Origin of the sequence: Pseudomonas sp. JUb42, from assembly GCF_024807945.1 — a bacterium.
Classification (GTDB): Bacteria; Pseudomonadota; Gammaproteobacteria; order Pseudomonadales; family Pseudomonadaceae; genus Aquipseudomonas.
Window position 1 is genome coordinate 165,699 of sequence record NZ_JANUFD010000014.1, and the last position, 57,671, is coordinate 223,369.

The following is a 57,671-nucleotide window of genomic DNA, read 5'->3' on the forward strand; positions in this document are numbered from 1 at the left end:
ATTTCATACCCTAGCTCGCCGACGAAACCGACCCGCAGCAGCCGTGCCTTGATTCCGGCGACTGTGCCGGTGCGTACGCCAAGGTACGGGAAACCTTCGGGGCTCAGGTCAAGGTCGGTGCAGACCTTTTCCAGCACCTTGCGCGCATCCGGCCCGGCGACGTTGACTGCCGAAATGGCGGCGGTGACGTTGGCGATATCCACGTCCAGGCGCCACTGGGCGTTCCACTTGAGCATCTGCTGATAGATACGATCGACGCCGCTGGTAGTGGCGGTGACGTAGAAGTGATTCTCGGCAAAGCGTGCACACACGCCGTCATCGATCACCACGCCGTGCTCGTTGGTCATCAACGCATAGCGCGAACGGCCCACCGGCTGCTTGAGGAAGGCGAAGGTGTACATGCGGTTGAGCAGTTCGGCGGCGTCCGGGCCGCGCACGTCGAGGCCGCCGAGGGTCGAGACGTCGATAATCCCAACTTTGTTGCGCACATGCAGGGCTTCGGCCTGCATGCATCGCTCGCGATCCTCGGCTTTGCCGTAATAAGCCGGGCGATGCCAGACGCCTGCGGGCATCATCTTCGCCCCGGCGTCGAGGTGACGACGGTGCATGGGCGTCTGCCGATACGGGTCGAACGCGCGCCCGGCGACGTGGGCCAGTTTCTCCGGGGAGAAGGGCGGGCGGGCCGTGGTGACGCCGGTTTCGCTGATGCTGCGTTGGGTCGAAGCCGCGACCAGACGCGCCGTCGGCAATGCCGAATGGCGGCCCTGGGACGGGCCCATGCCGACGGTGGAGAAGCGTTTGACCAACTGGATATCGCGGTAGCCGCATTTGGTTGCGTTGATGATGTCCTGCACTTGCAGGTCCTCATCAAAGTCGACGAAGTCCTTGCCCTTGGGATGGGGGAAGATCGGCCAGGGGAAGTTCACTCGGGCTTCGTCGATCAGCGCCTGCTTGCTGCCCGAGGCCGGCAGACCCAGGGCCTGGATGATGTCCATGGCGATATTGCCCGCGTCGGCCAAGACGTTGTCGAGGTGGTGCTGGCCGTTGACGGAACCGGCGACATGCAGGATGCCCGGCAAACCGCTGATAGCGAATTCGGCGCTGCTCTCGTCGTAGGCCAGCTTGCCGCCCGCCTGGCACAGCAACTGATAGACCGGCATGTAACCGGCGGACATGCACAGCAGGTCGCAGGGGATGATCTCGCCACGGGCTTGCACCTGGCCCTGGCCAGTGATGCGTCGCACATCGACAGCGGTCACATGGCGCATGCCTTTTTCGTGCAGTGCCTCGTAGACGGTGCTGTTGGCGTGACAGGTGATGCCGCGCTGTTCCAGCTCGCGGGGCAGGCTGCGGTTATCCGGCGTGGCGCGCATGTCCAGCAGGGCGGCGACGGTGACGCCCTGTTCGAGCAGATCGAGGGCGGCGTAGTAGCCGTCGTCATTGCCAGTCAGGACCACAGCGCGCTGCCCCGGCTTGACCGCATACAGCTTCATCAGGCGCTGGGCGGCGCTGGTCAGCATGATGCCGGGCAGGTCGTTATTACGGAAAATCACCGGCTGATCGAACGAGCCGCTGGCTACCAGACACTGCTGCGCCCGCACCTTGTACATGCGCTTGCCCTGAATCACCGGCAGGTAGTTGTCGGTGAACCAGGCGTTGCACACGGCATTTTTGAGGATGCGGATATTGGCGTGCTGCTCTACGGCGTTGATCAGTTCCGTGCGCAGGTGCTCGGCGCGCGTCCCGGCGACATCGAAGCGTGCATAGGTCAGGGAGCCGCCGAGGATCGGCTGTTCTTCGATCAGCAGCACCTTGGCCCCGGCATTGGCGGCGGTCAGGGCAGCCTGCAAACCGGCAGGCCCGGCGCCGACCACGGCCAGGTCGGTGAACAGGTAAGCCTTGTCGTAATACTCAGGCTTGAAGTTCAGGTCCAGCACCCCGAGGCCGGCCTTCTTGCGAATGATCGGCTCCCAGACTTTCCACATGCCCTTGGGCTTGAAAAACGCCTTGTAATAGAAACCCACCGGCATGAACTTGGAGAACTTGCCCATGTAGGCGTCTTTGTCGTCATCCAGGGAGCCGTTGAAGTTCTGACCGAAGACATTCAGGCCTGCGCGAATCGGGTAGGCGTCGGCCAGCACGTTGGGTTCTTCGGGCAATTGCACCAGGGTGTTGGCGTCCTGACCGGCCATGGTCAGGGGGCCGCGCGGGCGGTGGTACTTGAACGAGCGCGACATCAGGAAGCGGCCATTGGCAAGCAGAGCACTGGCGACGGTATCGCCCTGTACGCCCTGATAATCCTTGCCGTCAAAGCTGAAACGCAGCGGCTGGTCACGGTCGATCAACAGCCCCATGGGGGCGGGCAGGCGGCTCATCCGGCAATCTCCCTGGCGGCGAACTCGACACGGGCGTTGAACACTTCCCGGGCATCGAAGGTGCGGATCACTTCATCGGTGACGGTGTGGCGCTCGGCCAGAAACCAGTAGCTGGACGGTGTGTGCATCCACCATTCGGTGACGACACCGGCTTCGTTATCGCTGTTGAACACGTAGTCGGCCCATTCCAGGTCGGTGCAGGTGGCCGGGTCCGGCATACGCTTGAACTCGCCGCCGTAAGTGAATTCGCTGATATTGCGCAGCCCGTTGAGCGGGCAATGCAGAAGTTTCATTGTGCGTGCTCCGCGTTAGTGACTGGCCGCTGTGGCGCCCATTTCGTTGACTTGAATGAAGCGCGAGAAACGCTCCAGGGCGAACGGCGCGATCAGCTCCGGGGTCTTGCCGGTGGCGACCATCTCGGCCATGGTCTTGCCGACGATGGGCGTGGCCTTGAAGCCCCAGGTGCCCCAGCCTGCGTCCAGGTAATAATTTTTTACCGGTGAAAGGCCCATGATCGGGCTGTAGTCCGGGGTCATGTCGGTGATCCCGGCCCACTGGCGCATCAGCTTGGCATTGGCCAGGAACGGGAACATCTCGATGGCATGGGCCAGCAGGCTTTCCTTGAGGTCCAGGGTCGAGCGGGTGTTGTACAGCGGGTACGGATCGGAACCGCCGCCGAACACCACTTCGCCACGGCTGGTCTGCTGCACGTAGCAGTGCAGCGCCGACGAGCTCACCAGCGGGTCGAGGAACGGCTTGAACGGCTGGGTGACCATGGCCTGCAACGGGTAGGTATGGATCGGCGCACGGATACCGGCTTTCTTCAGCATCAGCGAACTGGCCCCGGCAATCGCCTGTACTGCGCAACCGCACTTGATGGTGCCGCGGTTGGTCTTCACCGCAGTAATGGCACCGTTCTCTATGACCAGGTCCTGCACTTCAGTGAGCTGATGAATCTCCACGCCGCGCTTGGCGGCCTCTTTGGCATAGCCCCAAGCCACGGCGTCGTGGCGGGCAGTGCCGCCGCTCATGTGCCAGAGCCCGGCCAGCACCGGAATATGCCCGGGGTCGAGGTTCAGGCTCGGCACCAGTTCGCGGATCTGCTGGCGGTCGATCATTTCCGTGCGGCCACCGAAATGCTTGTTCACTTCGGCACGCTGGCGAAACGCACGCACGGTGGCGTCGGTGTGGGCCAGGGTCAGTTGGCCGCGCTCGGAATACATGACGTTGAAGTTGAATTCGTTGGACAGGTTCTCGAACAGCTTCACCGACTCGATATAGAACTTCACGCCTTCGCTGGTCAGGTAGTTGGAGCGAATCACCGCTGTGTTACGTGCGGTATTGCCACCACCCAGGTAGGACTTTTCCAGCACCGCAACATTGGTGATGCCGTGGTACTTGGCCAGGTAATAAGCAATGGCCACACCATGGCCGCCGCCGCCGATGATCACCACGTCGTAGGAAGACTTCAGTTCCTTGGGCGGTGGCAGATCGACTTCGGCCGGGTATTCGGCGCCCAGCCCGTATTTCAAGAGATTGAAGGGCATGGGGCCTCCGATTTGGCGTGGGTTTTGGCCTGCTGTTGCGCGGCGATCAAGGTGTTTTTCATCAGGAAAGCGATGGTCATCGGGCCGACACCACCGGGCACCGGGGTGATGGCGCTGACCACGGGCAGGGCGCTGTCGAAATCGACATCGCCGACCAGGCGGCTGCGCTCGCCTTCGGTAATGCGGTTGATGCCGACGTCGATGACCACGGCGCCAGGCTTGAGCCAGCTGGCGTCGATCATCCGTGGGCGGCCCACGGCGGCGATGACGATATCGGCCTGGCGCGACAGCGCAGCGGCGTTCTGGCTGCGCGAGTGCAGCACGGTGACGCTGCAATGCGCCTGCAACAGCAGGGCGGCCATGGGCTTGCCGACGATATTCGAACGACCGATGACCACGGCGTGCTTGCCGCTCAGATCACCGACGGTATCGTGCAACAACTGCATGCAGCCCGACGGCGTGCAAGGTGTCAGCACCGTGCGGCCCTGGCTCAGGCCACCGACGTTCTCGCTGTGGAAGCCGTCGACGTCCTTGCCCGGATCAATGGCCTGCAGCGCCAGGGTTTCTTCGATATGGGCCGGCAGCGGCAGTTGCAGAAGGATGCCGTGGACTTCGCGGTCGGCATTGAGGCGCCGGATCAGTTCCAGCAGTTCGTCTTCGCCAATGTCATCGGCCAGCTTGTACTCCAGGGAGCGAATGCCGCATTCCTCGGCGCGCAGGATCTTGTTGCGCACATAGACCTGGCTGGCCGGGTCTTCCCCGACCAGAACCACCGCCAGGCACGGCTGAATGCCGTCCGCGACCATGCTCGCCACATCCACTTTCACCTGTTGCAGAACCCGCGCGGCGGCGGCCTTGCCATCGATCAGTTGGGCGCTGTTCATTTGAAAATCACCGTGCGGTCGTTGTTGAGGAAAACCCGGTGTTGCAGATGGAATTTCACCGCCTTGGAAAGGGCTACGGTCTCGGTATCGCGACCGATGGCGACCAGGTCGTCCGGACGATAGGCATGATCGACGCGCTGCACTTCCTGCTCGATGATCGGGCCCTCGTCCAGGTCGCTGGTGACGTAGTGGGCGGTGGCACCGATCAGTTTCACGCCGCGCTCGTAGGCCTGGTGGTAGGGCTTGGCGCCCTTGAAGCCGGGCAGGAACGAGTGGTGGATATTGATCGCCCGGCCTGAGAGCTGGCGGCACAGGTCATCGGAGAGAATCTGCATATAGCGGGCGAGGACCACCAGATCGGTTTCGGTTTCGTCGACGATCTTCATCAGCGCCGCTTCCTGCTGGGCCTTGGTGTCCTTGGTCACCGGCAGGTAGATAAAGCGAATGCCTTCACGCTCGGCCATGGGCCGCAGGTCCAGGTGATTGGAGACGATGGCGGTGATGGTCATGTCCATCTCGCCCTTGTGATGGCGGTACAGCAGGTCGGTCAGGCAATGGTCGAACTTGCTGACCATCAGCAGCACGCGCATCGGCTGATTGCTGTCGAACATCTGCCAGTCCATCTCGAACTGCTCGGCCACCTTCACGAAGCCCGCCTTGAGGCCGTCCAGCTCACCCTGCCGACCGTCGTTGAAACGAAACACCGCGCGCATGAAAAACTTGCCGCTGCCCTCGTCGTCGAACTGCGACATCTCGCCGATGTAGCAGCCGCTTTCGGCGAGGTACGAGGTGACGGCAGCGACGATGCCGGATGTGGCGGCACAGCTGACCTTGAGAATGAAGGTGTTCTGAAGCTTCGACATGACGAAAGATCCTCGGGAGGTGACGGGCAGGTCATCACCGAGTGTTCGGGGGTGAAAGAAGTTTTTACCGGTCAATAAAAAATCCCACGGGGAATAATTTATTCCTGCGGATGCTTTTATAGGTGAAGCGGAGGGAGGGTGTCTAGGGTTTTTGTGAAAATTAGTTTCTCTTCAGGAAACTTTTTCGGTGTGGCTTACATGATCACATGTGGGAACGAGGCTTGCCCGCGAAGGCGGTGTTTCAAACCACGCATTTGCGTCGTATGTACCGGCCTGTTCGCGGGCAAGCCTCGCTCCTACGAAGATCTGTGTCTTGCTTGCTATCTCGGGTTACTCACCATTACTGCCGTAATTCATGATCGACAACAGCCGGATCGGCACCTGCAATAGCTGCTCGGGCCCATGGGGCACGTCGCCGTCGAAGGTCAGGCTGTCGCCGGCTTCCATCTTGTACAGCTGATTGCCGTGGCGATAGACCAACTCACCTTCGAGCAAATGGAGGAATTCGGTGCCGGGGTGGGAGAAGGTCGGGAATTCTTCGCTGGCGTCGTCCATGGTCACCATATAGGCCTCGAAACTCTTCTTCGGCCCACGGGTGTGGTTGAGCAGGTGGTAGGTGTGGCCTTTCTCCGTGCCACGGCGCACGACCTCAAGCCCTTCATCCTTCTTCACCAATAGCGCGCTGCCGCCCTGTTGGTCGTACTGGCTGAACAGCTTGGACATGGGAATACCCAGCACGTCGCACAGACGGCTGAGGGTGTCGAGGCTGGTGGAGACCTGGGCATTTTCGATCTTGCTCAGCATGCCCTGGCTGATCCCGGCGATGCGCGCGACCTCCGCCAGCTTCAAATCCTGAGCCTGGCGCTGTCGCTTGATCTGCATGCCCAGGTACTGCTCAAGCTTGAGACGGGTCTGCGGTTCGGTCGCTGTATTCATGTGACGCCCATTTTTGTGGCAGGAATTTCAATTACGCGCTCTAACGGGGCGCTCATCAGGCTCGGCGGGAGTTCTGCGGAGGCAGATATTCGTACCGGGAAACGAATTTTCTCATAAATAAGATAAGCCTGTCGCTGATCCAGCGCGGTTTCGACAGGTGTGGCGAGAGATTGGCAAAGCAATTGCATTCCTGTTGTGAAAGTTAATTTCCTTGTGGGAATTTTAACCCTGAGGTAAAAGGTCGATGTCGGTACGGCATGACGACCTCGGGAAGACCTTCACATCATCGTCATGCTGTTGCCAATCAGGAGCCCAGCCATGTTGCCAAGCGAAACCCAACGTCTGATTCAGGAACACGGGATCAAATATGTCCTGGCGCAGTTCGTGGACATCCACGGCTCGGCCAAGACCAAGTCGGTGCCGATCTCCGGCCTGGAAATGGTCATTGAGGATGGCGCCGGGTTCGCCGGTTTCGCCATCTCCGGCATGGGCATGGAACCCCACGGCCCAGACTTCATGGCCAAGGGCGATCTGGCGTCGTTGACCCCGGTGCCATGGCAGCCAGGCTACGGCCGAGTGGTCTGCATCGGTCACGTCGAAGGCAAGCCATGGCCTTACGACAGCCGCTATGTGCTGCAACAGCAAGTACAGCGCCTGAGCGACCGCGGCTGGACCCTCAACACCGGCCTTGAGCCTGAATTCAGCCTGTTCCAGCGAGATGCGGGCGGCAAACTGCAACTGGTCGACGCCAGCGATAACCTCGACAAGCCCTGCTACGACTACAAGGGCCTGTCCCGTTCCCGGGCCTTTCTCGAACGCCTGACCGAAGCCTTGCAGCCGGTGGGTTTCGACATCTACCAAATCGACCACGAAGACGCCAACGGCCAGTTCGAGATCAACTACACCTACAGCGATGCCATGGAGTCGGCCGACCGCTTCACCTTCTTCCGCATGGCTGCGGGCGAGATCGCCAATGACATGGGCATGATCTGCTCGTTCATGCCCAAACCGGACCCCAAGCGCGCCGGTAACGGCATGCACTTCCACCTGTCCATCGCCAGCGCCAGCAACAAGAACCTGTTCCACGACGCCAGCGACCCGAGCGGCATGGGCCTGTCGAAAATGGCCTACCACTTCGCCGCCGGCCTGCTGGCTCACGGCCCGGCCTTGTGTGCCTTCGCCGCGCCGACGGTCAATTCCTACAAGCGTCTGGTCGTGGGCAACTCCCTGTCCGGCGCAACCTGGGCCCCGGCCTTTATCGCCTTCGGTTCCAACAACCGCTCGGCCATGGTTCGCGTGCCCTACGGCCGCCTGGAATTCCGCCTGCCGGATGCCGGTTGCAACCCATATCTGGTTAGCGCCGCGATCATCGCCGCCGGCCTTGACGGCATCGACCGCCAGCTGGAAATCGACAACGTCTGCAACGAGAACCTCTACAAACTGAGCCTCGAAGAAATCGCCGCACGGGGCATCAAGACCCTGCCGCAGTCGCTGAAAGAAGCCTGCGACGCACTGGAAGCCGATCCGCTGTTTGCCGAGGTGATGGGCAATGAAATCGTCGGTGAATTCATCAAGCTCAAGCGCATGGAGTGGGTGGAATACAGCCGCCATGTGAGTGATTGGGAAGTTAAGCGTTACACGGAATTCTTCTGAGGTCGCTGGGCGGCCGCTGCAAGTTTCAAGCTGCAAGCGGCAAGTAAAAGCAGTTTTGCGGCGAATACCAAATTTTCTATCAACCCGGCCAGCTTGCAGCTTAAAGCTTGCGGCTTGCCGCTCCCGAACAAGGTGAGGCTATGTGCGGAATTGTGGGCTTATATCTGAAAAATCCGGCGCTGGAATCCCAGCTCGGCAAGCTGTTCGAACCCATGCTGGCGGCCATGACCGACCGTGGTCCGGACAGTGCCGGCTTCGCCATCTACGGTGATGAAGTGGCCGATGGCTGGGTCAAGCTGACCTTGCAGGCAACCACTGAAGATTACGACTTCAAGATGCTGGTCTCGGTCATTGAAGCCAAATTGGCCGTGCCGCTGGAGTGGTTCCAGAACGCTACGGCCATCGTCCTGAAGATCAAGGCTGAAGAAGCCGTGGTCCGTGCCCTGCTGGCTGAATTGGCGCCAACGGTGCGCATCATGAGCGCCGGGCAGAGCATTGAGATCCTCAAGGGCATGGGTTTGCCTAAAGAGATTTCCGAGCGTTTCGGCCTGGGTTCCATGAAGGGCAGTCACATCATCGGTCACACCCGCATGGCCACCGAAAGCGCGGTGACCATGGAAGGCAGCCACCCGTTTTCCACCGGCGCCGACCTGTGCCTGGTGCATAACGGCTCGCTGTCCAACCACTTCCGTCTGCGTCAGGAACTGCGCCGCGAAGGCATCCATTTTGAAACCGAAAACGACACCGAAGTCGCCGCCGGTTACCTGGCCTGGCGCCTGCAGCAGGGCGATTCGCTCAAGCAGGCACTGGATAACTCCCTCGAAGCGCTGGACGGCTTTTTCACCTTCGCCATCGGCACGCGCAACGGTTTTGCGGTGATCCGCGATCCGATTGCCTGCAAGCCGGCGATCCTTGCCGAGACCGACGACTACGTCGCCATGGCCTCGGAATACCAGGCGCTGTCGAGCCTGCCGGGCATTGAAAAAGCCAAGGTCTGGGAACCTGTCCCGGCCACCATGTACATCTGGGAACGCGAGTCGGCTTAAGGAGCACGCACATGAAAACCATCGATCTTTCCACTGCCACCGTGCGTGATCTGAATCAGGCGCTGCACGACCAGGTCAACAACGTTCAAGACCGCGAATGGGTCGTGACCCACGCCAACGGCGCTCACAACCTGGCGGTCGGCGTCAACGAAGCGGTATCCATCGATATCCAGGGCCACGCCGGTTACTACTGCGCGGGCATGAATCAGAAAGCCAATATCACTGTGCACGGCAACGTCGGTGTGGGCTGCGCGGAAAACATGATGTCCGGTTATGTCCGGGTCAAGGGCAGCGCTTCGCAGGCAGCCGGGGCCACGGCTCACGGCGGGCTGTTGGTCATCGAAGGTGATGCCGGTGCCCGTTGCGGCATTTCCATGAAAGGCATCGACATCGTGGTCGGCGGCAGCATCGGTCATATGAGCTGCTTCATGGGCCAGGCCGGGCGTCTGGTGGTGTGTGGCGACGCCGGGGATGCCCTGGGCGATTCGCTGTACGAAACCCGTATCTACGTCAAAGGCAAGGTCGAGTCCCTGGGCTCGGACTGCATCGCCAAAGAGATGCGTGCCGAACACCTGGAAGAGCTGCAAGAGCTGCTTAACCGCGCCGGTTTCAACGAAAAGGCCGCGGACTTCAAGCGCTATGGCTCGGCCCGTCAGCTGTACAACTTCAAAGTCGATAACGCTTCCGCGTACTGATTCAGGAGCAAGAACATGAGTGATTCGCAAACCCCAAAGGCACCTCCAGTACTGCGTGAATCGGCCACCTTCGACCGTCTGACCATTCAGGAAATCCAGCGTGCCGCCGAAACCGGCATCTACGACATTCGCGGCGGCGGCACCAAGCGCAAGCTGCCGCACTTCGATGACCTGCTGCTGCTCGGCGCCAGCGTGTCGCGTTACCCGCTGGAAGGCTACCGCGAGAAATGCGGCACCGACGTCATCCTCGGTAACCGCTTCGCCAAGAAGCCGCTGCACCTGAAGATCCCGGTGACCATCGCCGGCATGAGCTTCGGTGCGCTGTCGGCCAACGCCAAGGAAGCCCTGGGCCGTGGCGCGACCATCGCCGGGACCAGTACCACCACCGGCGATGGCGGCATGACCCCGGAAGAGCGCGGCCAATCGCAGCATCTGGTGTATCAATACCTGCCGTCACGCTACGGCATGAACCCCGACGACCTGCGCAAGGCCGACGCCATTGAAATCGTCCTCGGCCAGGGCGCCAAGCCGGGCGGTGGCGGCATGCTGTTGGGCATGAAAGTCACCGAGCGTGTCGCCGGTATGCGCACCTTGCCGGTTGGCGTGGACCAGCGTTCGGCCTGCCGTCACCCGGACTGGACCGGCCCCGACGACCTGGCGATCAAGATCGCCGAGATCCGTGAAATCACCGACTGGGAAAAACCCATCTACGTGAAAATCGGCGCCAGCCGCCCGTACTACGACGTCAAGCTGGCGGTAAAAGCCGGTGCCGATGTGATCGTCCTCGATGGCATGCAGGGTGGTACGGCGGCGACCCAGGAAGTGTTTATCGAGCACGTCGGCATCCCGATTCTGCCGGCCATTCCGCAAGCGGTTCAGGCGCTGCAAGAGATGGGCATGCACCGCAAGGTGCAGTTGATTGTCTCCGGCGGTATCCGCAACGGCGCCGACGTGGCCAAGGCCATGGCGTTGGGTGCTGACGCAGTAGCCATCGGTACGGCCGCGCTGATCGCCCTGGGTGACAACCATCCGCGTCTGGACGAGGAGCTGAAGAAGATCGGCTCTGCGGCCGGTTTCTACGATGACTGGCAGAACGGCCGTGACCCGGCTGGTATCACTACCCAAGACCCGGAACTGTCCAAGCGTCTGGATCCGGTGGAAGGCGGCCGTCGTCTGGCCAACTACCTGCGCGTACTGGTGCTGGAAGCCCAGACCATGGCCCGCGCATGCGGCAAGTCGCACCTGCATAACCTCGATCCGGAAGACCTGGTGGCACTGACCGTTGAGTCGGCGGCGATGGCGCGGGTGCCATTGGCCGGGACCAACTGGATTCCGGGGCAGCAGCAGTACTGATTCGACCGCACACAATCTCTGTGGAAGCGAATTCCGTGAGAGCGGATTGTGGGAGCGAATTTATTCGCGAAGACGGTATTCAGGCCATTGAAGTCGCATTGAATGTACTGGCCTCTTCGCGAATGAATTCGCTCCCACAGAATTCGCTCCGCAGAATTCGCGTTAACAGCAGCCGTTCACTTGAATTCGGCCTGTTTGCAGGACAAGTCTTAGAAGAAAAGTGACGAATCTGAAGGATCGCTCTCTTTATCTTGAGTGAAATTCCTTAACAATCCCAGCCGCTTTTACCTGCCAAATTCCGGGACTAGTCTGCGCGCCGTCACTGACGAATCAGTGACCGGGCGTGAGACCCCGGCTTTTATATAGGCACAGGCTGTCATCGCATATGGCAGTTGTGTGCAGGCAGACCTCGGTCTGGCCGGGTGCCTATAACCGGTATTCTCACCCTGCACATAGCTGCCACCTTTTGCCCCGTGAGAATGGCAATGGATGGCTGCAGAAACCCGTCAACGCGTAACCTTGCAGGTTAGCGGGGTTTGATTTTGTGGGAGCCGGCTTGCTGGCGATGGCGGTGGGTCAGACCCAGAGCCTGTTACTAGCGCTTCGCCCTCGATCGCCACCAAGGTGGCTCCCACATCCGGCCAAACGGCGTCTACAAATCACTCGCTTGCAGCAGGCTGATCCAGTTCTTCCAATGCCGCCGCATTGTTCTTGAACGCCGCCGCAAACACGGTGCGGTTCTTGGCCATGAAGATGCCGATATCTTCAGCCAGGTTCTCAGCCAGGTCCGGAACGTTTTTGATCAGGGTCGCGGTCAGGGATTCGGCCAGTTCGAGCATCTGGTCGTGTGCATCGGCGAGTTTGCGGTCCACGAATGTAGTCTCCAAGTCGCGGGTACTGCGATACAGGGTTTCAACAGCCATATTCGGCCTCGTCGGTTAGGGGCTAATCCCCGATTGAAGGTTGCAGTCTGTTCTGGTGTGCCGGGGGCCGCATACCGGCCTTTAGCAATTACTGTGTATTTATACAGGTATCAGGATAGTCCAAATACCCGCCTGCTGAACAGGGGGCATTGCAGTCTTTTTTACACCTTGCGACAACCCGTCACGCCCTCAACCATAGCCAATGGCCCTGATCCTGCTTTAAAAAGCCTGTCGCTCAAAGCGTCACGCTTGGGCGCTACGCTCCAATCGTCTGATCAAGGAAGTACATCGTGAAAATCAACTGGGCTGAAACCTTGCGTCAGCGCGTACATAACTGTGCTGAATCACTGGGCAACCTGTTCGTCGAGAGCTTCCACTATCTGGCGCTGTTCGCCATCGGCGGGGTCACGGCGTGGGCGGCGGTCATGGCGTTCCTGGGCATGCTGGAAAAGGGCCACATTGCCGTCGATGACATCCTGTTGCTGTTCATCTACCTGGAACTGGGGGCGATGGTCGGGATCTATTTCAAGACCAACCACATGCCCGTGCGCTTTCTGATCTACGTAGCGATCACGGCCCTGACGCGCCTGCTGATCTCCGACGTCTCGCACCATAACCCACCGGATATCGGCATCATCTACCTGTGCGGCGGGATTCTGCTGCTGGCGTTTGCGATTCTGGTGGTGCGCTATGCGTCGTCGCAGTATCCGTCGGTCAAGGTGCAGGATCCGCACAGCAAGACCAAGGCGCTGGTTGAGGAGAGTGGGGAGAGTTAAAGCTGGGGGGATCATCAGAGGCAAAAAAGGAGCCCCGAGGGGCTCCTGACTTGGCCAGGCATCACATCGCAATACGAAAGATCTCTTCAATCTCGCCCTGATTCGCCGGGCGCGGGTTGGTGAAGCCGCAGGCGTCTTTCATGGCGTTGGCGGCCAGGGTGGGGATGTCGTCGGCCTTGGCGCCCAGTTCGGCCAGGCCGCCCGGAATGCCGATATCCCCTGACAGTTTACGGATGGCCGCAATGGCCGCCGCTGCGCCTTCGGTGTTGTCCAGGCGCTGGGTGTCGATGCCCATGGCGGTGGCTACATCTTTCAAGCGAGCCGGGCAAACGCTGGCGTTGAAGCTTTCCACATGGGGCAGCAGCACCGCGTTGCAGACGCCGTGGGGCAGGTCGTAGAAGCCGCCCAACTGGTGCGCCATGGCGTGCACATAACCCAACGACGCATTGTTGAAAGCCATGCCCGCGAGGAACTGCGCGTAGGCCATGTTTTCCCGTGCCGGCATGTCATTGCCGTTGGCCACGGCGGTGCGCAGGTTGGCGGAGATCAGCTCCACGGCCTTGAGGGCGCAGGCGTCGGTGATCGGCGTGGCAGCGGTGGAGACGTAGGCTTCGATGGCGTGGGTCAGGGCGTCCATGCCGGTGGCAGCGGTCAGGCCCTTGGGCATGGCGGCCATCAGCGCCGGGTCGTTGACCGACAGCAGGGGGGTGACGTTGCGGTCAACGATAGCCATTTTCACATGGCGGGTTTCGTCGGTGATGATGCAGAAACGGGTCATTTCACTGGCCGTGCCGGCCGTGGTGTTGATGGCAATCAGCGGCATTTGTGGCTTGGCGGATTGATCGACACCTTCGTAATCGCTGATTTCCCCGCCGTTGGCCGCCACCAGAGCGATGCCCTTGGCGCAGTCATGGGGCGAACCGCCACCGAGGGAAATAATGAAATCGGCGCCGCTGAGCTTGAGTTGCTCCAGGCCTTTTTCCACGTTGCTGACAGTCGGGTTGGGTTTGGCGCCGTCGAAGATCGTGGCGTTGATGTCCTGTTCTTGCAGCAGCGCCGCAACCTTGGTGGCTACGCCTGCCTTGGCCAGGCCCGCATCGGTGACGATCAGTGCGTGACGGAAGCCGTATTTACGGATGGCGTCCATTGCTTCGTTAAGGCTGCCGATGCCCATCATGTTCACGGACGGAATGAAGAAGGTGCTGCTCATGATTAATCCTCTTTTTATGGTTATTTGGCCGGGAGGCCGGAGGTGCGCTCATCAAGTGGGATTCATCCTAGGAGCATCATGCGGGGGACTAAATGGTCCTTTAGGTAGGGAAATAACGGGTCTTTGGTCGTAGTGGCGCGATGATGGGGAACCGTAAATTGCAGACAAAAAAATGCCCCGGTGAAGGGGCATTTTTGCTGCTTTCAAAGCGTTAGCGGGCCCATTCGCCCTGATGCCAGTGCCAGCTGTTGCCGCGCTGTTCCCAGTACGGGTGCACGTAGCGATAACCGGCGCGTTCTGCTTCCCAGTGGCCGTGCACCGCCACATAGCGGCCGCCTTCCCAGTTCCAGTAGCCACGGGCCCAGACATAGCCCGGCCGCGGACGCGGTTCGACTTCGACGTATTGCACGGGCGGTGGTTGGGGGGCGATGACTTCGGCGTAGGCGGGGCGTTCGACCACGACCCGGCGTTCGCGGTAAGGGTGCTCGTAGACGCAGCCGGAAGCGGTGGCGACCAGGGCGAGCACAGCAGCGTAACGTAAAAACATACAACCTCCTCGGTGATCCCGGCGTCGGGTGAAACAGCGCCGGGAGGGACGATCGAGTTAGTTGTAACAGGTTGTGTCTGTCGACTGCCTGAACACGGATCCTGCCACCCTGTTGTGGGACCGGCTTCAGCCGGGAAGGGGGCGGTACATCCAATACATATTCATGGCTTCGAGTAAGGTCTTCCCGGCTAAAGCCGGCCCCACAGGAAGAGTGCGTTAATGTGGGTGCCAGGCAAGGCCTAAAGCCGGGCCACCTGCACATTGCGCAGGCTCTGCCAGTCATTGCGGCGGGCCGGGACGGCCAGGGTGCGCAGGTTATCGCCGTCGGTCATGGCCGCGAGGATTTCCATGGCGCAGTGGCCTTTTTCGATGGCGATGCCGAATTGCACGCTCTCGATCAGCCGCGCCAGGCGCTTGGGCTCGTTGCGCTGGGCGGCGCTGATCAGGCGTTTGGCAACCACGCCCGATTCATTGGAAAGGGTCAGCATGATACTGCCATCGAGGCCTTGAATACTTAGATTCACCCGGTAGTCAGGGTGAAAGGCGTCGGTGATCTGTTGAAATGGATTATCCATTATTCGCTACCTGCCAGTGGGTCTGCATAAGTTGACTTGGTGTTAGTCCCTTTAGTTCTCAACGGGTGATCAACGGCGTGAAGTTTTATGTTCGGCCATTGGGGATGGGTACACCGGTGTACTTGCATGGTTCGGGCCAGATATCGCGTGACGGCAGTAAGTGCAAAGGCAGGCAGGACGCGGGGTTCAGCGTTTGTTGGTCGATGTGGGTGTCGATTGTAGGACGATCCGTCGAGCGGTCATTTTGCGCAGGTGTTGCAGATATTGAACAAAGCACCATTACAGCGCCTCGAGTGTATGCATTGGTGCGCTCTGTGGTGGCATATACAGCGTTTTCACATCACTGTAATAGATGCGCGCAAACAAAAAGGGCGAGCCTGTTTTCACAGGCCCGCCCTTGTCGATGGTGATGATGAAAAGTTGGATCAGCCGACCTGAGCTTCTTTCTCCTGCTCTTTTTCCAGGAATTCTTCCTGCAGCAGAGCGTCTGGATTGACCGCGTCCTGGTCTTCAAGGACTACGGCATTTTGACCTGGGCGTTTGTGGCGCAGTTTGCCAAACAGGTGCTCCAGGGCGTGATCGAGTTTTACAGCGGCGCCATCCACTGCCTGGGCCAGGCTATCGGCTTTGTGGGTGACTGAAATCGGTTGGTGTCCTTTTGGCCGGGCTTCCATCTGGCAGCGGATGTCATGCGGGCCGGGCTTGTCGCCATTTTCGTCGCGGATATGGACTTCGACGCGGGTCAAATCTTCTTCATAGCGTTCGAGCGTGCTTTCAACAGTGGTACGTACCCACTCCTCCAGTCGGATGCTGCTTTCGATGTGGTTATCGCTATTGACTTGGATTTGCATAGTTCTTCCCTTATTAGGCTTGCTCGTGAGTGCAGAACGGCGGGCCTCTGGTGAGGTCCGTTTCCTGCGCCCTCACTCACAGTGTTGGCGCCGATCGATAAACAATTCAACCCAATGAGACAGAAATATTTTTGCGCAGAAAAAAATTGATTCAGCAGGTTCGCTGACGATGCCGGGTTTTTCCTTGGGGATCCTGAGGCATCGACAATGATGGCGGGTTTTGTGAAGGCATTATTTGTTACAGATAGGGTTTCTTTGGGCATGGCGCGGTTGCCGTTGGAGCGAGGCTTGCCCGCGAAAAAAAGGACAACGCGGTACATCAGACATATTGCCTCAAGGCGTTCGCGGGCAAGCCTCGCTCCAACGGGTCGCGTCAGCGTTGATTCACAAACGCCAACCGATACTCCCCAGGCGTCGCCCCAACCACCTGGCGGAAGCGATTGGTGAAGTGGCTGGCGCTGGCAAATCCGCAGCTCAGGGCGATTTCGCCGAGGGGCTGGCGGGTGCCGCGCAGCAGTTGCCGGGCGTGCTCAAGGCGCCGTGCCAGCAGGTACTGGTGCGGCGGCAGGCCGAAGCTTTCGCGGAACATGCGGGCGAAATGGTATTCGGACAGGGCGCACATGCCTGCCAGTTGCCCGAGGCTCAGGGGATCGGCCAGGTGCTGGTCGATAAACTCCACCAGTTGCCGGCGCAGGTGCGGAGCCAGGCCGCCCTTGACCCGCAAGCCCTCGCGCTGACCGACCTGGCTCAGCAGCGTGTGGCTGAGCAGCTCATGGGCCAGGCTGCTGCCGAGCAGGCGTTCGCCGGGTTCGTTCCAGTCCAGGCGCAGCAGTTGCTGAAAGCGTTCGACCTGAGCCGGGTCGTCGAAAAAGGTGTCTTCGTGCAACTGCAGTTCCCGGGGCTCACGGTCGAGCAGGGTAATGCAACCCAGGGCGAACTGTTCCGGGCTGACGTACAGGTGCGCCAGGCGGATCTCGCCGTTGATCACCCAGGACGATTCGTGCCCGGCGGGCAGGGTGCAGAGCTTGCCGGGGCTGCCCTTGGTGTCGGGTTGATCTCGACGAAAGGTACCGGTGCCGCCACCGATGTAGCACGACAACGTGTGGTGAGTCGGCCCGTGATACTCCTGAGCGTCATGCCGGTTGTTCCATAACGCCGCGACCAACCCGTCGTCCAGCCCGGCGCTGCGCTCGAGGCGGGCGTTGGGTGAGCTGTTCAGGGCCTGGAAGACCTGGAGGTTGTCGAGTAATGGCATTTTCGTACGGTTCCTGTAGGCCTTGCATCCTACTCCGCCCCTCGCCATCTGCCAGCCGGCGGACGATCAAATGCGCAAGATTTTGCAAGTGCCCGCAAGCGCTACCCCGCAGACTGACGGCTCATCGAGGAGCCCGTCATGAACATCTCGCTTTACCTGTTGACCGTACTGATCTGGGGCACGACCTGGATTGCCCTGAAATTGCAGCTCGGTGTCGTCGCCATTCCGGTGTCCATCGTCTATCGCTTCGGTTTTGCCGCGCTGATGCTGTTTGCGATCCTGCTGCTCAGCGGTCGCCTGCAGAAGGTCAATCGCCGCGGCCAGTTGATCTGCGTGGCCCAGGGACTGTGCCTGTTCTGCGTCAACTTCATGTGCTTCTACACCGCCAGCCAGTGGATACCCAGTGGCCTGATCGCGGTGGTGTTCTCCACGTCCACTCTGTGGAATGCGCTGAACGCGCGGATCTTCTTCAAGCAGAAAGTCGCGCGCAATGTGTTGGGCGGTGGTGCCCTTGGCCTGCTCGGGCTGGCGTGTCTGTTCTGGCCGGAATTGTCGGGCCATAGCGCCAGCCGCGAGACCCTGATCGGCCTGGGTCTGGCTCTGCTTGGCACGCTGTGCTTCTCGGCGGGCAACATGTTGTCGAGCCTGCAACAGAAGGCCGGGCTGCGGCCTCTGACTACCAATGCTTACGGCATGCTCTATGGCGCGGGGATGCTCGCATTGTATTGCCTGCTCAGCGGTACGCCGTTCAGCTTCGAGTGGAATACCCGCTATATCAGTTCGCTGGCGTATCTGGTGGTGGCAGGTTCAGTGATCGGCTTTACCGCCTACCTGACCCTGGTCGGGCGCATGGGGCCTGAGCGCGCGGCGTATTGCACGGTGCTGTTCCCGGTGGTGGCGCTGAATATCTCGGCGTTTGCCGAGGGCTATCACTGGACGCTGCCAGCGCTGGCCGGATTGGCGTTGGTGATGCTGGGGAATGTGTTGGTGTTCAGGAAGCCAAAGGCGGTGAGTGTGCCGGTGGCGGCAAAGATGGCTTAGCACATCATGTGGGAGCGAGGCTTGTCCGCGAATCAGGCGACGCGGTGTATCAGGCGCATCGAGTTGACCCGTTCGCGGGCAAGCCTCGCTCCAACGATCTAACTAGCCCTTCCACACCTGCGGATTGACCAGGTTCTTCGGCTTATCACCCAGCAACGCACTGCGCAGGTTTTCATAAGCCAGGTCAGCCATGGCCTGGCGGGTTTCCGAAGTGGCGGAGCCGATATGGGGCAGGGTCACGGCGTTGCTCAGCTGAAACAGCGGCGACTCGCTCAGAGGTTCCTTTTCGTAGACGTCCAGCCCGGCGCCGCGAATGGTGCCGTCCTGCAGGGCCTTGATCAGCGCCGGTTCGTCGACGATTGGGCCTCGGGCGATGTTGATCAGGATCGCGTTGCGCTTCATCAGGCCCAACTCGCGGGTGCTGATCAGGTGGCGGGTTTTTTCGCTCAAAGGCACAACCAGGCAGACGAAATCGGCTTCGGCCAGCAGTTGATCGAGGCTACGGAATTGCGCGCCCAGTTCGTGTTCGACTTCGGTCTTGCGGCTGTTGCCGCTGTACAGGATCGGCATATTGAAACCCAGGCGCCCGCGACGGGCGATGGCCGCGCCGATATTGCCCATGCCGACGATACCCAGGGTCTTGCCATGCACATCCGTGCCGAAATGCGGCGCTTCGACGCTGCGTTTCCATTGCCCGGCCTTGGTCCAGGCGTCCAGTTCGGCAACGCGGCGGGCGCTGCTCATGATCAGCGAGAAACCCAGGTCTGCAGTGCTTTCGGTCAGCACGTCCGGGGTGTTGGTGAGCATGATCCCGCGTTCGTTGAAGTAGCCGACGTCGTAGTTGTCGTAGCCCACCGAGATGCTCGAGACCACTTCCAGTTGCGTGGCGCTGGCCAGTTGCTCGCGACCCAGGGCGCGACCGGCACCGATCATGCCGTGGCTGTGGGGCAGGGCTTCGTTGAACTGGGCGTTGAGGTCGCCTTTTTTCGGATCGGGGATGATCACGTTGAAGTCTTGCGACAGGCGCTCGGCCATTTCAGGGGAGACGCGGCTGAAGGCCAGGACGGTCTTTTTCATCGGGCAGTTACTCGCTGGTGCTCTCTGGGAATGGGTAGCACCCTATCATTCATACCCGTCCTTGGGCAGCCGATTTGCGAGTCTCAGGCATTCAGCGAGGTCAGGGTGTGGGTCTGCAAGTCGGCTTCATGGGCGGCCATGAGTTCCGGCAGAGAGCCGCGCAGGTACTCGACCCAGGTCTTGATCTTGGCATCCAGGTACTGGCGCGAAGGGTAGATGGCGTACAGGTTCAGCTCATGGGAACGGTAGTTGGGCAGCACTCGCACCAGCGTGCCGTTGCGCAGGCCATCAATGGCGGCGTAGATCGGCAGCAGGGCGATGCCCATGCCGCTGCTGATCGCGGCTTTCATCGCATCCGGCGAGTTGACCAGGAACGGCGAGCTGGTGATGTTGACCATCTCCTGGCCTTCGGGGCCGTCGAACACCCACTTTTCCAGGGGGTAAATCGGGCTGATCAGGCGCAGGCAAGAGTGATTGAGCAAATCACTGGGCTTGTGCGCCATGCCAAAGGTTTTCACGTAGCCAGGGGAGGCGCAGGCAATGCTGTAGGTGATGCCCAGGCGTTGCGAGACGAAACCCGAGTCCGGCAGCTCGCTGGCCAGGACGATGGACACGTCATAGCCTTCTTCGAGCAGATCCGGCGCGCGGTTGGCCAGGGTCAGGTCGAAGGAGACATCCGGATGATTGCGCCGATAGCGGGCAATCGCATCGATCACATAGTGCTGACCGACGCCGGCCATGGAGTGCACCTTGAGCTGGCCGGCCGGGCGCGCATGGGCGTCGCTGGCTTCGGCTTCGGCTTCTTCGACATAGCCGAGGATCTGCTCGCAACGCAGCAGGTAGCGTTTGCCCGCTTCGGTCAGGGCGATCCGCCGGGTGGTGCGATTGAGCAGCCGGGTCTGCAAATGGGCTTCAAGGTTGGAAACGGCACGCGACACGTTGGCCGTGGTGGTATCGAGCTGAACGGCGGCCGCAGTGAAGCTGCCCGCTTGTGCCACGCAACTGAAAGCGCGCATGTTTTGCAGAGTGTCCATGAGCTGTTCTCTGATGAGATGGCAAATTGTGACATGAAGTTACTGATCCATGTCAGGTATACCAAAGCATTATCACCAGTTCTGTAACAAAGAATCGCACATCTCCCGTCTTATCGGCGCATTGACAGGCCTCTAGAATCGGCGTTCTGGGCTATTTCACCTCCGTCGGGAACTCGCAGCTGTGCCGCGTCGCATCATCAGTGGGGTCAAGCCCCTCAGTATCTGGGCTTTTTCATTAGTCATCAGCGGCTGCATCGGTACCGGGGGAATCGCACCACAAAGCCACTCGCTGGCGGCCAATACGCTGGCCACCGACGAGGCGATCGCCACCGCCGCCCAGGACGCCCATTGGCCCGCCGCGCAGTGGTGGCGTGCTTATGGCGATGCCCAACTCAACCGCTGGATCGACCTCGCCGTGCAGGGCAACCCGAGTCTGGCGATGGCGGCTGCCCGTGTGCGCCAGGCCAAGGCCATGGCCGGGATTGCCGAGTCTGCCGAGTCCCTGCATATCAACGGCGACAGCACGATCAAACGGCACAATTGGCCCACCGATCAGTTCTACGGTCCCGGCGAGCTGTCCAATACCAGCACTTGGGACAACAATGCCTCTCTCGGTCTGAGCTATTCCCTCGACCTTTGGGGCCGGGAAAGCAACGCCACCGAACAGGCGCTTGACATGGCCCACATGAGCGCCGCCGAGGAGCGTCAGGCGCAGCTGGAGCTGCAGGACAATATCGTCCGCGCCTATATCCAGCTGTCCCTGCACTACGCGCAACTGGACATCGTTGAAGCGACCCTGGCCCAGCAAAATCAGATCCTCGACCTGGCCCAGCGTCGCCTGCAGGGCGGTATCGGCACTCATTTTGAAGTCAGTCAGGCCGAAACGCCGCTGCCGGAAACCCACCGCCAGATCGACGAACTGGAAGAGGCCATCGCCCTCAGTCGCAATCAACTGGCGGCCCTGGCGGGCAAGGGGCCGGGTGATGGTGCGCAATTGCAGCGACCGACCCTGGCCCTGCAAAACCCATTGAAGTTGCCGTCGTCGGTGCCCGCGCAGTTGCTCGGTCAGCGCCCGGACGTGGTCGCCAGCCGCTGGCGCGTCGCGGCCCAGGCCCGTGGTATCGACGTCGCCCATGCCGGGTTCTACCCCAACGTCGATCTGGTCGGCAGCCTCGGCTACATGGCCACCGGCGGCGGTATGCTGGAATTCCTTGCAGGCAAAAAATTCAACTACAGCGCCGGCCCGGCCATCAGCCTGCCGATCTTCGACGGCGGGCGCCTGCGTTCGGAACTGGGCGAGGCCTCAGCCGGTTATGACATTGCCGTGGCGCACTACAACCAGACGCTGATCATGGCGCTCAAGAGCATTTCCGATCAGTTGATTCGCCGTGCCTCCATGGACAAGCAGCATGTATTCGCCGCCGAGTCCGTGGCGTCGGCGCAGAAGACTTACGACATTGCCATGATCGCCTACAAGCGCGGCCTGACCGACTACCTCAATGTGCTCAATGCCCAGACCCTGCTGTTCCACCAGCAACAGATCCAGCAGCAGGTCCAGGCCGCACGCCTGAGCGCCCATGCCGAACTGGTGGTGGCCCTGGGCGGCGGCTTGATGGCGGGCAGCGATGTACCGAGCGAAGACAAGACCCAGGCGCCGAAAACCCCGGCGGCTTTGGCGGTGTTTGATCGGTGAATATCCTCGACAAACTTCACACCTGCGGGGACCAGGGCCGAAACCGCCGGACAGGGTGGGAACGAATTCATTCGCGAAGGGGGCAGTACGGTCGATACATTTTCATCGTCTGGAGTACTGCTTTCGCGAATGAATTCGCTCCCACAAAAAACCCTGTCATTTCGAATTGTGATCCGGTCTTTGATATGAGTGCGGGCTCATGAACCGCCTCAGTGCCTTGCCATGGCGCCGTGAGTTCAACGGCTGGGCACGCAGTGACGGGGTGACCTGGATCTATATCTTCAAGGTCCTGATCGCCGCTTTCCTCACCTACTGGCTGGCCCTGCGCCTGGAGCTGCCGCAGCCGCGCACCGCGCTGATCACCGTGTTTATCGTGATGCAGCCCCAGAGCGGCCATGTGTTCGCCAAGAGTTTCTATCGCATCCTCGGCACCCTGGCCGGGTCGTCGATGATGGTCCTGTTCATGGCGCTGTTCGCGCAGAACTCGGAGCTGTTTCTCGGCTGTCTGTCGCTATGGGTGGGGATCTGCTCGGCGGGGGCGGCGCGTTATCGCAATTTCCGCGCCTATGGCTTCGTCCTTGCCGGGTATACGGCGGCCATGGTCGGCCTGCCTGCCCTGGCGCACCCGGAAGGCTCGTTCATGGCGGCGGTCTGGCGGGTGTTGGAAATCTCTCTGGGCATCGTCTGCTCGACAGCGGTCAGTGCGGCGATCCTGCCCCAGAGTTCCAGCGCGGCGATGCGCAATGCTCTGTACCAGCGTTTCGGCGTATTTGCCCAATTCGTCAGCGACGGCCTGCGCGGCGTCACTGAACGCGCTGCTTTCGAGGCGGGCAACGTGCGCTTTACGGTCGAGGCTATTGGCCTGGAGGGGCTGCGCAGCGTCACGGTGTTCGAAGACCCGCATATGCGGCGGCGCAATGGCCGGCTCAATCGCTTGAACAGCGAATTCATGGCCATGACCACGCGCTTCAACGCCTTGCATCAACTGCTTGAGCGTCTGCGTGGTCGCGACGGTTCGCAAGTGTTCACCGCCATCGATCTGGGGCTGATTACCCTGGCTGAATTGCTCGATGGTTTCGCCGGCCAGGCCCTGACCGACCGCGACGCCGCGCGTCTGGTCGAGCGTCTGGAGGCCTATAAATCCAGCCTGCCAGCACGGGTGCGCAGCCTGCGCGGTGCCTTGCTGCAAACCGGGCCGGACGATGCCGACCTGCTGGATTTTCACACCGCCTACGAATTGCTCTACCGCTTCGTCAACGACTTGCATGACTACGCCCAGACCCACGCGTCCCTGGCCGATCACAACCATGTGCGTGAAGGCTGGGACGAACCGTTCGTGTCCAAGACCAATTGGATGACATCGGTAGCGGCGGGGCTGCGCGGCACTGTCATTCTGTCGATCATGAGTGTGTATTGGGTGGCGACGGCCTGGCCCAGCGGGGCGACGATGATTCTGGTGTCGGCGGCGACCCTGGGTTTGTCTGCCATGACCCCCAACCCTCGGCGCATGTCATTTCAGATGGCCTGTGGCACGTTGCTGGGCGCGGTCTGTGGCTTTGTCGAAACGTTCTTCTTATTCCCGTTCATCGACGGTTTCCCCCTGCTGTGCCTGTTGCTGGCGCCGGTCTTTGTGTTCGGTGCGTTTCTCGCGTCCAGGCCGCAATGGGTGGGTTACGGGGTCGGCCTGCTGATCTTCTTCTGCATCGGCTCGGTGCCGGACAACCTGACGGTCTACAACCCTTACACCTTCGTCAACGACTACATCGCCATGGTCATTGGCATGCTGATCTGCGCCGCCGCCGGGGCAATCATCCTGCCGCCCAACAGCGGCTGGATGTGGCGGCGCCTGGAAGACGACCTGCGACGGCAGGTTGTGTTCGCCATCAGTGCGCCGCTACGTGGCCTGGGTTCGCGTTTCGAGAGCCGCACCCGCGACCTGCTGCATCAGGCCTATGGCCTTGCCGCAGGCAAGCCCCAGGTACAGCGGCACCTGCTGCGCTGGATGTTCTCGGTGCTGGAAATCGGCCACGCGATCATCGAGCTGCGCCGCGAACAGGCCGTGCTGCCGATTCATCCCAGCTATGCCGAATCGCAGCCGTGGCGTCAGGCGATCCGGGTCATGGGCCGCTCGTTGATCCGCCTGTTCATCCAGCCGGATCGCAACAATCTGGCGCGCAGCCTGTACGCGGTCGATCACGCCATCACCCTGGTGCGCAACACCGATGAGCCCTTCGCCCCGCACTTCGACACCTCGGCCCTGCGTCGGGTGCAGAGCTACCTGCACTTCATTCGCACGTCATTGCTCGACCCGCAGTCGCCCCTGGCGGCCTACGCCTCGCAATACTCGTCGCAAGGACTCGCCCATGCCTCGTGAAATCGCTTTCCACGGCCTGTACATGCCCACCGTCACCCTGATGTTCATGCTCGCGGCAGTGCTGGCCTGGATGTTGGACCGGGTGTTGTCAGGGCTGGATCTGTACCGTTTCTTCTGGCACCCGGCGCTACTGCGCCTGAGCCTGTTCAGCTGCATTTTCGGCGCCCTGGCGCTCACTGTTTACCGTTGAGGCACTTGAGAACACCGGCATGAAAAAGCTCTTCAGTCTGATCGCCACCTTGCTGGTCCTGGCCCTGGCCATCTGGATCGGCCGCCTGCTCTGGATCCAGTACATGGAAACGCCATGGACCCGCGATGGCCGGGTGCGCGCCGATATCATCAACGTCGCCGCCGACGTCACCGGCACGGTGGTCGACGTGCCGGTGCGTGACAACCAGCAAGTGCACAAGGGCGACCTGCTGATGCAGATCGACCCCGAGCATTACCAGTTGGCCGTCAAGAAAGCCGAAGCCCAGGTGGCCTCGCGCAAGGCGACCTGGGAGATGCGCAAGGTTAACGCTAGCCGTCGCGCCAACATGGACAATATGGTGATCTCCACCGAAAACCGTGACGACGCCAGCAATATCGCCACCTCGGCCCAGGCCGACTACCAACTGGCCCAGGCTGAACTGGAAGCGGCCCAGCTCAACCTCAAACGCACCAAAGTGCTGTCGGCGGTGGACGGCTACGTCACCAACCTCAACGTGCACAAGGGCGACTACGCGCGCATCGGCGAAGCGAAAATGGCCGTGGTCGACATGAACTCGTTCTGGGTCTATGGCTTCTTCGAAGAAACCAAGTTGCCCCATGTACGCGTCGGCGACCCGGCAGATATGCAGATGATGAGCGGCGAGCTGGTCAAGGGCCACGTCGAAAGCATCGCCCGCGGCATCTACGACCGCGACAACCCGGAAAGCCGCGAACTGGTCGCCGACGTCAACCCGACCTTCAACTGGGTACGCCTGGCCCAGCGCGTACCGGTGCGCATCCACCTGGACCAAGTGCCGGACGGCCTGGTGCTGTCGGCGGGGATGACCTGTACGGTGATTGTGAATCCTGAGGTCAATCGCTGATCGTTGGCTGATCTGATACCAGTGGGAGCGTGGCTTGCCCGCGAATTGGGCGGCGCGGTATATCGGGCATATCGCGTCGCGCCCTTCGCGGGCAAGCCGCGCTCCCACAAGATGTTATTTCAATTCAAAGGTTGCTTGTTACAAGCGTTGTTGTAAGCCAAACCGCTTGCTCAACTGCTTCTCCAGCAACCCCTTGGGCAGCAACCACGACATCAGCGGCAATACGCGGCAGCCGTTGCCCAGGCGCAGCAGTCTTGGTGGGTTTGGCTGTTGCACGGCCTTGAGCAGATCCCGGGCGACGTCGGTGGCGGGGGTGGGGTTGTTCTGCGAGGCCCTGGCCCTGGCGCGGATGCCTTCGCGCAGTGGCCACCAGGGCGAGTTCTCTTCGATCAGGCGTTCGGCTTCGTGGCTGGCATTGTTGGCAAAACTGGTGGCGATGGCTCCGGGCTGGACTTCCATGACGCCAATGGAGAATGGCGCCAGCTCCAGGCGCAGGGCGTCGCTCAGGGCGTGGACGGCGGCTTTCGAGGCGCAGTAGGCGCCGGCGAACGGCGTTACCAATACGCCCGACACACTGCCGATATTCACCACCAGGCCTTGGCTGCGGCGTAGCAGCGGGAAGAACGCCTTGGTCACGCCGACGATAGAAAACACATTGGTTTCAAACTGCCGCTGCATGGCCTCGACGCCGCCATCGAGCAGCGGCCCCATGGCGCCGTAACCGGCGTTATTGATCAGCACATCGATGCCCGCCTGCAGGCCCAGATCGTCCGCCAGTCGTTGCAGCGCTTCGGCGTCGTTGACGTCCAGTTGCACGGCGGTGAATCCGGCGAGTTTCAGCGTTTGCACATCCTCGGGCTTGCGTGCGGTCGCCCAGACGTCATAGCCCGCCGTCTTGAAGGTGTCCGCCAAGGCGCGGCCGATGCCGCTGGAGCAACCGGTGATAAGGGCGATGGGCATGTCAGGTCCTTGTGGTGTCAGTCCGAGAAACTGCCTTGCAGGCGCTCGGCACGGAATTCCAGGGTTTGCGGGCGATAACCGGGGCGCAGGGTTGGCAACGGCAGACAGTCCTGCCACTGGGCATGGGCCTGCAGTTCGCCGGGGCCGTTGTAGCGCGGGGTTTCGTAACTGTTTTCCGAGAGATTGACGCTGTCGCCCGGCGCATAGGCCGCGATCTGCCAGCGTAGCGCAACCAGTGGGATGTCATTGCCGTTATCGATCAACACCAACAGCGGCTTGCCCGCCGGGCATTGCTGCGGGGCATAGTCCAGGCGCAGTTGCAGCCGATCCAGTTGCCGCGCCTCTCGACTGTCCTGCCAGACCACACACAAGGCCACGATCCCCAGGCCAACCGCTGCGGCCACGGACACCGGCAACGCTTTGGCCGGATAACGCAGTAACAGGACCAGCCAGGTCAGGATAAGTACTGCACCTATGAGCATGAGTCACGCCTCGTCAGCAGAAGAGTGGGCATCGTACCTAACGCGCGGTGGGCTTTGCTAATGGTGCGTTATCAGCCATCCGTCCGATGACCGTCCGTTGGGTTGACCGGGATTTGCATGCGCCTTCGCTGCTCCTAGGCTTTAAAGAGTTACTCAGGGACGGTCCGATCATGAACGATTTACACCGGCACACTCCGCTGTTGCAAAGCGTTGAACCGCGCGGCCTGTTGATCAATGCAATAGCCTTCTGCCGTGAACATGCCTCGCACGAACTTGAGGGGCGGGTCAATCACTCTAACTTCGATGCGTTCGGGCGTCTGATTGCCCGCTGGGATCCCCGGCTATGGGGCGACAACTTACCCGCCAATCTCACGACTATTTATTCGCTTAGTGGTCAGGCGTTATTGATCGACAGCGTCGATGCGGGGTGGCGTTTGTCCTTGCCCGGTGAGGGCGGGCAGATAGTGGACGCTTGGGATGGTCGGGGCACGATCAAGCAGGTTGAGTACGACGAATTACTGCGGCCCACGGCGGTCTTTGAGGATGGCGAGCAGGTTGAGTGGTTGATGTATGGCGGTGCAGATTTGACGGAGTTCAATCAAGTCGGCCAGTTGATTCAGCATGATGACTTGGCGGGTACGCGTCTTAATAACCGCTTCGCGCTGACGGGGGAAGTGATCGAGCAGACTCAAGAGTTTGCCGATGATCTGGATACTACACGCTGGCGCTTCAATGCACTGGGCGAGGCCCTCGAACAAACCGATGCGCTCGGCAATATTCAGCGTTTTGCCCATACGGTTGCCGGGCAACTGAAAGACACTTATGTGCAACTCAAGAATCGGCCGGAACAGCAATTGGTCGGTGACATTCACTACGACGCCCAAGGCCGGGTCGAATCTGAAACAGCGGGCAATGGCGTGATCAGCACCGTCTTTTATCGTCCGGAAGATGGCCGTCTGTTTGAACTGAAAGCCGCGCGCAATAACGGGGAACTACTGCAACAGCTGATTTACGACTACGACCCGGTGGGCAATGTCATCCGTATCGAAGACCGCGCCCAGCCCACCCGACACTTAGCCAATCAGCGCATTGATCCGGTCTCGACCTATCACTACGACACGCTCTATCAGTTGATCGAAGCCACCGGGCGGGAAGCGGTCAATCAAGGGCCGGAACTGGCCAATTACACACAAACCTACCGCTACGACGCGGGCGGCAATATGCAACGGCTGACCCATGTCGGTGCGCAAAATCATTCACAGATCTTTGCGACATCCCGCACCAGCAATCGGACCCTGCTGGTCGTAAACGATCATGTGCCTGATGAAGAGGAAATTGCCTCTGCCTTCGATGCCAATGGCAACCTATTGGAACTGCAAGCCGGCCAAGCGTTGACCTGGGACCGCCGCAATCAGTTGCAGCAGGTCCGCCCAGTAATACGTGAATCCGGAATCGATGACAGCGAACGCTATATCTACAACGCCGCCGGTCAACGCACACGCAAGATCAAAACCACTCAGGCCAGGGCCGTGACCCATCGCGCCGAAGTGCGTTATTTGCCGGGGCTGGAAATTCGCAGCGATACGGCCACCAGTGAGGTGCTGCATGTTATGACCGCCCAGGCCGGCGGCAGTAATGTACGAGTATTGCACTGGCAAAGCTCGCCGCCCGGCGGTATCGGCAATGATCAGGTGCGTTATTCGCTGAATGATCATCTGGGTTCCAGCCTGATGGAGCTGGATAACGACGCGCAAATCATCAGTCAGGAAGGCTATTACCCATTTGGCGGAACGTCATGGTGGGCGGCAAGAAATGCGGTTGAGGCGAGCTATAAAACCGTGCGTTATTCCGGCAAGGAGCGCGATGCGACGGGGTTGTATTACTACGGCTTGAGGTATTACGCAGCGTGGTTGCAGCGCTGGATTAATCCGGATCCGGCGGGGGCGGTGGATGGGTTGAATCGTTACTGCATGGTCCGAAACAGCCCGATTCGTTATAACGATAATAAAGGGAGCAATTCTGAGGATCCACAAGCAGAAAGTACCAATATCACTTTGGCGAGGAACGAGCAAAGCCTTTGCGGCGAACTATTATCATTGTCTCGTCGGCTTCAGTTGCGGCTTGCGCCGTTACAAGATTTATTCACAAGTAGATGGAGGATGCCGAGCTACAAAAAATATGTAGTTTTGGATTATCCTGATTTCGCTATAAAACAGTTTGAACTGCATAATCCTTCGGCCCCAAAAGATCTCATTGTTCATGGTCATGGACGGCTGAGGTCTCCAGTTCATAAAATATATAATGCCCCTGTAAAGTTGAATTTTTATGCGCCTGCCAACACGCAGCTGTCGGTATACGGTCGTGATCTTTATCGTTTTCAAACGCGAAAAATTACTGCTCCTGCGGCTGAGGTAGTGCTACTTGGAGAAGAGTCTCGAGACTATGAAATTTCACACTCTCCAGCTTTTGAAGACAGAGGAGCTACATTTTTGCATCACAGCCAACTACTGAATCGCAAACCGCGTATTCGTTCGTCTCGAGATATGAACACTGAAAACTTTCATGATGTCTTGATCGTCAAGCCCGGAAAAAGTATCGCATTAAGCAAAATATTGACGCAGCTGCCTTCGTATGGACAGGTTCACGGATTCTTTTGTCGAACTCGAGGCGCCAGCGGGCCATCGCATGATCCTTTTGCTCGCTAGGGTGCAGCAGACAATAAAAACCCTCGCCAACCCTCTGCGGATGGGGAATACGCAGAAAGCTGCCGAGGGTGACTGCCTGTGAAACCTGGAGAGTTTTTTAAGCAGTATTAACGCGCAATGGTCTGGGTCTTGACACCGGCCTCCAGGTTATTGGAGCGGCCATAGATATCTTCAAAGCGCTCGATATCATCCTCGCCCAAATAACTGCCCGATTGCACTTCGATGATTTCCAACGGGATCTTGCCCGGGTTTTTCAGGCGATGGACCGAGGCGATCGGGATGTAGGTGGATTGGTTTTCCGTGAGCAGGAAGACGTTTTCGTCGCAGGTCACCTGAGCGGTGCCGGAGACGACGATCCAGTGTTCGGCGCGGTGGTGGTGCATTTGCAGGGACAGGCTGGCACCGGGCTTGACCGAGATGCGCTTGACCTGGAAGCGCCCGCCCATGTCCACCGAGTCGTAGGAACCCCACGGGCGGTAGACCTCGAGGTGGTTCTGGGTTTCGCTGCGGCCTTGGTCGTTGAGGGTGCTGACCATCTGTTTGACGCCCTGCACCTTGTCCTTGTGGGCAATCATCATGGCGTCCTTGGTTTCGACGACGACGATGTTGTCCAGGCCGATCACCGAGACCAGTTTGCCATTGCCATGGATCATGCAATTGCGGCTGTCCTGGATCACCACGTCGCCTTTGCTGACGTTGCCGTTGCTGTCCTTTTCGTGAACAGCCCACAGCGACGCCCAGCAGCCGACATCGTTCCAGCCGGCATCGAGGGGTACGACGCAGGCGCGCTGGGTTTTTTCCATGACCGCGTAGTCGATGGAGTTGTCCGGGCAGCAGGCGAAGGTGGCTTCGTCGATATCGATGGTCTCGCCTTCGTGCTTGCTGCGTTCCAGGGTCAGTACGCAGGTGTCGTAGATATCTGGATCGTGTTTTTTCAGCTCTTCGAGGAAGCGGCTGGCGCGGAACAGGAACATGCCGCTGTTCCAGAAGTAGCCGCCATCGGCGACGAACTCGGCGGCGCGTTTTTCATCGGGTTTCTCGACGAAGTGCGAGACCCGGCTGACGCCTTCGGGCAGCAGGGCGTCGGCGGTGGACTTGATGTAGCCGTAGCCGGTTTCCGGTTTTTTCGCCGGCACGCCGAACAGCACCATTTCGCCGCGCTCGGCGGCCACGGTGGCCAGGGCCAGGGCGCGTTGCAGGGCCTTCTGGTCCTCGATCACATGGTCAGCGGGCAGGACCAGCATCAGCTCGTCAGTGCCTTCGGCGACCAGCATCATCGCGGTCAGGGCCACGGCCGGGGCGGTGTTGCGGCCGAACGGCTCCATGATGATGGCGTGGGTGTCCAGGTTCAGGGCCGCCAATTGCTCATTGACGATAAAGCGATGGTCCTTGTTGCAGACCACCACCGGATCCTGCATGCCGTCGAAGACCAGACGGCTCAGGGTTTGCTGGAACAGGGTCTGATCGCCGGTCAGGGCGAGGAACTGTTTGGGGAATTGCTTGCGCGAAAGCGGCCAGAGTCGGGAACCGCTACCACCTGACAAGATCACTGGAATCATTTTGTTTCTCCAAGAATATTCGTTTAGGGCTGTATGTCGGTATCTGTCGTTTCTGTCTTGTTCTTGTTCCGGGTCGCCCGGCCCGCCTCTATGCGGGCCGAGCGACACAATCACTTAGCGGCTGGCAACCGGTGGCTTGACCCACACCGGCGACAGGCTGCTGCCACTGCCGGTGACGTAGAGCACGGCGGCTTCACCGCGCTCCAGGGCCACGGGTTTTACGTCGCTGATTTTCTTGTCGCCGTCATACAGGGCCAGGGTGACCTTGACCGGGTTGATCTCGCGCTCGCCGGTGCCTTTGGCCTTCACTGCCTCGACCACGTTGGTCTTGCCGTCGGCGGTCTTCAGGGTCAGGGCCTTGTCACTGAGGTTCTGCACGCGAACCAGGGATTTCTGCTTGTTCTTGAACGGTGGCTCTTCCACCAGTTGCGGTGCGCCGCTGGCGTTGTTGACCAGGGTGTAATAGTGGTCACTGGCCAGTTTCACCGGCAGGGTCTGGCTGCCGACCTTGGCGCTGTAGTCGCCCTGGGGCATGAAGCTGAAAGCGGTGCTGGCCTGAGGCGCTATTTCATTGAGTGGGGTGTTGCCGACGCTGGCGTTGATCTCGCTGCCGCTGGCGTTGTACACGCGAATGAAGGTTGAGCCTTTTGGCGCGGTAGGGCCGTACAGCGCTGAGTCACCGGCTGCCCAGGCGGACGTGGCGCCGAGGGTCAGGCCAATGGCCAGGGTGCAGGCGGCGAACAGGCGGTTTTTACGGGTAGGCATGGTCTGTAGGGTCATGGGATGAGTCCTCTCAGTTTTGCGCCCGATCGGGCGACTCGGATTGTTTGGCGTTAGCGGCCAGGTTTTGTTGAGGCTGTTCTTGGGGAGCGCGAGACTTCTTCAGGTCAGCGATCCACTGTGGATCGAACTCGCCAAGGTCGTTGTGGGCGGGCAGATAGCGTTCAGGAAATTCCCAGATCACCACTTGCGGTGCGCTATTTTTGAACGCGTCGGTTTGCAGGTACTTGAGCATCGGCAGAATCGGCCCGTGGCCGTCTTCGGCGTAATTCACCACGTCGCTGCGCAGTGCCTGTTTCAGGGCGCCAAGGAAATTCCAGTTGGGGTTGGCGCTGTAGCTGGTGCCGACCAGACCGACTGCAATCTCGCTGTCGGCGAACAGGGCGTCGTCGCCGGCGGCTTCGGCCTGGGCCGGTTGGGTATCGCGCTTCTGCAACTGGTCGGGCTTGGGCAGCAAGTCAGTGAACAGCGGGTCCAGGGGCAAGTAGTTGGTCAGGTCGCCCTTGTACGGCGCGCTGTCCTTGGCCTGGGTGACGAAGGTCTGCGGGTCGCCATTGAATGGTGCGTGGCTGGCGATTGCAGCGCCCAGTTGCTGCGCGACCACTTCGGCGCCCATGGGCGTCCAGTGGGTGTCGGTGCGCAGGAACACCTGGCCGTTGTTCTTGGCCTGTTCCAGCGGCTGCAACAGGTCAGGGGCAAAGATGCCGATGCTGTTGAGCTGGGCGTGGAACTGGTTGTACAGGTCGGCATGCACGGCGGTGGGTGTGACGCTGCCGATATGCTCCGGATACAGGCGGGCCTTGGCCGGAACCACCGCCATCACCAGTTGCGTGCCGTGGGCCTTGAGGGTGTCGCGCACGCCCTGGATCAGCGCCAGGTTGTCGGCTTCGTTCTGCTCGCCATTGGCGACGGCGTCGAACTCTTCGTCGGTGTAGAGCCACTGGTCCTTGCCGAGCACAACGCCGGGACGGCCTTCCTTGAACACTTTGTAATCCAGGGCTGCCCAGAGGTTGGTGCCCAGGCGCTTGAGCGGGAACTGGTCGTCGTAGTGGGTTTCCACGGCCTTGGTCCAGTGACCATTGAGCACAGTGGTTTCCTTGGACGTCGAGAAGCCGCTGAAGCTGCGCAGAGACCACAGCCCCAGCGCCAGCAGAATGGCCAGGAACAGGGCTATGTAGAGGATGCGGAATGAGCGGGTCATGGCTGGCTCCTCAGAACTGGAAGTAAAGGAACGGCGAGAAGCTGGCCGCCGAGAGTTTCAGGATCGAGGCAACGAACATCAGCAGGATCAGGCCGCGCATCACGTAGCGCGACCAGTCGGCGGTCCAGTAGGCCGGCTGCACCTGGGCCTCGGTGCCGACGATGTAGCCCGGCTGATGAATGCTGTCTGGCGCGTCGCCCGGTACGGCCTTGATCAGGCCCGGTTGTGCGGTGGCAGGGCCATCGGCCTGTACAGGCTTGTCGCGATCGGTCTTCAAAGGGGCGCGGTTTTTGTAGAAGTCGCGCAGGCCGAAGAACGCCAGGGTGATGTAGGCCACTACCAGGGTGGCGATCTGCAGGCCGGTGAGGCTGGCGCGGTTGAGGTCCGACAGCTGCCATTCACTGAAGCTGAACATGGCGCCGTACATGCGTGCGGCGACGTGCAGGTTCTCGGCGCGGAAGATCACCCAGCCCATGATTACCAGAAGGAAGGTCAGGGCCCAGCGGACCGGGTTGAAGCTGCGTGGCGTGGTGTTGATGCCCAGAGCTTTTTCAATCGCCAGCCAGATGCCGTGCCAGGCGCCCCAGACGATGTAGGTGATATTGGCGCCGTGCCACAGGCCGCCCAGCAGCATGGTCAGGAACAGGTTGCGGTAGGTCGCGATCTTGCCGCCACGGTTGCCGCCCAGGGTGATGTACAGGTAGTCACGCAGCCAGGTCGACAGGCTGATGTGCCAGCGCCGCCAGAACTCGGTGATCGACTGGCTGATGTAGGGCTGCTTGAAGTTTTCCATAAAGCGGAAACCCATCATCAGGCCCAGGCCGATGGCCATGTCGCTGTAGCCGGAGAAGTCGAAGTACAGCTGCGCGGTGTAGGCCAGGGCGCCGAGCCAGGCATCACCGGTAGTCGGGTGTTGCAGGGCGAAGCAATGGTCGGCGACCACGGCCAGGGTGTCGGCGATGAACACTTTCTTGATGAAGCCCTGCATGAAACGCGTGGCGCCTTCGGAGAACTTGTCCAGGGTATGGGTGCGGTTGTTGAACTGGTCGGCCAGGTCACGGAAACGCAGCACGGGACCTGCTATCAGGTGCGGGAAGATCGCCACGAACGCCGCGAAGTCGATCAGGTTGCGGGTGGCCGGGGTGTCGCCGCGATACACATCGATGATGTAGCTGATGGACTCGAAGATGTAGAACGAGATGCCGATGGGCAGCAGCACATGGGTCAGGATGAAAGGCGAGAGCCCCATCGAAGTCATGATCGCATTGAGGCTGTCGACGCCGAAGTTGGCGTACTTGAAGTAGCCGAGGATGCACAGATCCACGGCCACGCCGAGCAGCAGCCAGCGCTGGGCCGGTTTGGTGCGCACGCCAGCGGCGCCGACGCGCAGGCCGATCCAGTAGTTCCACAGCGTGACGGCGGCGAACAGGGCGAGGAAGTCCACGCGCCACCAGGCATAGAACACGTAGCTGGCAATCAGCAGCAGCAGGTTGCGATAGCGTGTTCCGCTCAAGTAGTACAAGCCGAGAAACACCGGCAGGAACAGGAACAGGAACACATTGGATGAGAACACCATCCTGATTTTCTCCGTTTGTCCAACAGTCAAGGGCCAAAGCCCCCCCAAACCCCCCATCCAGAAACCGGGGGTGTATCGCTCATTTCTGCGTCATTTGTGGGAGCGAATTCATTCGCGAAGAGGTCAGTGAAGACCGCTCATATGTAGCGAATGTACCGGCCCTTTCGCGGATGAATCCGCTCCCACAGGGTTTGTGTCAGTCCCTCAGGTACCGCCTTTATCGCCCTTGTCATGACTCGGGTCGTAGACCTTGGTCACGTCCCCGCCCAGACGCGGGTTCTTGAACGGTTGCATCTTGTGCTTGCGGTCAAGTACGTCCGGGGCGCAGCTGTAGAGCGAGCAGTAGGGTTCCAGCCAGGCGTATTTGTTGTCCGCCTTGAGGTCGGTCATGTCCTGGGATTCGCCGCTGCGCGAGGCAATGGCGTCGGGGCTCTTGACCCCGGCCAGCACCTGATCGCCCAGGCGCTTGAGGGCGCCGTTGTTTTCCGGACGCAGATCGACGCCGTTGACCTGGGCGAAGCTGGCGATCATTGCCAGCGGTGCCAGGGCGTAGTTGTGATAGGCCAGCGCGCGTTGCTTGCGCTTGAGCTCGTTGGGCAGGAAGCCGTCCTGATCGACCTGCGTGGCGGCGAGGCGGAATTCCTTCACCGACCAGTCGAACAGGTCCTTGCGATTGGTCGCCACCGAAGTGGCCATCACGGCCCAGGCCGCCCAGTACGAGTGGTTGTTGGTCTTGTCCAGGGGCAGGTTGTCCCAGTCGCTGACCACCTGGGTGCCGAGCTTGCTGAACCAGGCCTCGATGATCTGCGCTTCCTGTTGGCGGGTGGCCAGCGGATGCGAGTCGGAGAACTTCAGGCGCAGATAGGACGACGCCATGCTGCCCAGCGCCCATTTGCGCATGGACTTGCCGGTGTGGTTGAAGTCAGTGGACTCCAGGGCATCGGCCTTGGCCCAGCTGGTCAGCAGGTTGAGGGCGCAGTCCAGTTGTTCCGGACGGCCATCGCGCATGTACTGCATGACCACCTTGCTGATATCGCGCTCAAGGGAGGTGATGCTCTTGGTGGCATCCTTGAAGGCTTCATCGGACGTCGCATTGAAGGTCGAACGGGATTTGTCCGAACCTTCGTATTTGCTGCGGAACTGCAAGGCGCCGGTGTAGGGTGCCGGTGCAGCGTCACAGCTGAAGTTGCCGGCTTTCTCCTTCACCTTATCGATGGCCGCGTAGTAACCCTGGGGCGGCACCAACGTGCCGGCGGCCTGGGTCGTACCGGCTGCAAAGAGCATGGCCAGGGACAAAAGGGAAGGAAGCATCAATCTTTTAGTGTGCATAGGAAACCTCATAGCCCGGCCTGGGCGGTGGAGCTTTTGCCCGCGCCGGGGAATACGTTGCGTTTGCATACTGTCGCTTCGACTTGCTGAGGTGCCGCGCCCGCTTCCGGGCCTTGCAGTTCCAGTGCGAGCAGTTGTTGGTCTGCCCAGTCCTTGTCCTCGCGCAGTTCAAAGGCGAAGCGCCCGTCGGTATCGGATGTCTCCGGTTTCTCGATCTTCAGGTCTTCGTGACGCCCGTTCATGTACCAGAGACGGGCCTGCAGGGTTTTCACCGAGGTGTCGGCGAAGCGGATGTCGACCTGATTACTGCCGTTACGCACGTCCTTGGCACCGCCATTGACCAGAATTTCATTGGTGCCGGTCTTGAGGGAGGCCTTGGCGCTCATCAGCGCGGGCTTGCCTTCGCAACCATTGCCCAGCATCGACATCATCTGGCGGTAGATGGTCTCCTGGTCGAGTCGATAGAGCGGGGAAAATTCCCAGATCAGGATCTTCGGTGGGTGCTTCTGGAAGTCGTCGCTGCCCAGGTATTGCAACATCGAGCCTTCCAGACCGCCGCCGGGGAAGGCGACGTTAAGCACTTCGGCGCCGATGTACTGCTGCAGGAAGCCACCGAAGTTGTAGTTCTTGCCGCTGTGACTGGTGCCGACCAGGGTGATCTGCGGCGTGGCGGAATCGCCGAACAGATCGCCGTCGGCGGCTTCGCCCTTGGGCTCGGTGCCGAACTGGTCCATGTATTGGATCGCATAGCTGGTGCCGCACAGCTGCCCGGCCATGTTGTGCAGAGTGCCTTTCTTGCCCATGCGGCCGATGCGATGGGTTTCGAATTCACGCCGTGGAATGTCGGCGAACTGGGGCATTTTCTTCACGGTCTCGGCGACGATTTTCGCCGTGCGCTCGGCACCGTATGGCGTCCAGTGCTGGTCGCCACGGAAGTAGAAATCATGGGCCTGTTGCTCGTTGGTCAACGGCGACAGGTCCGGCACCCAGTAGCCCATTTTGCTGAAGCGGCCGAGCATCGCCTGATAGTTTTTCAGGGCGGTGTCGTAGTCGAACTTGTCGCGTTCGGCGGGGAAGAGTTTGTTGCGATCCACCAGGCCACGGGTCGGCTGATACACCACCACCAGTTCGACACCCTTGCTCTTGAAGGCGTCGTGCAGTTCCTGCATGCGCCGGTAGCCTTCGGGCGTGGTGTTGAACTCGGTACGCAGGTCTTCCTGGGTACGGAACAGCCAGTCGCCCTGGGCCTGGACCAGAGTGGTGAAGTTCTGCTGGTAGCGCGTAACGTAGTTTTTGGCGTCATGGGCTTCCGGGCACAGGTTGCAGCACGGCTCGGCGGTGAAGGTCGGCGCCGCGGGCAGGTTTTCAGCGCTGGCGGTGCCGGCGCTGATGGCAAACAGGGCGGCGCTGAGACCGCTGAAACTGAGAAGCTTGATCAAATGGGCGTGCATAAAAAAATACCTTTGCTCAGTCGCGAAGATCGGCTTGGCGTTCGACCGGATCGATCAATACGGCTTTTTGCTGGCGCACCAGCAGATCGAGGATTTCCCCCTGACGCTCTCCCAGTACACCGTTGAAGCTGATGCCGCTGGCCTTGACCGGGGCTTTCATCGACACCTTGTACAGCTCCACGCTCAGGGGCGAGTCGATGGACAGGGGGCCGGAGCCATTGCCGGCCAGTTCACCGCCGACCACGATCAGCGAGACTTCGGCGTCGAAGGGGTCCAGGGCGATGTCGCGGTCGGTGTCGCTGAGGTCCTTGATGTGGCCGAACACGCCCATCAGGCCGTTGCCCATGGCGATGTTCTCGTAGAGGCGCACGTTGACGCTGTTGCGCACGCGGATGCCGTGGCGGCGGTTGGCGATGACGCGGTTGCCGTAGAGCAAGTTGTCCGCGCTTTCGTACAGGGTGATGCCGTCGGTGTGGTTCTGGTAGATCTCGTTGTAGGCCACCAGGTTGTTCACACTGTTACGGTCGATCACCAGGCCCGAAAGGTGGTTGTCATAGCTCTTGTTGCCGAAGATGAAGCTGTCGTTCACTTCCCGGGAAATGATGATGCCGTGCTTTTTCTTTGTCCCGTGGACAATGTTGTTGGCGATGATCAGGCCGTGGGAACGGTCGTGAGGGTCGATGCCATAGACGATGTTGTCCTTGTAGGTATTGCCCTTGACCACCACGTCCCGGGCTTCATAGCAGTAGAAGCCGTACCACATGTCGCTGAACTCGGAGCCGATGATCCAGCCGGTCGGTTGCGGGCGCTTGAGCACCTTGGCCATGTTCGGCGTGTACTGGGAAATACTCACCCCGTAGGACTTGCTGTTGGCGTAACCGAAACTGGCCATCTTGCTGTTGATGATGTAGGTATCGGTGCCGCCCCAGGCCAGCAGGAATGGGCGGAATTCCTTGGGCGAACGGAAGCTCGCCGGGCCGTTGTCAGCCTCGCGCCAGCCGGTGACCTTGGTGTCCCGAATAAACATCTGGCCATCGTTGATCAGGAACGAACCGCCTTCCTGAGACAGGCGCAGCTCCTGGGTCTTGCCGTCGATTTCGAAGATGCCTTTACGCCCGACCACGATCGGGATCCGCGCCAGGAACACGCCCGGCGAGGTCTCGCTGAAGTATTTCTTCGGCAGGGTCTTGGTCAGGTCGCGCAGATTGACATAGCCGTCCTCGATGAAGATTGCCTGGGGAATGCCGTGCTGACGACGGACAAATTCGGCCAGCTTGTTATCGCCACCGACGAATTCCTTGAGGGCGTCTTCCATCATGAAACGGGTGACCCGCACCTTGCCCGGCTTGCTGCGCACGATCTTCGCGGCAGCCGCTTCGGCGGTGTAGCCGGACAGGTCCGGCGGCACCGGCTTGGCCAGCGCTAAGGGTTCGACGGGCGGGCTGCTGATGGTATAGGTCTTGGCCTGTTGCAGCTCCTTGACCACTTTGTCGGTGGCACCGCTAACGGGGGCATTGGCCAGGGCCGTACCGCCTGCCAGCAACAGTGCGCCGCCGAGCAGGGTGCAGGGCCAGAGCCTGCGGCTTGCTTGACTGTTCATCTCATTGCACCCTCTGCGAAATTAGTCGGATTAACTCGGCCCACAAGTCGTCTCCTGTGCGCGTTCATCAGAAGCGCCAGATCACGTCGATAAACGCGCGGTGCATGTAGCTGTCCACACCACTGCCGTAGGCATCACCGGGCTTGAACACGCCGCCACGAAAGCGCACCAGGGCCGAAGGTTCGTCGATGGACTGGCTCAGGGCCGCCGGCAGCAGGCCTTGCTTGAAGTACTTGGTGACCACCAGGTCCATTTCCTGACCCAGGTCTTTCTTGCCATCGACCAGCGGCAGTGAGGTGCTCGATTCCAGGCCGGTCAGCGGGTCGGTGTTGTTGTCCACCGCATCGATGCCGGTGCCGGTGACCGGCTTGTTGCCGTCGACGCGCCAGAACTTGTGGTAGACCAGGCTGGCGTCGTATTCGTCGCGCAGTTCCCAGGAGCCGAACAGGGTCGCCGACTGCATATTGTTCATGCTGCCGCGAAAGGCTTCGCCGAAGCGGTGCACGCGCGAGCGAGTGCCGGTAAAGGCCGAGCGGTTACTCTCCAGGCCGTTCTGTTCGTATTCGCCGCTGGCCCGGGCGTAGGCCGCGCCGACCTGCCATTGCGGATCGAGGCGCAGACGCAGGCCAAGGTCGGTGGCCCAACCGTTGACATCGTCGCTGCTTTTCTGCCCGGCGACGCGGACGCCGTTCTGGTCCAGCGGGCTGATGCTGTGCCTGGAGCCGCTGAGGCCGGTGACGCTGCCCCAGTAGTTGATCGTATTGGTGTTGTTGTGGTTGTAGGCGTCGCTGTTGACGTCCAGGCCGAGCCAGGTCATGTCGCCGTTCTCGGTCTTGTCCAGAGAATCGACCTCGGTGCTGCCGGTCTTCAGGTGGCCGTCGTCATGGGTATGGTGCGCGCGCAGGCCGATCCATTGGCCGGGCATCCACTGGGCGTAGATATCGCCGTATACATGCAGGCGATCCTTGTCCTGGGGCGCCAGTTCGGTGAGATCGGTGCGGTATTCGCTGAAGCGTTCGGCAGCACCCAGATGGGCGCGCAACAGGGTGGTGTCGAAGTCCCAGTTCAGTGCCTCGATATTGGTGTCGCGCCACTGGCCGTCGTCGTTGCGCAGGCGCTGGCGACCGAACTTGAGAATCTCGCCGGGGTAGGGCGTGAAGCCGCTGTAGCCGACCCAGAATTCACGCAGGGCCAGGTAGCTCTTGTCGGGCTTGCGCTTGTCGGCGGAGCTGTCGTCTTGCTGGCTGCCATCGGCGGACTGGCGCAGGGTATCGGTTTCGACGATATCGGTGGCGGTCACGGCCTGGCCCATGGCGTAGGCGCTCCAGTTACCGTTCTCGAAGTAAGCCCATGGACGCAGGTCCAGGCCCAGACCGTTGACGTCGCCGCCGTCACGGGTGCCGAGGTCGCGGTCGTCTTCGGACTGCGCGGTGGCTTTGATTTCAATGCCGAAGTTCTTGTCTTCGGTCAGGGCCGCCAGCGTCGGGCAGGCCCACAGCAGGGTAAAGCCCAGGCCAAGCCCGGCTGCCATCAAGGGGTTCAACTTCATAGTGCATCCTCGCCGTCTTGTTTTTGCAGGGCCTGCATCACCAGTGTGTTGTTCTGGTTGGCGGTGGCGCCCCGTACCTGTTGCTCTTGTTGCAGCAGCCGTTGGGCGACTGCGAGCTTGTCAGGCGGCAATTGTTCGCTGAGTTGCTGGGCCAGATCCTTGGCTTCGGGAGTGTCTTGCTTGAGCGCCAATTGGCCGAAGACCCAGGCGTTGACTGGATCAGGCTTGGTGCCCTTGCCCTGGGAAAACAGCTGGGCGAGGGCGAAATCGGCGCTGTTCTGGCCGCCGCGTGCGGCCTTGAGCAGTTCGTCGGTGGCCTTCTGTGGGTAGACATCGCCCAGGTAGCCACGGCGATAGATCTGCCCCAGGTAGTAATGGGCGGCCAGTTCGGTATTGGCTGCTTTCTTCAGGTGTTCTTCGGACTTGGCCGGATCAGCCGGAACCAGCTTGCCCTCGTAGTAGAGCTTGCCCAGCAGCAGTTCGGCGCGGGGCTGGTCGGCGGCGCGGCCGTTGTCCAGGTATTCCATCATCTTGTTGACGTCGCCAAGGTCCGGGAAGTCGTAGAGCAGCTTGGCCAGGGTGACCCAGGAAACCGGGTAGCCCGGCGCGACTTTTTCCAGCAGCGCCTGGGCGGTTTTCTCGTCCGGCTTGCCGATTTCCGGATCAGCCAGGACGCGCGCTACGCCATCGACCCGTGCCGGATCGACGACGCCGATGCGGTAGGCGTCCTGCAACTGATCGAGCAGGGCGGCCAGTTTGTCTTTGTCGGCTTCGCCGCGCTTCTGGTAGACGGTGGCCAGCTCGATGTAGCAGATATCGGTGCTGGCCAGCAGCGGCTTGCAGATATTTTCGACGTCAGCCAGATGCTGATCGTAGGTGCCCTGGGTGCGATACAGCAGCACCTGGGCCAGACCGGCCTCGGGATAGCCAGCCTTGCGCCATTGATCGATCTTCTGCTGCGCGTTGACCTGGGGGAAAGTCTGCGGATATTGCAGATAGAGCATGGCCAGCGGCAGGACCGAGCCGGTCTCGCCATTGTTGATCGACTTCTGCAGCAAACCTTCGGCTTCACGTTGCTCGGCCGCAGTGGCGCCGGGCTTGGTGGCCAACAGGCGACCCAGACGCGATTGCGCACGCACTGAGGTCTCGGCGGCGGCACGGTAGGTCGCCTCGGCCAGTTTCATTTGTGCCGGGTCACGGCTTTCGACCTGGATATCGGCCAGCCCGACTTGGGCGTCGCTGTAGCCCAGGTCAGCCAGTTGCCGGTAGTTCTGCTCGGCCAGAGCGGTATCGCCGTGCTTGAGGGCTTCATTGGCCAGGCGCTGGTCAGGCAGACCGGCGCAGCCGCTGATGCCGATGGCTACAGCAATGCTCAACAGCGCGGGAGTCGACAAGTGTCGCAACGGGCCAGTCATGGTCAGAGACCCGCGGCCATGGCTTTATCGATGATCCAGCTCAGGGACGGGCCCCGATCGCTGGTCACTTCAACCGGCTTGCCAGCGTAGCGGCTGTCCAGCGCTTCGTCCGGCTGGATTTGCACGCGGATGTCAGTGGACAGGTCGGTCGCGGCCAGGTTGGTGCTGCTGGTGATCACACCGCTGCGGGTTTCGCTTTCACCGGCAATCTGGAAGTTCACCCGGGTGCCCGGCATGACGTTGCCGAACTGGCGATAGCTGAAGCGCGCATCAATGGTGGCGGCGGTGTGGCGCGGCACCAGTTGGAAGATCACCTGGCCCTTGGCAGCGTACTGACCGTTGGCGACCAACTGGCGGGCCACGGTGCAATCACATGGGCTGGTCAGGGTGCCGCTGAGTTTGCGACCGAACAGTTCTTCGACCTTGGCCGGTTGCAGCAGGGCGTCATCGAGATGGCCCTGAAGCATTTCCAGCATGTTGGTGCTGAACGAAGCCAGTGGCGCGTCCTTGGTCACTACGCCATCGGCGCCGACCAGGCTTTGCACGGTGCCTTCGCGAGGCATGGTTACGTCCATGCCCGGCACGCTGACCACACCGGCTTCGGCGTGGCTGACGAAGTACAGGCCGTAGACCGTCTTGAAGATGAAGCCGAACGCCACCAGACCGATGACAAACACACCGAGGCTGAAGGTCACGGCGCGAATGCGGCCGAGCACGCTCATGCCGTTGCCGTCACCCTTGATCTTGCGCGCCTTGGTGAAGTTGTCGCGCTGCAAGGTGGCGAGCACTTCGCCCATGCTGACGATATCGCCGCTCAGGTGCGAGGTGATCAGGTGGCGCAGGGTGGCGATGTCCTGGGCTTCCAGATGCTGGAACTGGCAGCCGACCCGGCCGCTGGCGGCGTCATAGGAGCGCACTTGCAGCTCGACATCCATGGCCAGGCCGAGGTTGTCGATGAGGAACTGCAGACGCCCCTTGATCACGTCACCGACGGTTGGCCGCTGGCTGGCGGGAGCGATATAGCTCAGGCCACCGGCAGACAAGTCTTCGATACGCACCAGTGGCGCGTTGGGTTGCCCGTTGAGCAGGCGCAGCTTGGCGGGAATCTTGACCCGTGCATGTTGGCGCTGGGCTTCGGATTCATGGACGACGTTCACATTCACGGCTGTATTCATGACGATAGTTCCTGATTAAACGGTTGATCCATGGGGGCCTGTCAGACCATTGTCAGCAGCACGGCAACGAAGATGCTGCCCGCGGAAAAGGTCATGGTTCGCGACGACCAGGTGTTGAACCAACCCTGGAAACTGGCCATGTCGCGACTGAGCTTGGTGTCCTGGCGAGTCCAGGACTGGCGGTCAAGACGGAAGAACACGTAGATCTTCATCAGGGCGCCGACGATCTGGTTGTAATAGAGAATCACCGGGTAGGCCGGGCCGATGCTGTGCCCGCTGCACGACAGCAGCAGGGTGAGGACCAGGCGGGTAATGCCGATCCACAGCAGGTACATCAGCAAAAAGGTCACGCCGTATTTGAAGCTGGCGATCAGGGCCACGGTCAGGCCGAGGATCGACGTCCACATGGATACGCGCTGGTCGAACAGCACTACGCTGGTGAACACGCCGAGGCGATTGACACCCAGGCCCAGGGCTCGGGAGTTCTGCCGCAGGTTGTTGCCGTACCAGCGGTACATCAGTTTGCGGCTGGCCTTGAGGAAGCTCTTTTCCGGTGGGTGTTCAACGGTATTGATTGCGGCATCCGGCACGTAGAAGGTGTCGTAGCCCAGGCGCATCAGGCTGAACCAGCTGGATTTGTCGTCGCCGGTGAGGAACTTGAAAGTGCCCAGGCGCCAGTGGTGCAGCGAATCGCTTTCGACGTCGGCGATGAACTCGGGGTCGGTGACTACCGTGGCGCGAAATACCGACATGCGCCCGGTCATTGTCAGCACGCGCTTGGACAGGGCCATGGAGCACATGTTGATGTGGCGCTGGGCGAAACGCAGCTTGTGCCACTCGCTCATGATGTAGCCGCCGCGCACTTCACAGAACTCGTTGGTGGTCAGGCCGCCGACATTACCGAACAACTGGAACCACGGCACGGTCTTGCGCACCACGCCTTCGCTGAGCACGGTGTCGCCGTCGATCACCGCTACCACTGCGCGCTCGTCCGGCAGGTGGCGGGAGATGGCGCGGAAACCGAAGGCCAGGCCATCGCGTTTGCCGGTGCCGGCGATGCGCACGAAGTCCAGGGTCACGCGAGCCGGCGGATTCATCCGCGCCCACAGGGCCTTGACCAATAGTTCGTCAGACATCTCCACCAGGGAGCAGACCACCGTGGTCGGGTAGCCGCATTCGATCGCTTCGCGGATCACCGAGCTGTACACCTGAGCAGTGGTAAGGGCGTCGATGCGAAAACTGGTGACCATCAGAAAAACATGGGACGGGTCTGCCGCTTTGCCCAGCTTGCGCACTTTGCGGCGCAGGTGCGGGTAGACCACGTAGAGAAACAGCATGCCGCGCAGAAAGTGCGTAATGCCCATCGAGTAGCGCCAGATACCCACGGCGCCAATCAGGAAAATGAAGTTCTTGGACTGCGAATCAAAGATGCTCGTCGGCAAGGCCAGGGCCAGGGCCATCAAGAAACTGAGGTAAAACAGCCAACCTGCGGCCTGTAGGAGGCCATGCTTTAGCCTTTGCATAATCTGCATCCGTCTCGTCGTTAAGCGGTGTTGGAACATGTGGGAGCGGCTTGTGGGAGCGGATTCATCCGCGAAGAGACCGATACATCCGGCGCTGCTTCGTAGCCTGAAATACTGCATTCGCGAATGAATTCGCTCCCACAACCTTCGCTCCCACAAGGGCTCCCGTCATTGGAAGCCCAGGAGCGTTACCAGCAAATCCCTTCGGACTGGCCGCTTTCGCCGGTGGTCTTGGTCATGAAGCCCACCAGGTCGACGACGTGCTTGCCGGCCGGTGCCTTGTCCGCCAGAGCACGGAAGCGCTCGTCACGGTTGCCGAGGATGATCACGTCGGAGTCGTTGATCACCTGATCGAAATCAGAGTTGAGCAGCGAGGAAACGTGAGGGATCTTCGACTCGATGTAGTCCTTGTTGGCACCGTGGACGCGGGCGTATTCGACGTTGCTGTCGAAGATGCTCAGGTCGAAACCCTTGCCGATCAGCATCTCGGCCAGCTCCACCAGCGGGCTCTCGCGCAGGTCGTCAGTACCGGCCTTGAAACTCAGGCCGAGCAGGGCGACTTTGCGGGTGTCGTGGCTGGCGACGATGTCGAAGGCGTTCTGTACCTGGGAGACGTTGCTGCGCATCAGCGAGTTGAGCAGTGGCGCTTCCACGTCCAGGCTGCTGGCGCGGTAGGTCAGGGCGCGCACGTCTTTTGGCAGGCAGGAGCCGCCGAAAGCGAAGCCGGGACGCATGTAGTACTGGGACAGGTTCAACTGTTTGTCCTGGCAGACCACTTCCATCACTTCGCGACCGTCGACACCCACCGCTTTGGCGATGTTGCCGATCTCGTTGGCGAAGGTGACCTTGGTCGCATGCCAGACGTTGCAGGTGTACTTGATCATCTCGGCAACGGCGATGTCCTTGCGGATGATCGGCGCGTCGAGTTCTTCGTAAAGGGCCTGCAGCACGTCGCCGGACGCTTTGTCGAACTCGCCGATAACGGTCATTGGCGGATGGTCGTAGTCTTTGATCGCGGTGCTTTCGCGCAGGAACTCAGGGTTCACCGCAACACCGAAATCGACACCTGCCTTCTTGCCGGAGCAGTCTTCGAGGATAGGGATTACCACGTTGGCGACAGTGCCCGGCAGTACGGTACTGCGCACCACGATGGTGTGGCGGGAAGTCTTGTCACGCAGGACAAAACCGATTTCGCGGCAGACGGACTCGATGAAATCCAGTTCCAGATCGCCGTTCTTCTTGCTTGGCGTGCCGACGCAGATCATCGACACATCAGTGGCACGGATGGCCTCGGAAAAGTCCGTGGTGCCGCGCAGTCGGCCGGTCTTGATGCCCTTTTCGAGCAACTCGCCCAGGCCCGGTTCGACGATGGGCGACTTGCCCTGGTTGATAAGGTCAATCTTGGCGCTGGAGATATCCACACCGACTACATCATGACCTCGCGCTGACAGGCAACCGGCACATACTGCACCGACGTAGCCCAAACCAAAGATGCTGATACGCATCGTCTTTCTCCTCGATTTCACGCCATAAGTTGGCTGGATAAGTTGTATTGACCAGCAGTTAACGCGCACTCGAAAGTTCAACGGATTAAGGCCGAAGAATCGAACGCAGGCAGGATTAATAATGAGTGCCTATTAACTTAGGCAACCTCGAACCGCAGTAGCGATGAGTGGCAAGTAGCTCGTGTCCGACGGGCACGGGATCTTGCTCTGATGAAGTGGTGAGCCACTCCCTGTGGGCGGATGCACACGAATCCTCAATCACAACCCTGAGCCAGAGCCCACGGCCTGATGCGCCTGAGTGATCGTTTGCCAGCACTTCGGTGGTGCTGTGCCCGTCTTACTCCAACTAATGTAGGGTGCTGCTTCTCCCGATACATGGGCTCTGGCGGTTAAGCCAGAAGTTCCTCTTGGAACTTCCTGATTTTCTCGGTGTGATGTAAGTGATCTCTCACGTCACAGACGATAATTGTTACGGGATGTAGGAGCGTGTGCCATTTGGATAAGTTCCGGGCCACTCGTCCTCTTTTTGAGAATCGGGCGGAAATGGGAGAAATGTGACGGTAGTCGCAATTTGATGGCAACTTGTGTTTCGCCCTTAGTTCATGGGTAGTTGCGCGAGGGGGATGTTTTTGTGCCACTACTGCAAATGAGCAAAATGCCAGCAGCGAAAAAAAGTTGTTATTTTTTTGAGAATGCCAAGTTGGCTAACTGCCTGACAATTTAATGCCGTCAATAAGTCGTCATTCTGGGCCTTTGAAGACTGGCCTTTGAAGCCGGGCGAGGCAGCGCTGTCGCAGGGCAAACATGGGATCACTGTGGGATCGGCTTTAGCCGGGAAGAGCTGGTGCGATAAACGCGGCCTTGTAGGAGGCGGGCTTGCCCGCGAAAAACGATAACGCGACGTATGTGACCCCACCGCAGCGACCGGTTCGCGGGCAAGCCTCGCTCCAACGAATGTGGTTTGGTCTGTAGGAGCTACCGAAGGCTGCGAATGGACCGATCAGATACACCGTTTCGCAGCCTTCGGCAGCTCCTGCAGCAATCGCATTTCAATTCACGCGTTTGCGGTGTGTTCGACTATTGCTCGGGGCTGTCACGCAGAAACACCAGCTTGTCCGGGCTCGATTGTTCGCTGCTGTAGCGATAACCCTGCACGTCGAACTGCTTCAGGGCGGCCGGATCGTTGATGCGCTCGCTGATGACGAAGCGGCTCATCATGCCTCGGGCTTTCTTGGCATAGAAGCTGATGATCTTGTACTGGCCGTTCTTCAGGTCCTTGAACTCGGTGTCGATGATCCGCGCCTTGAGGGCCGAACGCTTGACCGCCGAAAAGTATTCAGTGGAGGCCAGGTTCAGCAGCAGGTCATCACCTTGATCAGCCAGGGCCTGGTTCAACCATTCGCTGATGCGCGTGCCCCAGAAGGCGTACAGGTCCTTGCCCCGGGCGTTGGCCAGGCGGGTGCCCATTTCCAGGCGGTAGGGCTGCATCAGGTCCAGCGGGCGCAGCAGGCCGTAGAGGCCCGAGAGCATGCGCAGATGACCCTGTGCATAGCTGAGTTGATCGTCATTCAGGGTTTCGGCTTGCAGGCCGGTGTAGACATCGCCCTTGAATGCCAGCAGCGCCTGCTTGGCGTTGTCCGGGGTGAAGGCGGGGGTCCAGCTGCCGAAGCGCGCGGCGTTCAGGCCCGCCAGCTTGTCCGACAGGTGCATCAGCTCGCTGATCTGCGCCGGGCTCAATTCGCGCAACTGCGTGATCAGTTCCTGAGAGTGGTCCAGATATTGCGGTTGGGTGAAACGCGTCGTGGTGGGCGGTGTTTCGAAATCGAGGGTCTTGGCTGGGGAAATCACCATCAGCATAACGTCGTCTCCTTTAATCGTCGGGGGATTCTAGGGACTTGAACGCTATGACTCCAGCTATGGCGACGATAGTCTTGACTCGATCACAGCTCGCCCGGCTTTGTATCAGCCACGACATCAGGTGTGGCATCGGGATCGGCTATAGTGCCGGGCTGGTTCAAACAGGTTTGTCTAAGGATGAGAGCAGTGGCTTTGCGGATCTTGATAGCAGTGTGCACCGGAGTCTTCTGGCTCAATGCCCAGGCAGCGTTGCCGCCGCCGGCGACCATGGACCGCAGTGTCTGGCCCGAGCAATTGACCACAGAGCAATTGTTCGATGTCGCCTCGCGCGCGGAAATCCTTGCGTTCGCCCATGCCCTGTATCTCAGCGAAGGCCTCGACGAAGAGGGCCTCAAGGCGCGCCTGGGCTTGCGTTCAATCAATATGCAGTCGATCAACCTGGTGCGTAACCGCCTATGGACGCGCCTGCTGGAGAACTATCAGTTTGCCCAGAAGAGCTGCGAACAGGATGCCTCTTTCTGCGTGCTGGCCGATGAAATGGACCAGTTGCGCGAGCGCGCCGCCGAGTACCAGATCGCCGATGACTCCTTCTATGCCAGCTGGGCCAAGCCGAGCGATGCCTTTCACACCCGCTATCTGAACGAATTGCTGCGCATGGCGGCACTGTTCCCCCAGACCAGCAGCGAGATCGAGCGTTACAACTCCGATGAGCTGAGTGGCGATGAAATGCCTGATCGCACTTTCATGCTCAATTTCGACAGCGGCCCGACGGCGGTGGACGGTGGCACCGACTGGCTGGCCGACTTCATGCGTCAGCAGAAACTTACCGCGACCTTCAATGTGCTCGGCAAAAGCCTGCAGGATCGTCTGGAAGACAGCTCGGCGGCCAAGTTGCAGGATCTCTACCGCCTGCAATGCGTCGGTATTCAGGGCTGGGAGTATCGTTCCCACAGCCAATGGGTTGACTGGCAAAACTCGGTTGCGCGCAGTGCCGCACTGGTTCAGCAGCTATTGCCCGACAACTACGTGCCGCTGTTCCGACCGCCCTACGGGCATCGTCGGGCCGACAGCGCAGAGTTTTTCCGCTCCCAGGATCTGCGGGTTTCATTGTGGAGCATCGACTCCCAAGACCTGAATCCGCGCATCACGCCCCAACAGAGTGCCGAGCGCGTACTGACCCTGATGCTGCTCTGGCGCCGTGGCACCATCATGTTTCATGACACCGGCAGTAAAGCCCAGGATGCATTGCCCTGGCTGCTGCTCAATACCGGACAAAGCGGCGTGCAGTGGCAGGACTGTCGTCAGATACCGGAAAGGCCCGTGGAATAAGGGCTGGAGAAGGTTTTAAGCGGAGTGCGTAGGAAGATTCCTACGTGATTTTGCCTGGAGCGGACTTCCGACTGTAAACGTGCACGGCGCCCCCGCCAAGGGCTATTCGTCATACTGTGAAATAAACTTCAAAAAACTGTCAAAGAGCTTTTTTCTGTCATCTGTTTTGCGGTATTACGAAGACAGACCGCCGAACCCTGCAACACAGGTGGCGTCTTCCCGGACTCCATTTTGAGCATTTCTCTCCTGCCTGAAGGAGAGAGCCTCGGCGGCCTTTTCGTGGCGCAGTATGTTGGCTCTGCGCCGCCTGGCTTCTATAAAGGTGAGCGAGTATGGATGATCACGGACGCACCCCTTCCTCTAACCAGCCAATCCTTTACGTGCTCGATACCAACGTATTGATTCATGATCCAAACGCACTGCTGAACTTCGAAGAACACCACGTCGCCATCCCGATGACGGTCCTTGAGGAGCTCGACAAACTCAAGGCAGGCAAGCATTCGGTGGCTGCGGAATGCCGTCAGGCCATCCGCCTGATCGACAAGACCCTGGGCGAAGCCACACCGGAGGATGTTGAAAAAGGCGTACCGATTGATCGCGGCACCGGCGTGTTCAAGGGCTTTCTGTCGATCCTCATGAGCAAGCGCGAGGAACCCAACAGCCTGCTGCCCGAACACCTCAACGACAACATCATCATCAACCAGTTGATCGACCTGCACGCGCGCGACAAGGACCTGCGCCTGGTGCTGGTGACCAAAGACATCAATATGCGCCTCAAGGCGCGTGCCTGCGGGATCGCCGCCGAAGACTACAGCACCGACCAGCTGGTCGATGATGTGTCGATGCTGTCCCGTGGCTACCACACATTGACCGGCTCGTTCTGGGACCGGGTCAGCAAGGTCGAGACCCGTCAGGATCACGGCCGCACCTGGCACCGTGTGCAGATGAGCGATGCGCTGCCTTCCGTGCATATCAACGAGTTCATCGTTGACGAGCAGGGCTTTGTCGGCTGGATCAAAGGCGTCAAGGCCGATGAACTGCTGATTCTGGACATGCATCAGGAACCGCTGCTGCATCAGGAAGCCTGGGGCCTCAAGCCTCGCGACATCTATCAGGGCCTGGCGCTGTTCGCCCTGCTTGATCCCGATATCCACCTGGTCAACCTGTCCGGCGCTGCGGGCTCCGGCAAGACCATTCTCGCCCTGGCCGCTGCCATCGAGCAGACCATGGTCAGCAAACGCTATCGCCGCATCATCGCTACCCGCAGCGTGCAGGGGTTGGACCAGGAGATCGGTTTCCTGCCCGGCACCGAAGCAGAAAAAATGGAGCCGTGGTTGGGCGCCATCACCGACAACCTCGAAGCCTTGCACATGGATGACGAAAACACCCATGGCAGCGTTGATTACATCCTCAGCAAAGTGCCCTTGCAGTTCAAATCCCTTAACTACATTCGCGGTCGCAGCTTCCAGCAGAGCCTGATCCTCATCGACGAATGCCAGAACCTCACCCCGCACCAGATGAAAACCATCATCACCCGCGCCGGCGCCGGTTCCAAAGTGGTCTGCCTGGGTAACCTGGCGCAGATCGATACGCCTTACCTGTCGGCCACCAGTTCCGGCCTGACCTACCTCACGGAGCGCTTCAAGGACTTCCCCAACGGCGTGCATATCACCCTGCAGGGTGTGCCGCGCTCGATCCTGGCTGAATATGCGGAGTCGCATTTGTAACGCCTTGCAGAAAACCCACTGAAAACGGGGAGCGGATCTATCGCCGATAGAATCGCTCCCCGCTCTGCTTTTGCCCCGACGCTTGACAGTTACTCCCGCCTTTGATTAACCACCTGCATATCGATTCGAAGGGCAAATCGCCTGGGCCTGGTATTTTTGGCCGTGTCCGGATCGGTATTCAACATGGACGATTTTCAAATCAAGGGATGTCACTGATGGAATACATTGTTAACGGTAATTTTCTAGCCAACGAACCCGGTAACCCATTCCCGGGATGGCGGGTGTTTCCCTCTGTCGAGCGGGTAATGGATGTCGGGCCGGGGGTAGAGAGTCGCAACTTCGCCAGCTTTGGCCTGGACGAGGATGGCGACGGTGAATTCGCTGGGGGCGGCAGACTGGTGCAGAATTTCCAGATGTTGCAACGGCCCGCCACTATTGAGCTTTCCATGGATATACGTGTGAGGGACGGTTCTGGCGAGGCTGAGGGGGACGTGCAAGTCATCCTGATGCTACAGAACTCCAGTGAGACGCCGGTGTTCCACACCTTTATCGTCAAGGAGTTTGCGCAATGGCAAACCGTCCGCTTGCCGCTCAATCTTGCCGGTCGCTATGACCACGGTGCCGTGGAATTGCTGGTCCTGCACAGCTGCAAGAAGCAGATTTCGCTGAGGAAGGTTTCCCTCGTCGATACCACTGGCGGTGAGCTGACGGGGGCCGTGAAGCGCATCTGACAATCGCGCATATTGCCAGCGCCTCGGGGCTTAGCGGCCCCGGGGTGCTTTCCCATGATCTGGCCACCGCGTAGCGCCAGGCCACAGTGCCCTCCATTAGGTTTACAATTGCTGCTCCTGTTCAGGAGTATCTCCGTGCTGACTCATCTCGATTCCCAAGGTCGCGCCAATATGGTCGACGTCACCGACAAGGCCGTGACGTTCCGTGAAGCCGTGGCCGAAGCCCGCGTACGCATGCTGCCGGCAACCCTGCAAATGATCGTCAGTGGCGGCCACCCCAAGGGTGATGTGTTCGCCGTGGCGCGCATTGCCGGGATTCAGGCGGCGAAGAAAACCAGTGACCTGATCCCCTTGTGCCATCCGCTGATGCTGACCAGCGTCAAGGTCGAACTCAGCGCTGAAGGCCAAGACACCGTGCATATCGTTGCCCGCTGCAAGTTATCCGGCCAGACCGGTGTGGAAATGGAGGCCCTGACCGCCGCCAGCGTCGCTGCACTGACGATCTACGACATGTGCAAGGCCGTTGACCGGGGCATGGTGATCGAGGCCGTACGCCTGCTGGAGAAGCTGGGCGGCAAGAGCGGGCACTTCGTTGCCGACGCTGAAGGACAGACCCCATGAACATACAAGTGCTGTATTTCGCCCGTTATCGCGAAGTCCTGGGCCTGGATGGCGAGCGGGTCGATGGCGAGTTCTCCACCATCGATGACCTGCGCGCCCATTTGGCCAGGCGTGGCGATGTCTGGCAGGTGCTGACCGAGCAAAACCTGATGTGTGCCCTTAGTGAGGAGCTGTGCTCGGTAAACAAGCCGTTGCAGGACGGCGATCAAGTGGCGTTTTTTCCTACCGTGACCGGAGGCTAAGCCATGGCGATCAGGGTTCAGGCGACGGCGTTCGATCCGGGGGCCGAGGTCAATGCCATGCATGCGGCCAATGTCGGTGTTGGTGCGGTGGTGAGTTTTGTCGGCTATGTGCGTGATTTCAACGATGGACGGGACGTGGCGGGGATGTTCCTCGAGCATTATCCCGGCATGACCGAAAAGGCCCTGGGCAAGATTGCCGTCGAGGCTGAACAACGCTGGCCGCTGCTCAAGCTGGAGGTGCTGCATCGGGTCGGCGCCCTCGAGCCGGGTGAGCCCATCGTCTTCGTCGGTGTTGCCAGTGCTCATCGCCAGGCCGCATTCGAGGCCTGTGATTTCGTCATGGACTATTTGAAGACCCGTGCACCGTTCTGGAAGAAGGAAACCACTTCAGAAGGACCGCGCTGGGTGGAAGGGCGGGACAGTGATCATGCGGCGGCGGGGCGGTGGCATAAAGCCTGATTATTGAAAGGCCCCCGTGGTAGCTGATTGTGGGAGCGAATGTTGTGGGAGCGAATTCATTCGCGAAGAGGCCGGTACATCCGACGTATTTGCATCGTCTGAGATGCCGCCTTCGCGAATGAATTCGCTCCCACAAATGCATCGATGTACGCCAGGTCTCCCGGCTGAAGCCGGTCCTATAGGATCATGCGGTGTTCAGGGTTGCTTACGCACCACCGCCCGCAATAACTCCATCGGCGGCATTTCGCAACTGATCTTGCGGCCCAGCTTCTCTTCGATCGCGGGCAACTGATACGAATCGTCTTCCCCGGCAAAGCTGATCGACACACCGTCGGCCCCGGCGCGTCCGGTACGGCCGATACGGTGTACGTAGTCGTCCGGCACTTCTGGCAGGGTGAAGTTGATGACGTGGCTGATGCCGTCAATGTGAATCCCGCGGCCAGCCACATCGGTGGCAACCAGTACGCGGATCTTGCCTTCGCGGAAACCTTCCAGGGTCTTGATGCGCTTGTGCTGCGGCACGTCGCCGGACAGCTGCGCGGCGTTGACGCCATCACGTACCAGGCGCTCTTCAATGCGACGCACTTCGTCCTTGCGGTTGGCAAAGACCATGACCCGTTCCCAGCCGTTGTCGGTGACCAGGTTATAAAGCAGCTTGTACTTGTCCGCCGAGGCCACGGCATAGATATGCTGCTCGACGTTATCGGCGGCGACGTTTTCGGATTCGATCTCGACGATAGATGGCTCGGTGGTCCATTGCTTGGCCAGGTTCATAACATCTTCGGTAAAGGTCGCAGAGAACAGAAGGGTCTGGCGCTCGCCCTTGTGCGGAGTCTGACGAATGATCTGACGGACTTGCGGGATGAAGCCCATGTCGAGCATGCGGTCGGCTTCGTCGAGGACCATGACTTCGACCATGTCCAGATGCACTTCGCCGCGCTGGTTGAAGTCCAGCAGACGGCCCGGCGTGGCGACGAGGATGTCGCAATGACGCGCTTCGAGCTGCTTGAGCTGCTTGTCGAAGTCCATGCCGCCAACGAAGGTCATGACGTTCAGGTCGGTGTACTTGGTCAGGTCGGCCGCGTCCTTGGCGATCTGGACCACCAGTTCGCGGGTCGGGGCGATGATCAGCGCGCGGGGCTCACCCATGTAGCGCTCTTTCGGCGGCGGGGTCTGGGTCAGCTGGGAAATGATCGAAATCAGGAATGCGGCGGTCTTGCCGGTGCCAGTCTGGGCACGGCCGATGGCGTCCTTACCCTTGAGGGTGAAGCCCAGTACGCCTGCCTGGATCGGCGTACAGTACGGGAAGCCCAAGTCCTGAATCGCATGCATCAATTCCGGAGCCAGGTCGAAATCGTGGAAGCGGGTCTTGCCTTGCTGTGGCTCGACAACGAAATCTTCGAGTTTCCATGGCACAACCACCGGCTTGGGCGCGCGTTCGCGACGCGGGCGTGGGGCTTTGGGTTGGGCTTTTTCGCCGGCGTCTTGCTCGATCTGGTCGGCTTGCGGCGCGGCAACCGCAGCAGGCGCGCTGTCTACGGCGACAACCTGGGGCTGCACGAAAGGTTCGGCTGGGGCGGCGGGAGCGGTAACAGAGGGGGCAGGCACAGGGGCGAGCGACTCGACCTCGCTTTTACCGAACATCTTTTTAAGTGCTTTAAGCACGGTCATCTCATCAATTGATTAAGGAATGTACGTCGGGCAGTGTAAAGCAAGAACCGTGCGCGGCGTAGTGGCATGCCGCGTGCGCTACAGAACGTTTCTGCCCGATGCGTTTAAAGACGTTACCCGAGTCGTTGAGCGAGCCAGGTTCCAATGTCGGAGATTTCCTCGGGTAACACTTCGTGGCCCATTGGGTATTCCTGCCATGCGGCGGTTACGCCCAGAGCCGTGAGTGTGTCGTAGGCGGTGCGGCCCATGGCCTTTTGCACCACATCATCATATTGACCATGCAAGCTGTAGACCGGAATGCGGCTCTGAATGTCTGTCAGGGTCAGGTGTTCGCTGAAGGTCGGGGCATAGGTCGATAGTGCCAATACGCCACCAAGCGGGCCCTGCCAGCGCAGGAACGCCGTGTGATAAACCACGGCGCCGCCCTGGGAAAAACCTGCCAGAAAAATCCGCGCCGGGTCGATACCGCCGTCGCGCTGGGCTTCGATCAAAGCGATCACCCGCTGCGCCGATGCTTCCATCTGTTCCTTATTAATAGAACGGGCCGGACTCATGGCCAGAATGTCGTACCAGCTGGGCATGGCATACCCGCCATTGATGGTCACGGCCTGGGTCGGCGCCTGGGGCAAAACGAAGCGTGTGGTCAGCAGTTTTTCCTGCAGCGCTTCAGCGACCGGCAGGAAGTCATATCGGTCAGCGCCCAGGCCGTGCAGCCAGATTACGCAGGCATCCGGCGTGTCCACGGGTTCAAGAATGAGGGATTCGTGCATGATTGCTCCAATGAGGTGCGCGGCAAAATTTCAGATGCATTATTAAGGTGCGCAATCAAATGAAATTCGGCAACGAATTGAAAGAAATTTGAATCAAGATGTCGCAAGGTTACAAGTTTTAGACTTGACGTGTCGCCTATTCGACATTGCTGGCAGTCTGGTACGGGCTTTGCTATGCATCATTCGAGTCAAAGTGCTCTGCTTGTGCGGTAACACTGAGCAACTACTCTCAGTGTCTGTGCGGCGCGGCATGGAATCCATACGACAGGATTCCCGGCACGGTTCGGCCTGTACCATCTTGGTCAGGTACATCATGGGGTTTGATCCATTTGACCGATTGACGGGTCGGGAACAGGGTTGACGAGATGATCTTGCGCCCGGTTCCAGATTCAGGTCTTACGTCGCATGACCCAAAAAAAAGCCAGCACGGGTCATCAGTGCCTCACAAGGGTGCGACGGGGCTCAAGCTCCAACACAACAAAGAGCAAACTGGAGGTTTGAATGAAGATGTTGAAATCCACCCTGGCTGTAGTCACCACGGCAGCAGTGCTGGGTGTTTCGGGTTTCGCGCACGCAGGTGCCACCCTTGACGCAGTCATGAAGAAGGGTTTTGTCCAGTGCGGCGTCAGTGATGGCCTGCCAGGTTTCTCCGTTCCAGACAGCACCGGCAAGATCGTAGGGATCGACGCCGACGTCTGCCGCGCTGTTGCTGCCGCTGTCTTCGGTGATGCTACCAAGGTCAAGTTCAGCCAGTTGAACGCCAAAGAGCGTTTCACCGCTCTGCAATCCGGCGAAATCGACATCCTGTCGCGTAACACCACCTGGACCAGCTCCCGTGACGCTGGCATGGGTCTGAAATTCCCTGGCTTCGTCACCTACTTCGACGGCGTAGGTTTCCTGGCCAACAAGAAACTGGGCGTGAAAAGTGCCAAGGAACTGGACGGTGCGACCATCTGCATCCAGGCCGGTACCACTACCGAGCTGAACGTTTCCGACTACTTCCGTGCCAACAACCTGAAGTACACCCCGATCACGTTCGACACCTCCGATGAAAGCGCCAAGTCGCTGGAATCCGGTCGTTGCGACGTACTGACCTCCGACAAGTCGCAGCTGTACGCACAGCGCAGCAAACTGGCTTCGCCAAAAGACTACGTCGTTCTGCCTGAAACCATCTCCAAGGAGCCTCTGGCACCTGTAGTGCGTAACGGCGATGACGAGTGGCTGGCTATCGTGCGCTGGACTGGCTACGCACTGCTGAACACTGAAGAAGCCGGCATCACTTCGAAAAACGTCGAAGCCGAAGCCAAAGGCACCAAGAATCCGGACGTAGCCCGTATGCTCGGCGCTGACGGCGAATACGGCAAAGACCTGAAACTGCCGAAAGGCTGGGTTGTAGCCATCGTCAAGCAAGTCGGTAACTACGGCGAGATCTTCGAGAAGAACCTGGGCAAAAGCACCCCGCTCGAAATCGAACGTGGCATGAACGCTCTGTGGACCAATGGCGGCATTCAATACGCACCACCAGTGCGCTGATTGAACTGTGCCCGCAAGCCCCGTCAGGCTTGCGGGCATTTTTGTTCCATTTTTCCTGGGGCACTCCATGCAAAAGCAAATCGGCGCACCAACGAAGGGTTTTTCCCTGACTGATCCAAAAGTGCGTGCCTGGTTATTCC

50 protein-coding genes (2 of these 50 cut by a window edge) are annotated in these 57,671 nt (G+C 60.1%); 19 read left to right on the forward strand and 31 right to left on the reverse strand.

The window, feature by feature from the left end; translation table 11 throughout:
* The 6 genes from M2401_RS25425 to M2401_RS25450 form a co-directional block, all read right to left on the reverse strand.
* A protein-coding gene (locus tag M2401_RS25425; protein ID WP_259107308.1) for a 2Fe-2S iron-sulfur cluster-binding protein crosses the window boundary here: on the reverse strand, positions 1–2,375 show its 5' portion. 529 nt of this gene lie to the left of the window's left edge; the window shows 2,375 of its 2,904 coding nt (coding positions 1–2,375); it begins with the start codon at positions 2,373–2,375; the stop codon falls past the left edge of the window.
* Positions 2,372–2,668, reverse strand: coding sequence for a sarcosine oxidase subunit delta (locus M2401_RS25430; protein ID WP_259107311.1), 297 nt, complete (start codon positions 2,666–2,668; stop codon positions 2,372–2,374). Before M2401_RS25430 ends, M2401_RS25425 begins: the two co-directional genes overlap by 4 nt.
* A 15-nt stretch (positions 2,669–2,683) precedes the next feature.
* Complete coding sequence (locus M2401_RS25435; protein WP_259107314.1) at positions 2,684–3,922, reverse strand: FAD-dependent oxidoreductase; 1,239 nt, start codon at positions 3,920–3,922, stop codon at positions 2,684–2,686.
* Positions 3,904–4,806, reverse strand: coding sequence for a bifunctional methylenetetrahydrofolate dehydrogenase/methenyltetrahydrofolate cyclohydrolase FolD (folD, locus tag M2401_RS25440; protein WP_259107316.1), 903 nt, complete (start codon positions 4,804–4,806; stop codon positions 3,904–3,906). The genes M2401_RS25435 and folD overlap by 19 nt, the downstream gene beginning before the upstream one ends.
* Positions 4,803–5,669 carry a formyltetrahydrofolate deformylase gene (purU, locus tag M2401_RS25445; RefSeq protein WP_259107319.1) on the reverse strand — a complete coding sequence of 289 codons (867 nt, stop codon included), beginning with the start codon at positions 5,667–5,669 and terminating at the stop codon, positions 4,803–4,805. The genes folD and purU overlap by 4 nt, the downstream gene beginning before the upstream one ends.
* Before the next feature lie 330 nt (positions 5,670–5,999).
* Positions 6,000–6,605 carry a helix-turn-helix domain-containing protein gene (locus M2401_RS25450; RefSeq protein WP_259107321.1) on the reverse strand — a complete coding sequence of 202 codons (606 nt, stop codon included), beginning with the start codon at positions 6,603–6,605 and terminating at the stop codon, positions 6,000–6,002.
* 318 nt (positions 6,606–6,923) lie between these two features.
* Here M2401_RS25450 and glnT point away from each other — a divergent pair, with 318 nt between their 5' ends.
* From glnT to M2401_RS25470, 4 genes are all read left to right on the forward strand, one after another.
* On the forward strand, positions 6,924–8,258 hold the full coding sequence (glnT, locus tag M2401_RS25455; RefSeq protein WP_259107323.1) for a type III glutamate--ammonia ligase: 1,335 nt from the start codon (positions 6,924–6,926) through the stop codon (positions 8,256–8,258).
* A 140-nt stretch (positions 8,259–8,398) separates the two neighbouring features.
* The gene (locus tag M2401_RS25460; protein ID WP_259107324.1) at positions 8,399–9,304 is read left to right on the forward strand and encodes a glutamine amidotransferase family protein; all 906 of its coding nucleotides are present in this window, start codon (positions 8,399–8,401) and stop codon (positions 9,302–9,304) included.
* Between the two features lie 11 nt (positions 9,305–9,315).
* Positions 9,316–9,999: a protein glxC gene (locus tag M2401_RS25465; RefSeq protein ID WP_259107327.1), complete on the forward strand. Its 684-nt coding sequence runs from the start codon at positions 9,316–9,318 to the stop codon at positions 9,997–9,999.
* Between the two features lie 15 nt (positions 10,000–10,014).
* Entirely contained in the window at positions 10,015–11,352 is a 1,338-nt protein-coding gene (locus M2401_RS25470) for an FMN-binding glutamate synthase family protein (RefSeq protein ID WP_259107330.1), read from the forward strand.
* A gap of 659 nt (positions 11,353–12,011) precedes the next feature.
* On the opposite strand, the gene M2401_RS25475 is transcribed toward M2401_RS25470, so the two are convergent.
* Complete coding sequence (locus M2401_RS25475) at positions 12,012–12,275, reverse strand: YebG family protein (protein ID WP_259107332.1); 264 nt, start codon at positions 12,273–12,275, stop codon at positions 12,012–12,014.
* A gap of 290 nt (positions 12,276–12,565) precedes the next feature.
* Between M2401_RS25475 and M2401_RS25480 the strand changes: the two genes are divergently transcribed.
* Entirely contained in the window at positions 12,566–13,051 is a 486-nt protein-coding gene (locus tag M2401_RS25480) for a phosphate-starvation-inducible protein PsiE (protein ID WP_259107335.1), read from the forward strand.
* A gap of 61 nt (positions 13,052–13,112) precedes the next feature.
* On the opposite strand, the gene yiaY is transcribed toward M2401_RS25480, so the two are convergent.
* The 5 genes from yiaY to M2401_RS25505 all read right to left on the reverse strand — a co-directional run bounded on the left by yiaY (position 13,113) and on the right by M2401_RS25505 (position 17,489).
* Positions 13,113–14,261 carry an L-threonine dehydrogenase gene (gene yiaY, locus M2401_RS25485; RefSeq protein WP_259107338.1) on the reverse strand — a complete coding sequence of 383 codons (1,149 nt, stop codon included), beginning with the start codon at positions 14,259–14,261 and terminating at the stop codon, positions 13,113–13,115.
* A gap of 211 nt (positions 14,262–14,472) precedes the next feature.
* The gene (locus M2401_RS25490; protein WP_259107340.1) at positions 14,473–14,808 is read right to left on the reverse strand and encodes a class I SAM-dependent methyltransferase; all 336 of its coding nucleotides are present in this window, start codon (positions 14,806–14,808) and stop codon (positions 14,473–14,475) included.
* 239 nt (positions 14,809–15,047) lie between these two features.
* Positions 15,048–15,383, reverse strand: a complete 336-nt coding sequence (locus M2401_RS25495; protein ID WP_259107343.1) for a DUF3509 domain-containing protein — start codon at positions 15,381–15,383, stop codon at positions 15,048–15,050.
* Between the two features lie 425 nt (positions 15,384–15,808).
* A complete protein-coding gene (locus M2401_RS25500; protein WP_259107346.1) occupies positions 15,809–16,234 on the reverse strand; it encodes an HPF/RaiA family ribosome-associated protein in 426 nt (141 codons plus the stop codon).
* 373 nt (positions 16,235–16,607) lie between these two features.
* Positions 16,608–17,489, reverse strand: coding sequence for a helix-turn-helix domain-containing protein (locus tag M2401_RS25505; RefSeq protein ID WP_259107349.1), 882 nt, complete (start codon positions 17,487–17,489; stop codon positions 16,608–16,610).
* Between the two features lie 138 nt (positions 17,490–17,627).
* On the opposite strand from M2401_RS25505, the gene M2401_RS25510 reads away from it, so the two are divergent.
* Positions 17,628–18,530 carry a DMT family transporter gene (locus tag M2401_RS25510; RefSeq protein ID WP_259107350.1) on the forward strand — a complete coding sequence of 301 codons (903 nt, stop codon included), beginning with the start codon at positions 17,628–17,630 and terminating at the stop codon, positions 18,528–18,530.
* Positions 18,531–18,632: 102 nt separating this feature from the next.
* Here M2401_RS25510 and M2401_RS25515 read toward each other — a convergent pair whose 3' ends face one another.
* Both M2401_RS25515 and M2401_RS25520 read right to left on the reverse strand, forming a co-directional pair.
* The gene (locus M2401_RS25515) at positions 18,633–19,607 is read right to left on the reverse strand and encodes a D-glycerate dehydrogenase (RefSeq protein ID WP_259107352.1); all 975 of its coding nucleotides are present in this window, start codon (positions 19,605–19,607) and stop codon (positions 18,633–18,635) included.
* Between the two features lie 83 nt (positions 19,608–19,690).
* Positions 19,691–20,641 carry a LysR family transcriptional regulator gene (locus tag M2401_RS25520; protein ID WP_259107354.1) on the reverse strand — a complete coding sequence of 317 codons (951 nt, stop codon included), beginning with the start codon at positions 20,639–20,641 and terminating at the stop codon, positions 19,691–19,693.
* 181 nt (positions 20,642–20,822) lie between these two features.
* Here M2401_RS25520 and M2401_RS25525 point away from each other — a divergent pair, with 181 nt between their 5' ends.
* The 4 genes from M2401_RS25525 to M2401_RS25540 all read left to right on the forward strand — a co-directional run bounded on the left by M2401_RS25525 (position 20,823) and on the right by M2401_RS25540 (position 25,781).
* Complete coding sequence (locus tag M2401_RS25525; protein WP_259107356.1) at positions 20,823–22,334, forward strand: efflux transporter outer membrane subunit; 1,512 nt, start codon at positions 20,823–20,825, stop codon at positions 22,332–22,334.
* 199 nt (positions 22,335–22,533) lie between these two features.
* A complete protein-coding gene (locus tag M2401_RS25530; protein ID WP_259107358.1) occupies positions 22,534–24,708 on the forward strand; it encodes an FUSC family protein in 2,175 nt (724 codons plus the stop codon).
* The gene (locus tag M2401_RS25535) at positions 24,698–24,898 is read left to right on the forward strand and encodes a DUF1656 domain-containing protein (protein ID WP_259107360.1); all 201 of its coding nucleotides are present in this window, start codon (positions 24,698–24,700) and stop codon (positions 24,896–24,898) included. Before M2401_RS25530 ends, M2401_RS25535 begins: the two co-directional genes overlap by 11 nt.
* A gap of 19 nt (positions 24,899–24,917) precedes the next feature.
* Positions 24,918–25,781: an HlyD family secretion protein gene (locus M2401_RS25540; protein ID WP_259107362.1), complete on the forward strand. Its 864-nt coding sequence runs from the start codon at positions 24,918–24,920 to the stop codon at positions 25,779–25,781.
* A 138-nt stretch (positions 25,782–25,919) separates the two neighbouring features.
* Here the strand turns inward: M2401_RS25540 and M2401_RS25545 are convergent, their stop codons facing one another.
* The gene (locus M2401_RS25545) at positions 25,920–26,741 is read right to left on the reverse strand and encodes an SDR family oxidoreductase (protein ID WP_259107364.1); all 822 of its coding nucleotides are present in this window, start codon (positions 26,739–26,741) and stop codon (positions 25,920–25,922) included.
* Between the two features lie 17 nt (positions 26,742–26,758).
* Positions 26,759–27,223 (reverse strand): multidrug transporter, encoded by a 465-nt coding sequence (locus M2401_RS25550; protein WP_259107366.1) that lies wholly within the window; start codon positions 27,221–27,223, stop codon positions 26,759–26,761.
* Between the two features lie 170 nt (positions 27,224–27,393).
* On the opposite strand from M2401_RS25550, the gene M2401_RS25555 reads away from it, so the two are divergent.
* Positions 27,394–29,928: an RHS repeat domain-containing protein gene (locus M2401_RS25555; RefSeq protein WP_259107373.1), complete on the forward strand. Its 2,535-nt coding sequence runs from the start codon at positions 27,394–27,396 to the stop codon at positions 29,926–29,928.
* Between the two features lie 107 nt (positions 29,929–30,035).
* On the opposite strand, the gene M2401_RS25560 is transcribed toward M2401_RS25555, so the two are convergent.
* The 13 genes from M2401_RS25560 to yaaA all read right to left on the reverse strand — a co-directional run bounded on the left by M2401_RS25560 (position 30,036) and on the right by yaaA (position 48,448).
* The gene (locus tag M2401_RS25560; protein ID WP_259107375.1) at positions 30,036–31,487 is read right to left on the reverse strand and encodes a mannose-1-phosphate guanylyltransferase/mannose-6-phosphate isomerase; all 1,452 of its coding nucleotides are present in this window, start codon (positions 31,485–31,487) and stop codon (positions 30,036–30,038) included.
* Positions 31,488–31,601: 114 nt separating this feature from the next.
* Positions 31,602–32,267, reverse strand: a complete 666-nt coding sequence (locus M2401_RS25565) for an alginate O-acetyltransferase AlgF (RefSeq protein WP_409033980.1) — start codon at positions 32,265–32,267, stop codon at positions 31,602–31,604.
* Between the two features lie 13 nt (positions 32,268–32,280).
* Positions 32,281–33,468 (reverse strand): alginate O-acetyltransferase, encoded by a 1,188-nt coding sequence (locus tag M2401_RS25570; protein ID WP_259107377.1) that lies wholly within the window; start codon positions 33,466–33,468, stop codon positions 32,281–32,283.
* Between the two features lie 10 nt (positions 33,469–33,478).
* Positions 33,479–35,044 (reverse strand): MBOAT family protein, encoded by a 1,566-nt coding sequence (locus M2401_RS25575; RefSeq protein WP_259107379.1) that lies wholly within the window; start codon positions 35,042–35,044, stop codon positions 33,479–33,481.
* 204 nt (positions 35,045–35,248) lie between these two features.
* Entirely contained in the window at positions 35,249–36,373 is a 1,125-nt protein-coding gene (locus M2401_RS25580) for a mannuronate-specific alginate lyase (protein WP_259107388.1), read from the reverse strand.
* 8 nt (positions 36,374–36,381) lie between these two features.
* Positions 36,382–37,824 carry an alginate O-acetyltransferase gene (locus tag M2401_RS25585; RefSeq protein WP_259107392.1) on the reverse strand — a complete coding sequence of 481 codons (1,443 nt, stop codon included), beginning with the start codon at positions 37,822–37,824 and terminating at the stop codon, positions 36,382–36,384.
* Between the two features lie 16 nt (positions 37,825–37,840).
* Positions 37,841–39,424 (reverse strand): mannuronan 5-epimerase AlgG, encoded by a 1,584-nt coding sequence (gene algG, locus M2401_RS25590; RefSeq protein ID WP_259107394.1) that lies wholly within the window; start codon positions 39,422–39,424, stop codon positions 37,841–37,843.
* A gap of 67 nt (positions 39,425–39,491) precedes the next feature.
* Positions 39,492–40,973: an alginate export family protein gene (locus M2401_RS25595; RefSeq protein ID WP_259107396.1), complete on the reverse strand. Its 1,482-nt coding sequence runs from the start codon at positions 40,971–40,973 to the stop codon at positions 39,492–39,494.
* On the reverse strand, positions 40,970–42,388 hold the full coding sequence (gene algK / locus M2401_RS25600; RefSeq protein WP_259107398.1) for an alginate biosynthesis TPR repeat lipoprotein AlgK: 1,419 nt from the start codon (positions 42,386–42,388) through the stop codon (positions 40,970–40,972). The genes M2401_RS25595 and algK overlap by 4 nt, the downstream gene beginning before the upstream one ends.
* A gap of 2 nt (positions 42,389–42,390) precedes the next feature.
* The gene (locus tag M2401_RS25605; protein WP_259107411.1) at positions 42,391–43,563 is read right to left on the reverse strand and encodes an alginate biosynthesis protein Alg44; all 1,173 of its coding nucleotides are present in this window, start codon (positions 43,561–43,563) and stop codon (positions 42,391–42,393) included.
* Between the two features lie 41 nt (positions 43,564–43,604).
* Positions 43,605–45,086 carry a mannuronan synthase gene (gene alg8, locus M2401_RS25610; RefSeq protein ID WP_409033981.1) on the reverse strand — a complete coding sequence of 494 codons (1,482 nt, stop codon included), beginning with the start codon at positions 45,084–45,086 and terminating at the stop codon, positions 43,605–43,607.
* Positions 45,087–45,274: 188 nt separating this feature from the next.
* The gene (locus M2401_RS25615) at positions 45,275–46,591 is read right to left on the reverse strand and encodes a nucleotide sugar dehydrogenase (protein WP_259107413.1); all 1,317 of its coding nucleotides are present in this window, start codon (positions 46,589–46,591) and stop codon (positions 45,275–45,277) included.
* 1,077 nt (positions 46,592–47,668) lie between these two features.
* A complete protein-coding gene (gene yaaA / locus M2401_RS25620; protein WP_259107415.1) occupies positions 47,669–48,448 on the reverse strand; it encodes a peroxide stress protein YaaA in 780 nt (259 codons plus the stop codon).
* A gap of 192 nt (positions 48,449–48,640) precedes the next feature.
* On the opposite strand from yaaA, the gene M2401_RS25625 reads away from it, so the two are divergent.
* The 6 genes from M2401_RS25625 to moaE all read left to right on the forward strand — a co-directional run bounded on the left by M2401_RS25625 (position 48,641) and on the right by moaE (position 53,557).
* Positions 48,641–49,777, forward strand: coding sequence for a polysaccharide deacetylase family protein (locus tag M2401_RS25625; RefSeq protein WP_409033983.1), 1,137 nt, complete (start codon positions 48,641–48,643; stop codon positions 49,775–49,777).
* A gap of 332 nt (positions 49,778–50,109) precedes the next feature.
* Positions 50,110–51,504, forward strand: a complete 1,395-nt coding sequence (locus M2401_RS25630; protein WP_259107420.1) for a PhoH family protein — start codon at positions 50,110–50,112, stop codon at positions 51,502–51,504.
* A gap of 215 nt (positions 51,505–51,719) precedes the next feature.
* Positions 51,720–52,235 (forward strand): hypothetical protein, encoded by a 516-nt coding sequence (locus M2401_RS25635; protein WP_259107422.1) that lies wholly within the window; start codon positions 51,720–51,722, stop codon positions 52,233–52,235.
* A 135-nt stretch (positions 52,236–52,370) separates the two neighbouring features.
* Complete coding sequence (moaC, locus tag M2401_RS25640; protein WP_259107424.1) at positions 52,371–52,856, forward strand: cyclic pyranopterin monophosphate synthase MoaC; 486 nt, start codon at positions 52,371–52,373, stop codon at positions 52,854–52,856.
* The gene (locus M2401_RS25645; RefSeq protein WP_259107426.1) at positions 52,853–53,098 is read left to right on the forward strand and encodes a MoaD/ThiS family protein; all 246 of its coding nucleotides are present in this window, start codon (positions 52,853–52,855) and stop codon (positions 53,096–53,098) included. Before moaC ends, M2401_RS25645 begins: the two co-directional genes overlap by 4 nt.
* A 3-nt stretch (positions 53,099–53,101) precedes the next feature.
* Positions 53,102–53,557, forward strand: coding sequence for a molybdopterin synthase catalytic subunit MoaE (moaE, locus tag M2401_RS25650; RefSeq protein ID WP_259107428.1), 456 nt, complete (start codon positions 53,102–53,104; stop codon positions 53,555–53,557).
* Positions 53,558–53,752: 195 nt separating this feature from the next.
* Here the strand turns inward: moaE and rhlB are convergent, their stop codons facing one another.
* Positions 53,753–55,228 carry an ATP-dependent RNA helicase RhlB gene (gene rhlB, locus M2401_RS25655; protein ID WP_259107438.1) on the reverse strand — a complete coding sequence of 492 codons (1,476 nt, stop codon included), beginning with the start codon at positions 55,226–55,228 and terminating at the stop codon, positions 53,753–53,755.
* A gap of 113 nt (positions 55,229–55,341) precedes the next feature.
* Positions 55,342–55,998, reverse strand: a complete 657-nt coding sequence (locus tag M2401_RS25660; protein ID WP_259107441.1) for an alpha/beta hydrolase — start codon at positions 55,996–55,998, stop codon at positions 55,342–55,344.
* A 501-nt stretch (positions 55,999–56,499) separates the two neighbouring features.
* On the opposite strand from M2401_RS25660, the gene M2401_RS25665 reads away from it, so the two are divergent.
* Both M2401_RS25665 and M2401_RS25670 read left to right on the forward strand, forming a co-directional pair.
* A complete protein-coding gene (locus M2401_RS25665) occupies positions 56,500–57,531 on the forward strand; it encodes an amino acid ABC transporter substrate-binding protein (RefSeq protein ID WP_259107445.1) in 1,032 nt (343 codons plus the stop codon).
* Positions 57,532–57,598: 67 nt separating this feature from the next.
* Positions 57,599–57,671, forward strand: partial view of an amino acid ABC transporter permease gene (locus M2401_RS25670; RefSeq protein WP_259107448.1) — the 5' portion only. 1,109 nt of this gene lie beyond the right edge of the window; 73 of the gene's 1,182 nt are visible here — the first part of the coding sequence; it begins with the start codon at positions 57,599–57,601; the stop codon falls past the right edge of the window.

Bases quoted from the DNA above. Each gene is read 5' to 3' on its own strand.
- M2401_RS25430 (WP_259107311.1), bottom strand. From the start codon at position 2,668: ATGAAACTTCTGCATTGCCCGCTCAACGGGCTGCGCAATATCAGCGAA.
- M2401_RS25435 (WP_259107314.1), bottom strand. From the start codon at position 3,922: ATGCCCTTCAATCTCTTGAAATACGGGCTGGGCGCCGAATACCCGGCC.
- folD (WP_259107316.1), bottom strand. From the start codon at position 4,806: ATGAACAGCGCCCAACTGATCGATGGCAAGGCCGCCGCCGCGCGGGTT.
- purU (WP_259107319.1), bottom strand. From the start codon at position 5,669: ATGTCGAAGCTTCAGAACACCTTCATTCTCAAGGTCAGCTGTGCCGCC.
- M2401_RS25450 (WP_259107321.1), bottom strand. From the start codon at position 6,605: ATGAATACAGCGACCGAACCGCAGACCCGTCTCAAGCTTGAGCAGTAC.
- glnT (WP_259107323.1), top strand. From the start codon at position 6,924: ATGTTGCCAAGCGAAACCCAACGTCTGATTCAGGAACACGGGATCAAA.
- M2401_RS25460 (WP_259107324.1), top strand. From the start codon at position 8,399: ATGTGCGGAATTGTGGGCTTATATCTGAAAAATCCGGCGCTGGAATCC.
- M2401_RS25465 (WP_259107327.1), top strand. From the start codon at position 9,316: ATGAAAACCATCGATCTTTCCACTGCCACCGTGCGTGATCTGAATCAG.
- M2401_RS25470 (WP_259107330.1), top strand. From the start codon at position 10,015: ATGAGTGATTCGCAAACCCCAAAGGCACCTCCAGTACTGCGTGAATCG.
- M2401_RS25475 (WP_259107332.1), bottom strand. From the start codon at position 12,275: ATGGCTGTTGAAACCCTGTATCGCAGTACCCGCGACTTGGAGACTACA.
- yiaY (WP_259107338.1), bottom strand. From the start codon at position 14,261: ATGAGCAGCACCTTCTTCATTCCGTCCGTGAACATGATGGGCATCGGC.
- M2401_RS25490 (WP_259107340.1), bottom strand. From the start codon at position 14,808: ATGTTTTTACGTTACGCTGCTGTGCTCGCCCTGGTCGCCACCGCTTCC.
- M2401_RS25495 (WP_259107343.1), bottom strand. From the start codon at position 15,383: ATGGATAATCCATTTCAACAGATCACCGACGCCTTTCACCCTGACTAC.
- M2401_RS25500 (WP_259107346.1), bottom strand. From the start codon at position 16,234: ATGCAAATCCAAGTCAATAGCGATAACCACATCGAAAGCAGCATCCGA.
- M2401_RS25505 (WP_259107349.1), bottom strand. From the start codon at position 17,489: ATGCCATTACTCGACAACCTCCAGGTCTTCCAGGCCCTGAACAGCTCA.
- M2401_RS25510 (WP_259107350.1), top strand. From the start codon at position 17,628: ATGAACATCTCGCTTTACCTGTTGACCGTACTGATCTGGGGCACGACC.
- M2401_RS25515 (WP_259107352.1), bottom strand. From the start codon at position 19,607: ATGAAAAAGACCGTCCTGGCCTTCAGCCGCGTCTCCCCTGAAATGGCC.
- M2401_RS25520 (WP_259107354.1), bottom strand. From the start codon at position 20,641: ATGGACACTCTGCAAAACATGCGCGCTTTCAGTTGCGTGGCACAAGCG.
- M2401_RS25530 (WP_259107358.1), top strand. From the start codon at position 22,534: ATGAACCGCCTCAGTGCCTTGCCATGGCGCCGTGAGTTCAACGGCTGG.
- M2401_RS25535 (WP_259107360.1), top strand. From the start codon at position 24,698: ATGCCTCGTGAAATCGCTTTCCACGGCCTGTACATGCCCACCGTCACC.
- M2401_RS25540 (WP_259107362.1), top strand. From the start codon at position 24,918: ATGAAAAAGCTCTTCAGTCTGATCGCCACCTTGCTGGTCCTGGCCCTG.
- M2401_RS25545 (WP_259107364.1), bottom strand. From the start codon at position 26,741: ATGCCCATCGCCCTTATCACCGGTTGCTCCAGCGGCATCGGCCGCGCC.
- M2401_RS25550 (WP_259107366.1), bottom strand. From the start codon at position 27,223: ATGCTCATAGGTGCAGTACTTATCCTGACCTGGCTGGTCCTGTTACTG.
- M2401_RS25555 (WP_259107373.1), top strand. From the start codon at position 27,394: ATGAACGATTTACACCGGCACACTCCGCTGTTGCAAAGCGTTGAACCG.
- M2401_RS25560 (WP_259107375.1), bottom strand. From the start codon at position 31,487: ATGATTCCAGTGATCTTGTCAGGTGGTAGCGGTTCCCGACTCTGGCCG.
- M2401_RS25565 (WP_409033980.1), bottom strand. From the start codon at position 32,267: ATGACCCTACAGACCATGCCTACCCGTAAAAACCGCCTGTTCGCCGCC.
- M2401_RS25570 (WP_259107377.1), bottom strand. From the start codon at position 33,468: ATGACCCGCTCATTCCGCATCCTCTACATAGCCCTGTTCCTGGCCATT.
- M2401_RS25575 (WP_259107379.1), bottom strand. From the start codon at position 35,044: ATGGTGTTCTCATCCAATGTGTTCCTGTTCCTGTTCCTGCCGGTGTTT.
- M2401_RS25580 (WP_259107388.1), bottom strand. From the start codon at position 36,373: ATGCACACTAAAAGATTGATGCTTCCTTCCCTTTTGTCCCTGGCCATG.
- M2401_RS25585 (WP_259107392.1), bottom strand. From the start codon at position 37,824: ATGCACGCCCATTTGATCAAGCTTCTCAGTTTCAGCGGTCTCAGCGCC.
- algG (WP_259107394.1), bottom strand. From the start codon at position 39,424: ATGAACAGTCAAGCAAGCCGCAGGCTCTGGCCCTGCACCCTGCTCGGC.
- M2401_RS25595 (WP_259107396.1), bottom strand. From the start codon at position 40,973: ATGAAGTTGAACCCCTTGATGGCAGCCGGGCTTGGCCTGGGCTTTACC.
- algK (WP_259107398.1), bottom strand. From the start codon at position 42,388: ATGACTGGCCCGTTGCGACACTTGTCGACTCCCGCGCTGTTGAGCATT.
- M2401_RS25605 (WP_259107411.1), bottom strand. From the start codon at position 43,563: ATGAATACAGCCGTGAATGTGAACGTCGTCCATGAATCCGAAGCCCAG.
- alg8 (WP_409033981.1), bottom strand. From the start codon at position 45,086: ATGCAAAGGCTAAAGCATGGCCTCCTACAGGCCGCAGGTTGGCTGTTT.
- M2401_RS25615 (WP_259107413.1), bottom strand. From the start codon at position 46,591: ATGCGTATCAGCATCTTTGGTTTGGGCTACGTCGGTGCAGTATGTGCC.
- yaaA (WP_259107415.1), bottom strand. From the start codon at position 48,448: ATGCTGATGGTGATTTCCCCAGCCAAGACCCTCGATTTCGAAACACCG.
- M2401_RS25630 (WP_259107420.1), top strand. From the start codon at position 50,110: ATGGATGATCACGGACGCACCCCTTCCTCTAACCAGCCAATCCTTTAC.
- M2401_RS25635 (WP_259107422.1), top strand. From the start codon at position 51,720: ATGGAATACATTGTTAACGGTAATTTTCTAGCCAACGAACCCGGTAAC.
- M2401_RS25645 (WP_259107426.1), top strand. From the start codon at position 52,853: ATGAACATACAAGTGCTGTATTTCGCCCGTTATCGCGAAGTCCTGGGC.
- moaE (WP_259107428.1), top strand. From the start codon at position 53,102: ATGGCGATCAGGGTTCAGGCGACGGCGTTCGATCCGGGGGCCGAGGTC.
- rhlB (WP_259107438.1), bottom strand. From the start codon at position 55,228: ATGACCGTGCTTAAAGCACTTAAAAAGATGTTCGGTAAAAGCGAGGTC.
- M2401_RS25660 (WP_259107441.1), bottom strand. From the start codon at position 55,998: ATGCACGAATCCCTCATTCTTGAACCCGTGGACACGCCGGATGCCTGC.
- M2401_RS25665 (WP_259107445.1), top strand. From the start codon at position 56,500: ATGAAGATGTTGAAATCCACCCTGGCTGTAGTCACCACGGCAGCAGTG.